The 56,272-nt window shown below is 65.8% G+C and carries 53 protein-coding genes and 5 tRNA genes (2 of these 58 cut by a window edge); 15 read left to right on the top strand and 43 right to left on the bottom strand.

The features are described 5' to 3' along the window. The 5 genes from ispG to tyrA form a co-directional block, all read right to left on the bottom strand. On the bottom strand, positions 1-741 hold the 5' portion of the coding sequence (gene ispG, locus Q4F91_RS00980; protein ID WP_303333895.1) for a flavodoxin-dependent (E)-4-hydroxy-3-methylbut-2-enyl-diphosphate synthase. The gene continues 510 nt to the left of window position 1, outside the view; 741 of the gene's 1,251 nt are visible here — the first part of the coding sequence; its start codon is at positions 739-741; its stop codon lies beyond the left edge, outside the window. A 67-nt stretch (positions 742-808) separates the two neighbouring features. Then, on the bottom strand, positions 809-1,996 hold the full coding sequence (locus Q4F91_RS00975; protein WP_303333894.1) for a helix-turn-helix domain-containing protein: 1,188 nt from the start codon (positions 1,994-1,996) through the stop codon (positions 809-811). 29 nt (positions 1,997-2,025) lie between these two features. Beyond that, complete coding sequence (gene rlmN / locus Q4F91_RS00970) at positions 2,026-3,246, bottom strand: 23S rRNA (adenine(2503)-C(2))-methyltransferase RlmN (RefSeq protein WP_303333893.1); 1,221 nt, start codon at positions 3,244-3,246, stop codon at positions 2,026-2,028. Further along, positions 3,246-3,671, bottom strand: coding sequence for a nucleoside-diphosphate kinase (ndk, locus tag Q4F91_RS00965; RefSeq protein ID WP_303333892.1), 426 nt, complete (start codon positions 3,669-3,671; stop codon positions 3,246-3,248). Before ndk ends, rlmN begins: the two co-directional genes overlap by 1 nt. A 197-nt stretch (positions 3,672-3,868) precedes the next feature. Beyond that, the gene (tyrA, locus tag Q4F91_RS00960) at positions 3,869-4,963 is read right to left on the bottom strand and encodes a bifunctional chorismate mutase/prephenate dehydrogenase (RefSeq protein WP_303333891.1); all 1,095 of its coding nucleotides are present in this window, start codon (positions 4,961-4,963) and stop codon (positions 3,869-3,871) included. A gap of 363 nt (positions 4,964-5,326) precedes the next feature. On the opposite strand from tyrA, the gene Q4F91_RS00955 reads away from it, so the two are divergent. Further along, positions 5,327-5,920, top strand: a complete 594-nt coding sequence (locus Q4F91_RS00955; protein WP_303333890.1) for a hypothetical protein — start codon at positions 5,327-5,329, stop codon at positions 5,918-5,920. 85 nt (positions 5,921-6,005) lie between these two features. Here Q4F91_RS00955 and rlmD read toward each other — a convergent pair whose 3' ends face one another. The 11 genes from rlmD to Q4F91_RS00900 form a co-directional block, all read right to left on the bottom strand. Further along, complete coding sequence (rlmD, locus tag Q4F91_RS00950; RefSeq protein WP_303333889.1) at positions 6,006-7,475, bottom strand: 23S rRNA (uracil(1939)-C(5))-methyltransferase RlmD; 1,470 nt, start codon at positions 7,473-7,475, stop codon at positions 6,006-6,008. 276 nt (positions 7,476-7,751) lie between these two features. Then, entirely contained in the window at positions 7,752-8,633 is an 882-nt protein-coding gene (locus Q4F91_RS00945; RefSeq protein WP_303333888.1) for a M23 family metallopeptidase, read from the bottom strand. A 37-nt stretch (positions 8,634-8,670) separates the two neighbouring features. Continuing rightward, positions 8,671-9,450: a 5'/3'-nucleotidase SurE gene (gene surE, locus Q4F91_RS00940; RefSeq protein ID WP_303333887.1), complete on the bottom strand. Its 780-nt coding sequence runs from the start codon at positions 9,448-9,450 to the stop codon at positions 8,671-8,673. A gap of 139 nt (positions 9,451-9,589) precedes the next feature. Next, positions 9,590-10,915 carry a phosphate regulon sensor histidine kinase PhoR gene (gene phoR, locus Q4F91_RS00935; protein WP_303333886.1) on the bottom strand — a complete coding sequence of 442 codons (1,326 nt, stop codon included), beginning with the start codon at positions 10,913-10,915 and terminating at the stop codon, positions 9,590-9,592. A gap of 2 nt (positions 10,916-10,917) precedes the next feature. After that, positions 10,918-11,652, bottom strand: a complete 735-nt coding sequence (locus Q4F91_RS00930) for a response regulator (RefSeq protein WP_303333885.1) — start codon at positions 11,650-11,652, stop codon at positions 10,918-10,920. A gap of 153 nt (positions 11,653-11,805) precedes the next feature. Then, complete coding sequence (phoU, locus tag Q4F91_RS00925) at positions 11,806-12,498, bottom strand: phosphate signaling complex protein PhoU (protein WP_303333884.1); 693 nt, start codon at positions 12,496-12,498, stop codon at positions 11,806-11,808. A gap of 29 nt (positions 12,499-12,527) precedes the next feature. Then, the gene (gene pstB, locus Q4F91_RS00920) at positions 12,528-13,334 is read right to left on the bottom strand and encodes a phosphate ABC transporter ATP-binding protein PstB (RefSeq protein WP_303333883.1); all 807 of its coding nucleotides are present in this window, start codon (positions 13,332-13,334) and stop codon (positions 12,528-12,530) included. 24 nt (positions 13,335-13,358) lie between these two features. After that, a complete protein-coding gene (gene pstA, locus Q4F91_RS00915; protein ID WP_303333882.1) occupies positions 13,359-14,210 on the bottom strand; it encodes a phosphate ABC transporter permease PstA in 852 nt (283 codons plus the stop codon). Continuing rightward, positions 14,207-15,100: a phosphate ABC transporter permease subunit PstC gene (gene pstC, locus Q4F91_RS00910; protein WP_303333881.1), complete on the bottom strand. Its 894-nt coding sequence runs from the start codon at positions 15,098-15,100 to the stop codon at positions 14,207-14,209. The genes pstA and pstC overlap by 4 nt, the downstream gene beginning before the upstream one ends. A gap of 56 nt (positions 15,101-15,156) precedes the next feature. Next, on the bottom strand, positions 15,157-15,972 hold the full coding sequence (locus Q4F91_RS00905) for a PstS family phosphate ABC transporter substrate-binding protein (protein ID WP_303333880.1): 816 nt from the start codon (positions 15,970-15,972) through the stop codon (positions 15,157-15,159). Positions 15,973-16,156: 184 nt separating this feature from the next. Continuing rightward, the gene (locus Q4F91_RS00900; RefSeq protein WP_303333879.1) at positions 16,157-17,353 is read right to left on the bottom strand and encodes an RtcB family protein; all 1,197 of its coding nucleotides are present in this window, start codon (positions 17,351-17,353) and stop codon (positions 16,157-16,159) included. 659 nt (positions 17,354-18,012) lie between these two features. Between Q4F91_RS00900 and Q4F91_RS00895 the strand changes: the two genes are divergently transcribed. Then, a complete protein-coding gene (locus Q4F91_RS00895; RefSeq protein ID WP_303333878.1) occupies positions 18,013-18,525 on the top strand; it encodes a hypothetical protein in 513 nt (170 codons plus the stop codon). Positions 18,526-18,682: 157 nt separating this feature from the next. On the opposite strand, the gene Q4F91_RS00890 is transcribed toward Q4F91_RS00895, so the two are convergent. From Q4F91_RS00890 to Q4F91_RS00810, 17 genes are all read right to left on the bottom strand, one after another. Beyond that, a tRNA-Pro gene (locus tag Q4F91_RS00890) sits at positions 18,683-18,759 on the bottom strand. A gap of 138 nt (positions 18,760-18,897) precedes the next feature. Beyond that, complete coding sequence (locus tag Q4F91_RS00885; protein ID WP_303333877.1) at positions 18,898-19,257, bottom strand: integration host factor subunit alpha; 360 nt, start codon at positions 19,255-19,257, stop codon at positions 18,898-18,900. A gap of 95 nt (positions 19,258-19,352) precedes the next feature. Then, positions 19,353-21,770, bottom strand: a complete 2,418-nt coding sequence (pheT, locus tag Q4F91_RS00880; RefSeq protein WP_303333876.1) for a phenylalanine--tRNA ligase subunit beta — start codon at positions 21,768-21,770, stop codon at positions 19,353-19,355. 20 nt (positions 21,771-21,790) lie between these two features. Next, complete coding sequence (gene pheS, locus Q4F91_RS00875) at positions 21,791-22,807, bottom strand: phenylalanine--tRNA ligase subunit alpha (protein ID WP_303333875.1); 1,017 nt, start codon at positions 22,805-22,807, stop codon at positions 21,791-21,793. A 324-nt stretch (positions 22,808-23,131) separates the two neighbouring features. Then, on the bottom strand, positions 23,132-23,482 hold the full coding sequence (rplT, locus tag Q4F91_RS00870; RefSeq protein ID WP_303333874.1) for a 50S ribosomal protein L20: 351 nt from the start codon (positions 23,480-23,482) through the stop codon (positions 23,132-23,134). A gap of 22 nt (positions 23,483-23,504) precedes the next feature. Then, complete coding sequence (gene rpmI / locus Q4F91_RS00865) at positions 23,505-23,702, bottom strand: 50S ribosomal protein L35 (protein ID WP_139687972.1); 198 nt, start codon at positions 23,700-23,702, stop codon at positions 23,505-23,507. A gap of 164 nt (positions 23,703-23,866) precedes the next feature. Further along, positions 23,867-24,388, bottom strand: a complete 522-nt coding sequence (infC, locus tag Q4F91_RS00860; protein ID WP_303333924.1) for a translation initiation factor IF-3 — start codon at positions 24,386-24,388, stop codon at positions 23,867-23,869. A gap of 88 nt (positions 24,389-24,476) precedes the next feature. Beyond that, positions 24,477-26,390 (bottom strand): threonine--tRNA ligase, encoded by a 1,914-nt coding sequence (gene thrS / locus Q4F91_RS00855; RefSeq protein ID WP_303333873.1) that lies wholly within the window; start codon positions 26,388-26,390, stop codon positions 24,477-24,479. Positions 26,391-26,566: 176 nt separating this feature from the next. Then, a tRNA-Val gene (locus tag Q4F91_RS00850) sits at positions 26,567-26,643 on the bottom strand. Positions 26,644-26,743: 100 nt separating this feature from the next. Beyond that, positions 26,744-26,820, bottom strand: a tRNA-Val gene (locus Q4F91_RS00845). A gap of 111 nt (positions 26,821-26,931) precedes the next feature. Then, positions 26,932-29,052 carry a bifunctional (p)ppGpp synthetase/guanosine-3',5'-bis(diphosphate) 3'-pyrophosphohydrolase gene (locus Q4F91_RS00840; protein WP_303333872.1) on the bottom strand — a complete coding sequence of 707 codons (2,121 nt, stop codon included), beginning with the start codon at positions 29,050-29,052 and terminating at the stop codon, positions 26,932-26,934. Between the two features lie 280 nt (positions 29,053-29,332). Then, complete coding sequence (locus Q4F91_RS00835; protein ID WP_303333871.1) at positions 29,333-31,462, bottom strand: hypothetical protein; 2,130 nt, start codon at positions 31,460-31,462, stop codon at positions 29,333-29,335. A 374-nt stretch (positions 31,463-31,836) separates the two neighbouring features. Beyond that, positions 31,837-33,210 carry a PFL family protein gene (locus tag Q4F91_RS00830; protein ID WP_303333870.1) on the bottom strand — a complete coding sequence of 458 codons (1,374 nt, stop codon included), beginning with the start codon at positions 33,208-33,210 and terminating at the stop codon, positions 31,837-31,839. 30 nt (positions 33,211-33,240) lie between these two features. Then, positions 33,241-33,807 carry a glycine cleavage system protein R gene (locus Q4F91_RS00825; protein ID WP_303333869.1) on the bottom strand — a complete coding sequence of 189 codons (567 nt, stop codon included), beginning with the start codon at positions 33,805-33,807 and terminating at the stop codon, positions 33,241-33,243. Positions 33,808-34,057: 250 nt separating this feature from the next. Beyond that, complete coding sequence (locus Q4F91_RS00820) at positions 34,058-34,900, bottom strand: TatD family hydrolase (RefSeq protein ID WP_303333868.1); 843 nt, start codon at positions 34,898-34,900, stop codon at positions 34,058-34,060. Positions 34,901-34,914: 14 nt separating this feature from the next. Then, on the bottom strand, positions 34,915-35,604 hold the full coding sequence (locus Q4F91_RS00815) for an ABC transporter ATP-binding protein (protein ID WP_303333867.1): 690 nt from the start codon (positions 35,602-35,604) through the stop codon (positions 34,915-34,917). Continuing rightward, on the bottom strand, positions 35,597-36,856 hold the full coding sequence (locus Q4F91_RS00810; protein ID WP_303333866.1) for a lipoprotein-releasing ABC transporter permease subunit: 1,260 nt from the start codon (positions 36,854-36,856) through the stop codon (positions 35,597-35,599). Before Q4F91_RS00810 ends, Q4F91_RS00815 begins: the two co-directional genes overlap by 8 nt. A 109-nt stretch (positions 36,857-36,965) precedes the next feature. Here Q4F91_RS00810 and Q4F91_RS00805 point away from each other — a divergent pair, with 109 nt between their 5' ends. From Q4F91_RS00805 to Q4F91_RS00755, 11 genes are all read left to right on the top strand, one after another. Continuing rightward, positions 36,966-38,027: a hypothetical protein gene (locus Q4F91_RS00805; protein WP_303333865.1), complete on the top strand. Its 1,062-nt coding sequence runs from the start codon at positions 36,966-36,968 to the stop codon at positions 38,025-38,027. A 3-nt stretch (positions 38,028-38,030) separates the two neighbouring features. Further along, positions 38,031-39,722, top strand: coding sequence for a single-stranded-DNA-specific exonuclease RecJ (gene recJ / locus Q4F91_RS00800; RefSeq protein WP_303333864.1), 1,692 nt, complete (start codon positions 38,031-38,033; stop codon positions 39,720-39,722). A 205-nt stretch (positions 39,723-39,927) separates the two neighbouring features. Next, positions 39,928-41,053, top strand: a protein-coding gene (gene prfB / locus Q4F91_RS00795; protein ID WP_303333863.1) for a peptide chain release factor 2 whose coding sequence is annotated in 2 segments (ribosomal slippage) — positions 39,928-40,008 and positions 40,010-41,053 — 1,125 coding nt in all. Because the reading frame shifts where the segments join, the coding sequence is not laid out codon by codon here. 67 nt (positions 41,054-41,120) lie between these two features. Further along, a complete protein-coding gene (gene lysS / locus Q4F91_RS00790) occupies positions 41,121-42,659 on the top strand; it encodes a lysine--tRNA ligase (RefSeq protein ID WP_303333862.1) in 1,539 nt (512 codons plus the stop codon). A gap of 6 nt (positions 42,660-42,665) precedes the next feature. Then, a complete protein-coding gene (locus Q4F91_RS00785; protein WP_303333861.1) occupies positions 42,666-43,508 on the top strand; it encodes an NUDIX domain-containing protein in 843 nt (280 codons plus the stop codon). 217 nt (positions 43,509-43,725) lie between these two features. Then, complete coding sequence (locus tag Q4F91_RS00780) at positions 43,726-44,502, top strand: DUF4198 domain-containing protein (RefSeq protein WP_303333860.1); 777 nt, start codon at positions 43,726-43,728, stop codon at positions 44,500-44,502. 3 nt (positions 44,503-44,505) lie between these two features. Continuing rightward, positions 44,506-45,132 carry a cobalt transporter CbiM gene (gene cbiM / locus Q4F91_RS00775; RefSeq protein WP_303333859.1) on the top strand — a complete coding sequence of 209 codons (627 nt, stop codon included), beginning with the start codon at positions 44,506-44,508 and terminating at the stop codon, positions 45,130-45,132. Then, positions 45,125-45,433 carry a hypothetical protein gene (locus Q4F91_RS00770; RefSeq protein ID WP_303333858.1) on the top strand — a complete coding sequence of 103 codons (309 nt, stop codon included), beginning with the start codon at positions 45,125-45,127 and terminating at the stop codon, positions 45,431-45,433. Before cbiM ends, Q4F91_RS00770 begins: the two co-directional genes overlap by 8 nt. A 120-nt stretch (positions 45,434-45,553) precedes the next feature. Then, a complete protein-coding gene (locus tag Q4F91_RS00765) occupies positions 45,554-45,727 on the top strand; it encodes a hypothetical protein (protein ID WP_303333857.1) in 174 nt (57 codons plus the stop codon). Positions 45,728-45,765: 38 nt separating this feature from the next. Beyond that, positions 45,766-46,560, top strand: coding sequence for an energy-coupling factor transporter transmembrane protein EcfT (locus Q4F91_RS00760; RefSeq protein WP_303333856.1), 795 nt, complete (start codon positions 45,766-45,768; stop codon positions 46,558-46,560). Then, the gene (locus Q4F91_RS00755) at positions 46,551-47,216 is read left to right on the top strand and encodes an energy-coupling factor ABC transporter ATP-binding protein (RefSeq protein WP_303333855.1); all 666 of its coding nucleotides are present in this window, start codon (positions 46,551-46,553) and stop codon (positions 47,214-47,216) included. The genes Q4F91_RS00760 and Q4F91_RS00755 overlap by 10 nt, the downstream gene beginning before the upstream one ends. A gap of 79 nt (positions 47,217-47,295) precedes the next feature. Here the strand turns inward: Q4F91_RS00755 and iscX are convergent, their stop codons facing one another. The 10 genes from iscX to uvrB form a co-directional block, all read right to left on the bottom strand. Then, positions 47,296-47,496, bottom strand: a complete 201-nt coding sequence (gene iscX / locus Q4F91_RS00750; RefSeq protein ID WP_303333854.1) for a Fe-S cluster assembly protein IscX — start codon at positions 47,494-47,496, stop codon at positions 47,296-47,298. A gap of 6 nt (positions 47,497-47,502) precedes the next feature. Next, positions 47,503-47,841 (bottom strand): ISC system 2Fe-2S type ferredoxin, encoded by a 339-nt coding sequence (gene fdx, locus Q4F91_RS00745; protein WP_303333853.1) that lies wholly within the window; start codon positions 47,839-47,841, stop codon positions 47,503-47,505. Between the two features lie 88 nt (positions 47,842-47,929). Continuing rightward, positions 47,930-49,834, bottom strand: coding sequence for a Fe-S protein assembly chaperone HscA (hscA, locus tag Q4F91_RS00740; RefSeq protein ID WP_303333852.1), 1,905 nt, complete (start codon positions 49,832-49,834; stop codon positions 47,930-47,932). Between the two features lie 56 nt (positions 49,835-49,890). Next, positions 49,891-50,382, bottom strand: a complete 492-nt coding sequence (hscB, locus tag Q4F91_RS00735) for a Fe-S protein assembly co-chaperone HscB (RefSeq protein WP_303333851.1) — start codon at positions 50,380-50,382, stop codon at positions 49,891-49,893. 22 nt (positions 50,383-50,404) lie between these two features. Next, positions 50,405-50,728: an iron-sulfur cluster assembly protein IscA gene (gene iscA, locus Q4F91_RS00730; protein ID WP_303333850.1), complete on the bottom strand. Its 324-nt coding sequence runs from the start codon at positions 50,726-50,728 to the stop codon at positions 50,405-50,407. A 2-nt stretch (positions 50,729-50,730) separates the two neighbouring features. Continuing rightward, positions 50,731-51,120 (bottom strand): Fe-S cluster assembly scaffold IscU, encoded by a 390-nt coding sequence (gene iscU, locus Q4F91_RS00725; RefSeq protein ID WP_303333849.1) that lies wholly within the window; start codon positions 51,118-51,120, stop codon positions 50,731-50,733. Positions 51,121-51,229: 109 nt separating this feature from the next. Continuing rightward, positions 51,230-52,441 carry an IscS subfamily cysteine desulfurase gene (locus Q4F91_RS00720; RefSeq protein WP_303333848.1) on the bottom strand — a complete coding sequence of 404 codons (1,212 nt, stop codon included), beginning with the start codon at positions 52,439-52,441 and terminating at the stop codon, positions 51,230-51,232. Positions 52,442-52,506: 65 nt separating this feature from the next. Next, positions 52,507-53,001 carry an Rrf2 family transcriptional regulator gene (locus Q4F91_RS00715; RefSeq protein ID WP_303333847.1) on the bottom strand — a complete coding sequence of 165 codons (495 nt, stop codon included), beginning with the start codon at positions 52,999-53,001 and terminating at the stop codon, positions 52,507-52,509. A gap of 200 nt (positions 53,002-53,201) precedes the next feature. After that, positions 53,202-53,726, bottom strand: coding sequence for a low molecular weight protein-tyrosine-phosphatase (locus Q4F91_RS00710; RefSeq protein WP_303333846.1), 525 nt, complete (start codon positions 53,724-53,726; stop codon positions 53,202-53,204). Between the two features lie 180 nt (positions 53,727-53,906). Continuing rightward, on the bottom strand, positions 53,907-55,964 hold the full coding sequence (gene uvrB / locus Q4F91_RS00705; RefSeq protein ID WP_303333845.1) for an excinuclease ABC subunit UvrB: 2,058 nt from the start codon (positions 55,962-55,964) through the stop codon (positions 53,907-53,909). A 143-nt stretch (positions 55,965-56,107) separates the two neighbouring features. Here uvrB and Q4F91_RS00700 point away from each other — a divergent pair. After that, a tRNA-Asn gene (locus tag Q4F91_RS00700) sits at positions 56,108-56,183 on the top strand. Between the two features lie 37 nt (positions 56,184-56,220). Further along, a tRNA-Asn gene (locus Q4F91_RS00695) sits at positions 56,221-56,272 on the top strand; it runs 124 nt beyond the window's last position.

Here is a 56,272-nt window from a genome sequence, read left to right as displayed (position 1 = left end):
GCTGCCGATGCCCGCCTCGGTGAGGCCGAGGTGAAGCGCCGCGGTCGTGCGGCGCGAGAGGTCACGGTAGAGCGCGATCAGTTCCTGCACCTCGCTCACCTTGCAGGAGAGCACGATGCGGTTCTCGGGGAGCCCGAGCGCACGCGCGGCCTCGGCCGAGCGCACGGCGCTCTCGACCAACGCGCGGCGCAGCACCGCCTGGGGCGTCACGGGGGCGTCGCTTCTGCGGTTCTCGTCCATGAGCTCCGCGAGGAGCGCCTGGTCGAGCGACCCGCCGTTCACGCCGATGCGCACGGCGGCGCCGTACTTCTTCGCCGACTCGATCATCAGCGCGAAGTTCTCCTCCGCGCGGGATCCCTTGCCGACGTTGCCCGGGTTGATGCGGTACTTCGAGAGCGCCGCGGCGCACTCCGGGATCTCGGTGAGGAGCTTGTGGCCGTTGTAGTGGAAGTCGCCCACGAGCGGCACGTCGATGCCGGCGCGGTCAAGGCGGGCGCGGATCTCAGGGACCGCGCGGGCGGCGTCGGGGGTGTTCACCGTGAGGCGGACGAGCTCGGAGCCGGCGGAAGCGAGCTCCGCGGCCTGCGCGTAGGTCGCCTCGACGTCCGCGGTGGCGGTGTTCGTCATCGACTGAACGACGACGGGGCGGCCGCCGCCGATCGTGACGACACGGCCGGCCCAGCGGACCTCGACGGGAGTGGTGTGATGACGGGTGAGACCCGTCGTGGAGATGACTGCCATAGAGAAACTTCGGCGGCCCCCTTCGGAAGAGAAGGGAAGCCGCCCTCAGGGAGTTCAGAGGAGTTCTTTACTCAATGGCGAAGCGCGAGATGCCGTTCTTCACCGTGTTGGCGAGGCTGTAGGGCTCGCCGTCGATGAAGAGCTGCATCTTGTCGGCGTTGCCGATCGTGAAGCGCGAGCCGTGCGGGATCTCGAACGCAGTGGGCGTGCCGCCCGGCTGCATCTCGCGGGCGACCACGTTGCGGCCGTTGGGCGAGATCACCTGCACCCAGCACGGGCCGCTCACGCGGAACTCGACGCGGTGGATGTTGACGCCGTCGGCGTTGGGCGTGGGATTGGTGGCGGCAGGGGCATCCGCGGGCTGCTGAGCCGCCGTCTGGGCGGCGGAAGCGGCCGGCGCGGCGGCCGGAGCCTGCGCGGGCGCCTGGGGCTGAGCAGCCGCGGGAGCGGGCGCAGGCGCAGGAGCCGGAGCAGGCTGAGCCGCGGGCGCGGCGGGAGCGGGAGCCGGAGCGGGCTGGGCGGCCGGGGCCGGCTGCTCGACGGGCGGCTGCGCGGCCTCGGGCGAGGTCTGCACCGACACCGGGTCGGTGCCGATCGCGGGCGTCGTCTGGCCGTTCGCGGGAGCGGCCTCCGTCTCGGAGGCGCCCGACTCGATCTTCTGGGCTTCGCTGCCCGAGTGCATCTGAGCGAACTGATCCGTGTAGACGGCCCAGATGCCGGCGGCGACGACGGCGACGAGCACCGCGAGGAGCGCGACCTTCAGGCCGCGGTGGCGCGGGGCGCCGCCGATCACTTCCTCGGTCGAGGGCGAGTGCTGCGGGATCTGGCCCACCTCGGCGGCGGACGTGCCGCGGCCGTAGCGGTTCATGAAGTCTTCCTGAAGCGCCTTCGGATCGAGGCCGAGCGTGGAGGCGCAGCCGCGGATGAAGGCGCGGATGTAGACGGGCTCGGGCAGGGCCTCGATGTCCTCCTCCTCAAGCGCGCGGACCTGCGCGACCGAGAGACGGCTGCGCACGGCCATGTCGCCGATCGAGATGCCGAGGTGCTCGCGGGCCTCGCGGAGCTGGGCGCCGAAGCCGCGGGGCGGCTCGGGCACGGGTTCCGGAGCGGGGGCCTCGGGGGCCTCGGCGGCCTCCTCGGCCTGGGCTTCGGCGTTCTCGGCCCCGGACACAGCCGGATTGAAGGTCGGCTCAACGGCGCCCGTGGGCTCCGCAGTCACCTCTTCGGCCTTCTGAGAAGAATTTTCGTCTGCCATATGGAACTCGTCTGCTTCAGGAAAGGGGTTCAGTTCGCGACCGCCGCTCCCCGGGAGGGACGCGAGCGCTGGAGGATGATCGCAGCCTCTGCCTTCTGCTCGGCAAGACGCTCGGCGCGGCGGGTGCGGTCACGCACCTCGCCCGCGAGCTGGCCGCATGCGGCGTCGATGTCGTCGCCGCGCGTCTTGCGGATCGTCGTCACGTAGCCGGCCGCGTTCAGGCGGCGGCAGAAGGCGAGGACCTTCTCACGGTCGGGCTTCGCCAAGTCCGACTGCGGGAAGGGATTGAAGGGAATCAGGTTGAACTTGCACGGCACGTTCTCGCGGCGGACGAGGTCGGCGAGCCGGTCGGCGTCGCGCAGGCTGTCGTTCACGCCGCCCAACATCACATACTCGAACGTGATGAAGTCGCGCGGGGCGTACTTCAGGTAGCGGCGGCAGGCGGCCATCAGGTCCGCGAGCGGGTGCTTGCGGTTGACGGGCATGATCTTGTCACGCAGTTCGTCGTCCGCGGCGTGCAGACTCACCGCAAGCGCCACGGGGGCCGCCTCGGCGAGCTTGTCCATCTGGCGCACGAGGCCGGAGGTGGACACGGTGACGCGGCGGCGCGAGAGTCCGTAGCCGTCGTCGTCGAGGAAAATCTTGAGCGCGCGGATCACGTTGTCGAGGTTCTGCAGGGGCTCGCCCATGCCCATCATCACAACGTTGCTGATCACGCGGTCGTTCGGGTCGGTGATGCCGCGGTCGCGGCGAAGCTCGCGCTCGGCCTGCCAGAGCTGACCGACGATCTCGCTCGTTCGGAGATTGCGGTTGAAGCCCTGCTTGCCCGTCGAGCAGAAGAGGCATCCCATGGCGCAGCCCGCCTGCGAGGAGATGCAGAGCGTTCCGCGGTCATCCTCGGGGATGAAGACGGCCTCGACGGCGTTGCCGTTGCCGACGTCAAAGAGCCATTTGCGCGTCCCGTCGGCGGATTTCTTCTCCGTGAGCGGGGCAGGCGCACGCACCTCCGCGCGCTCCATGAGCTTGGCGCGGAAGGTTTTCGCAAGGTCGGTCATGGCCTCGAAGTCGCTTTCGAGGTGGCGGTGGATCCAGCGGGTGAGCTGGCGGGCGCGGAAGGGCTTCTCGCCGATTTCCGCGCACCATGCCTTCAGACCGGCCGCGTCAAAGTCGAGCAGGTTGACCCGCTCGGCGCCGTTCCCGACGGCGCCGGCGGCGTCATGCGACTGCCCGGAAGCGGTCGCGTCAGTCATCAGCGGCTGTGAATGGCGAGAGCCGGGAAGAAGTAGGCGATCTCGACGGCGGCCGTCTCGGGGGCGTCAGAGCCGTGGACGGCGTTGGCGTCGATGCTCTCGGCGAAGTCGGCGCGGATCGTGCCGGGGGCGGCCTTCTTCGGGTCCGTGGCGCCCATGAGCTCACGGTTCTTGAGGATGGCGCCCTCGCCCTCGAGGACCTGGATCATCACGGGGCCGGAGGTCATGAACTTGACGAGGTCGGCAAAGAAGGGACGCTCGCGGTGAACGGCGTAGAAGCCCTCGGCCTCGGCCTGGGAGAGCTGACGCATCTGGGCGGCGACGATCTTGAGGCCGTTCGTTTCGAAACGGGAGTAGATCTTGCCGATCACGTTCTTCGCAACAGCGTCCGGCTTGATGATGGAGAGAGTGCGCTCAATAGCCATTTGTTTCTCTTCGAAAGAATAAAAAGGGGTTTGGAGGTTGGAGGGAGCGGCGTGCCGCGGCTGACTCCGCAGAAACGGGAGACCGGAGGGCCCGGAGCCTTGGGGCGCCTGAGAAAAGACGCCCTTCATCCCAAGCTAGTGATTCTATCACGGGGGGTTATGGCCCCTTTTTTCACGGATGCGTATTTTGCGAGGAACTATTTCCGCGCCTCGCGCTCCTCCTGGATCGCGCGCAGCATCGCGCCGCTGTCGCGCAGACACGCCTGCGCGAAGTCCCCGAAGAACTCCCTCACGTCGAGGAAGCGCCGGATGAACTCGTTGCGGTCGCGTCCCGAGATGACGATGAGCTCGTTCCAGAGGCTCTCGACGTACTCCCGGATGAGCTCGGTGTTGCGCGGGCTCGCGAGAATGATGTCCGCGTAGAGGTGCGGGTCCTGCGCGAAGAGGCGCCCGACCATGTCAAGCTCGAGCCGGTAGATCGGCGACGAGAGCTCGACGATCTTCGCGAGGTCCGGATGGATCTTCGCGAGGAACGCCCCGTAGGCGTAGGTCGTGAAGTGCCGCAGCGCCTGGATGATGCTCATCGCGCGGTCGTGCTGCTCGGCAGTGCACTCGCAGAGGCGCGCGCCCCAGAGCGCGATCTGCTTCACGAGGGGCTCGCAGGCCGCGTCGTCGCGCCCCGGGCAGATGACGAAGACCTGGCCCGCGTAGCTCCCGACGTCCGGGCCGAACATCGGGTGGAGGCCCACCACGGGCCCCGCGTGGGCCTTGAGCATCGCGTGCAGCGGCTCCGTCTTCACCGAGGTCACGTCGGCGAGCACGGCGTCGGCGGGCATGAGGCCCTTCAGGCGCGCAATGGTCGCCTCCGTCACGTCGATCGGCACCGAGACGATCACGGTTCCCGCGCCCTCGAGGATTTCCGCCGCGCGCGGCCAGTCACTGCGGTCAAGGACGCGCACGGGCCAGCCCGAGCGCTCGAAGTGGCTCCTCAGTCCCCGGCCCATGCCGCCGTTGCCGCCGATGATCACCACCGGGCGCGGCTCGGAGACCGTGGCGGGGAACTTTTCAGTCGGACCGGTCTTCACCGCCTCCCTCGCGATCCGCGAGAGGATCGCCGGATAGAGGCCCTCGGGCAGGCCCACGGCCTCGGGGCGCGCCTGACGCGCCTCGGCGGGCGCCGCGCGCCCGAGCCTGCGGGCGATTTCAAGCCGTCGCGCGACGAGCCGCGCGAGCTCGCGGTCAATTTCCGCGAGTTCCTCCGCTGTTGTCATGTCCTCGTGCTCAAAAGCCACGATGTTCTCCTTCGAACCGGGTGTTCCTCTGCCTTCCCCGCCCGTCCGTCCGTCTCTTTTCTTCTGACGCCGCAGCCGTGGTCTCCGGGCGCGGCGCCGTCGGCGGACCGGGAAAGGGCCTTAATTGTCGCAAAAACGATCTTCCCGCGCCGCCCGGAACGGTCTTCCGATGCCGGCCGGGATCGGCATGGTCTCGGAATTGCTTAGAAAAGTCGATCCTGCCCCTCATGACCTAAGACAACTCACCAATTTTCCGAATCGCGGGCGGCAGGTAAACTTCTGCACCGTTCCGGGGCATTCGTTCAGAAGAAACGTTCCCGGGACCGAAATGACAACGGAGAATGAGAGAGTAGGAGAGCACGCATGACCGGAACGCCCGTTATAGACAAAGTATTCGCCGACAACCTCGGCACCGCCTTCGGCGGCTGCGTCCGTGACCAGTGCGTGAGCCTTTTCTCGCGCGAGATTCCCCGCGCCGCGGGCGTGGACTGGAATCCCCTGCCCTTCATCGGCCGCGAGGCGAAGACCCGCTTCCGCGCCCGCTGGGCCGCGCTTCTGCAGGGCATCGGCCTCTGGGTCGCGCTCACCGAGATCCCTGAGCTCGCCGCCGAGGACAAGCTCTCGCGCAAGATCTCCTCGCAGCTCCAGGCCTACACGGACGCCGTGCTCAAGGCCCCGCTCATCGATCACCTCACCGCCGACGAGGTCCGTGACTACAACCTGCTGCGCCAGCGCTTCATGCGCATGGCCACGATCACGAGCACCCCGCCCTCGAACGACCAGTTCGCCCGCGCCTTCCTCTCGGCCGTCTCGGGCCGCACACCCTCGGAGATCCCCGGGGACCGCATCCTGAAGCTCTCCGCGCAGATCACGCTCGCGGCGAACCTCTTCAGGAAGCTCGCCCGCATCTGCCGCGACGATCCGCAGTCCTACGAGCGGGCCTCGAAGAAGAACTGAGCCTTCCGCCCCCTCATTCAGCACAAAGGCCCCGCCGGCAAGCGCCGCGGGGCCTTTGTTTGTCCTGAGAATTATCCGTGGCGGATCAGGCGCCGTCGGAGAGCGTCATCTTGACATTGTCCGCACCCTCGGCGGCGATCCTGCGCTCGAGCTCCTCGGCCTCGACGCTCTTTTCCGCGGGCTTCTCGCCCGGCTCGAGGAGCGCGATCGACTCGACGTGGCCCGTGTGCGGGAACATGTTCATGATGCCCGCGGCGCGGATGTGCCAGCCGCCCTCGTGGTGGAGCACCGCGCAGTCGCGCGCGAGCGTCGCGGGGTTGCAGGAGACGTAGACGATCCTCGCCGGGCGCTTGTCGGTCTTCGCAAGCACGCGGGCGAGCGCAAGCGCGCCCTCGCGCGGCGGGTCGATGAGGATGCGGTCGATGCCGCCCATCGTCTTCTGCAGTTCCTCCCAGTCGGCCTCGCACCAGGTGAAGAGGTTGCGGGCGCGGAAGACGGTCTTCGCGGCGAGCCCGTTCTCGGCGGCGCCCTGGCGGGCGCGTGCGACGAGCCCCTCGGACCCCTCGATGCCGATCACGCGGCCGGCTCTGCGGGCGATCGGGAGCGTGAAGTTCCCGAGGCCGCAGAAGAAGTCCGCGACCTTCGCGTCGGGCGAGAGGTCGAGCAGGCGGATCGCGCGCGAGACCATGGTTTCATTCAGCTCATGGTTCACCTGCGTGAAGTCCGTCGGCTTGAAGGCGATGCGCACACCGAACTCGGGCAGTTCCAGACCGAGCTTGTCCTCGTTCTCGGGAAGCGCCGCATGCGCGCTCTCCGGGCCCTTGGGCTGGAGCCAGATGTCCACTTCCTTCTCCACGCCGAAGGCGAGGAGCCGCTCGCGGTCCGCGTCCGTGAGCGGATCGAGATGGCGGAAGACGAGCGCCGTGCGGCCGTCGCCGCCCACCGAGACCTCGATCTGGGGCATGCGCTGGCGCATGTCGAGCTTTGCGACGAGCTCGCGCAGCGGATCGATGAGGGCGCTCACCTTGGGCGTGAGGATCGGGCAGACGTGCATGTCGGCCACGTAGGAGGAGCTCTTCTCGTGGAACCCGACGAGGATGCCGCCCTTCTTCGCCACGTCGCGGACCGTGAGGCGCGCGCGGTGGCGGTAGCCCCAGTAGGGACCGTGGATCGGCGGGAGCACGAGCTCGGGCCGGACCTTGCCGATGCGCCAGAGGGTGTCGAGCAGCACGCGCTCCTTGTAGGCCACCTGCGCCGAGGGCTCGAGGTGCTGCATCGTGCAGCCGCCGCAGCTGCCCGGCCCGAGGCCGAAGTTCGGGCACCGGGGCGTGACGCGCATCACGCTCTCGCGGTGCACCTCGGTGACGCGCCCGATGTCGAAGGAGGACTTCGAGCGCAGCCGCTCGTAGGTGACGCGCTCGTTCGGGAGCGCCCCCTGCACGAAGACGACCTTGCCGTCCACATGGGCGATGCCGCGGCCTTCCTGGTCGAGGCGCTCGACGTCAACGGTGAAGAATTCTGGCGTGCGCTCACGCGCACCTTTTCTGCGGCCCATGCCGGTCTCCTTGCTCGGGCCCGCACCAGAGGCGTGCCCGTGATTGTTGTCTCTCTGCTCCCCGCGGCCGTGCGTCCTGAGAGGCCGAAGGCGCCTCAAAGCCGGAGGAACCTTCCGAGTCCTCCCCTTCGGGCGCCTTCCCGGGGCATGCCGCCGGCTTCACCGTCCGTCATCTCCGGAAGGGGGCCGGAGAGAGGGCTGACGAACCCGGGGCGAAAAAAATTAGTTTCCGCGGGAAACCGCGCACTTTAGCGCAGTTCGCCGCGGCGATGGGGATCACTTCCGCACGGGCGGGAGGTACTTCGACGGATCGATGGCCTTGCCGCGCTCGCGCAGTTCAAAGCGCAGCTTCACGCGGTCGGCGTCGGTCTGACCCATCTCGGCGATCTTCTGGCCCGAGCGGACCTTGTCGCCGCGCTTCACGACGATCTTCGAGTTGTGGCCGTAGGCCGTCACGAGGGTCGGCGTGTGCTTGACGATGACGAGGTTGCCGTAGCCGCGCACGCCGGTGCCGACGAAGATCACCTCGCCGTCCGCGGCGGCGATGACGATGCTGCCCGCTTCGCCGCCGATGTCGATGCCCTTGCCGTTCTTCGCGTAGTCCGAGATGACCGGGCCGCGGGCGGGCCAGAGCAGACGCGTGCCGGGGATGATCTCGGGCACGGGCTCGGGGGCCTTCACGGGCTGGGCTTCAGCCTCAGCCGGGGCGGCGGTCTCCGCGGGCGCGGGCTCGGCCGTCTCCGCAGGCTGCGACTGCGTGGGCATGAGCGTTCCCACCGTGATCGGGGCCGAGGTGTCGACGCGGTGCACGCGCACGCCCGGGGCGACAGTCGCGGCGGAGGGCGTCCCGGTGGAGACCGGGAGGTGCAGCACCTGGCCGATCGAGAGCGTCGTCGGATCGACGATGGCATTGAGCTGCATCAGATCCGCCGGGCGGATGCCGTTTCGCTGCGAGATGTTGTAGATCGTGTCGCCGGGAGCGACGGTGTGCGTGCGGCCCGAGTCGATGATGCCGCCCACGGCCGGGCGCTGCTGCACCTCCCCGGAGTTGCGGTCGACGATGGGAACCTGCCCGGGCGGGAGCGACGAGCAGCCCGACAGAATGGCGGCGACGGCCGCCGCGGCGCAGGCAAGGCGCACGGACGAAACTCTGTTCATATCACAATCCACTTTTTTCAAAAAAACTGATCCTGGCTCACTCGGAGAGCACGTCGGGAACGCCGTCCGAGTTGAGCCACTCGCCGGCGAGCGCCACCTGGCGGTGGTTCGTGAGGTCGGTCTGGAGCGGCGTCACCGAGACGAACCCGTGCGAGGTCGCCCAGAAGTCCGTGCCCTCGGAGGCGTCGGAGGGCTTGCCGGCGGCGCCGAGCCAGTAGATCGGGAAGCCCCTCGGGCTCATCTCGCGGATCACGGGCTCCGCGCTCGAGCGGCGGCCGAGGCGCGTGGCGACGATGCCCTTGAGCGCGGCGCGCGGCATGTTCGGAATGTTGACGTTCAGAAGCATCGGCTCCTTCGCGGCGATCGCGGGCTCGGCGAAGCGGTCGACGACGGCGGCCGCCACCTCGGCCGCGGCCTCAAGCTCGCTCCAGCCCTTGTCGATCTGCGAGAAGGCGATCGACGGAATGCCGAAGAGGTGACCCTCGATCGCGGCGGCGACGGTGCCCGAGTACATCGTGTCGTCGCCCATGTTGGCGCCGCAGTTGATGCCGGACACGACGAGGTCCGGACGGTCCTCGAGGAGCCCCGTGAGCGCCACGTGCACGCAGTCCGAGGGCGTGCCCGAGACCACGTAGAGGCTCTCGCCCGGCATGTGCTCGACGGTGAGCGGGCGGTTGAGCGTGAGCGAGTTCGAGGCGCCGGAGTGGTTGTGGTCAGGGGCGACGATGGTGACGCGGCCGAAGCGGCGCATGACGCGCGCGAGCGCATGGATGCCGGGGGCGCGATAGCCGTCGTCGTTCGAGATGAGGATGTGCATGGGATTCCGAATGAGAGTCACGGGCGGGGAGACGCCCTTCGCCTCCCCCTCCTGAAAGTTCGGAATTTTAACGCAGGGGCCGCGCCCTCCCTCCGGCCCCTGCCCTTTCCCTCGCTTTTTCTTACAGTTTCCGTGAGCCTCAGATCTGCTCGCTGAAGACGCGCTCCTCGGGGAAGACCATCGAGAAGGTGCTGCCCTTGCCGGGCGTCGACTCGATGAGGAGCTGGCCGCCGTTGCGGCGCAGGACGTGCTTGACGATCGCGAGCCCGAGGCCCGTGCCGCCCGTGCCGCGCGAACGCCCCTTGTCGACGCGGTAGAAGCGCTCGGTCAAGCGCGGGATGTGCTTCGCCTCGATGCCGATGCCGGTGTCCGTGACCGAGAGCGCCGCGCCCGTGCCCTTGCGCTTCCAGACCACCCGGATGCTGCCGCCCTCGGGGGTGTAGCGCACGGCGTTCGAGACGAGGTTCATCGCGGCCGAGCGGATCTCGTCGGCCTGCCCGACGAGCGAGATGTCCTCGCAGTCGAGCGAGATGTGGTGGTGGTCGAGCGAGAGCGCCCTGCCCTCGCGCACGACGTCCTCGAGAAGCCTCGGCATCGCGATCACCTCGGCGTCGGCCTCGGCCTGGTCGTCGCGGTTCTCGAGGCTCGAGAGGAGGAGCAGGTCATCGAGGAGCGACTTCATGCGCTTGGCCTGCTCGAGCATCAGCGTGCGGTGGTGGTCGACCACCTCCTGGGCGAGCCCCCCGGTCTGACTCTCGAGCTCGAGGAAGCCGCTGATCACCGTGAGCGGCGTTCTCAGCTCATGGCTCACGTTCGCGACGAAGTCGCGGCGGATGTCCTCGACGCGGCGGCGCTCGGTCACGTCATGCGTGACGATCATCATGTGCCGCGCGTCGGGCGCGATCACCGCGACCTCGAGCTGCAGGCCCGCGGGGGTCATCATGTTGTAGCGGTGCGTGAAGCTGCGCTCGAAGAGCCAGTGGCGGAGCCTCTCGTCGCTCACGGCCTCGAAGAAGGAGCGACCGACCTCCTTGGGACGGATGTCGAAGTGCTCGATTGCGCGCTGGTTCACCCACTCGATCCTCCAGCCTTCGCCGAGGATCGTCACGCCCTCCGGAAGAAGGGCGAGCGTCTGGCGGTAGCGCTGGTCGCGCTCGCGGATGCGCCTCGCCTTCTTGTCGTCCTCTCTCAAGAGCGCGCGCCAGAGCACGAGGTTGAAGACGAACACCATCGCCGCGCCGATTGACCAGACCCAGAAGGCCTCCTCGCGGGCCTCGACGATCCAGGCCGCCGCCGAGACGCCGCACAGCAGCACGAACGCCACGGCGAGCCAGGTGTTCGCGGTTCTGAGCCGCGCGAGGCGCTCCTCCGAGTCGGAGGGCACCGGGGCGGCGCTGATGCCGTCGGCGAGCGTCGGAAATACGTTCGACGCGTCCCGCGCGGACTTCTCGTTCTCCGCGCTCATCGTCACTCTCCCGAGCCGGTCTGCTGATTAACGTCGCGGCAACGGTAGCCGACGCCGCGCACGGTCTCGATCAGATCCTCGGCGGCGGTGCCGGCGAGGGCCTTGCGGAGCCTCAGCATGTGCACGTCCACCGTGCGCTCGTCGACGAAGGCGCTCGGCCAAACCTGGTCGAGCAGGTTGGCGCGCGAGAAGACGCGGCCGGGACGGGCAGCGAAGAGCGTGAGGAGCTTGAATTCCTTGGCGGAGAGCTTGAGCGGCACGCCGTCGGCGGTGGCCTCGAACCGGGCCTCGTTCAACCTCAGCGGTCCGCAGACGATGACGTTCTCGGTCTCCTCGGCCTGCGGCGCGGCGGCCGTGCCCGAGTCGTGGCGGCGCAGCACCGCGCGCACGCGGGCGGCGAGCTCGCGCGGCAGGAACGGTTTCACGATGTAGTCGTCGGCGCCGGCGTCGAGACCCGTCACGCGGTCGCTCTCGTCACCGCGCGCGGTGAGCAGAATCACGGGGAGCTTCGCCGTCGCGGGCGAGCTTCTGAGCTCTTTGAGCCAGTCGAGGCCCGAGCGGTCGGGGAGCATGCGGTCGAGGAGCACGAGGTCAGGACGTTCGGCCGCGTAGGCGGCGCGGGCCTCGGCGATGCTGCCCGCGCGGGAGGTGCGGAAACCCTCGGCCTCGCAGACGAAGGCGACGAGCTCGCGGATGGCGGCCTCGTCTTCAACAATCAGGAGCAGTGGAGCGGACATGGAAATCTTTGTGGTGTCTGTGGTTTTTATTTGTGTTCTTATGACAAAGGCCCGGCCGCGCGGAGGGAAACCCTGCCGCCCGTTCCGGGCCTCTGACTGTCTTCATCTGGCGCAGGATTTCCCTCTGCGGGAATCCTGCGCTCAGGGTGAGCATCACTTCGCGGCGTCGTGACGGATGTCCAGGCCCTCGGAAATGAAGACCACGGCTTCGCCGATGTTCTGCAGATGGGCGGCCACGCGGTCAAACGCGCGGTTGATGCGGATGAACTCGAGGCCGTTGTCGATCTCGATCTTGCCCGACTTCATCTTCTCGATCGTCTCGACGAGCATCCCGCGCACTTCGGACTGTACCACCTCGCGGCGGCGCACAAGGGTGCGGGCGCGGTCGGCGTCCACGGTCTCGAGCGCGGCGACCGAGTCATCGGCCATCACCTCGAGGAGCCCGTGCACCTTCATGAGCGAGCCGGCGCAGGTCTTCGCCTCGTCGGAGAGCGGAAGAGCGAGCTTGCGGATGCCCTTGGCGGCGTTGCGGATCTCGTCGCCGAGGCGCTCGAAGTCCGCCGTCATGCGGTAGCAGCCGAGCAGCATGCGCAGGTCGATCGCCTGCGGCTGGCGGCGCGAGATGAGGAGCTCCATGAAGGCGTCGAGCTCCTTCTCCCAGGTGTTGATCAGGGCGTCGCGCGCCATGACCTGCTCGGCCGTCTCGGCCGAGAGCTGCACGAGCGCGTCGCCGGCGTCGTCGAGCTGACGGTGCACGGCGCGGGCCATGTCGAGGATGTTGTTGTGAAGATTCTTCAGATCCTTGTCGAAGGTCTTCACGACGTGCTGTTTTTCGTTGAGCGTCATTTGGTTGAACTTCCCGAATTTGGTTCGAATTAGCCGAAGCGACCGGTGATGTAGTCCTCCGTCGCCTTCTTCTCGGGACGGGTGAAGATCTTCTGCGTGTCGCCGAACTCAATCAATTCGCCGAGGTACATGAAGGCGGTGTAGTCGGAGACGCGGGCCGCCTGCTGCATGCTGTGCGTGACGATCACGACCGTGTAGTCCTTCTTGAGCTCGTCGATCAGGTCCTCGATGCGCGAGGTCGAGATCGGGTCAAGGGCCGAGCAGGGCTCGTCGAGGAGCAGGACCTCGGGCTTCACGGCGATGCCGCGGGCGATGCAGAGGCGCTGCTGCTGGCCGCCGGAGAGCGAAGTGCCCGGCTCGTTCAACTTCTTCGCGACGTCGTCCCAGAGGGCGGCCTTCTTCAGGGCCCACTCGACGCGCTCCTCAAGGTCCTTCCTCGAGATCTTCTCGCGCAGGCGCACGCCGTAGGCGATGTTGTCGAAGATCGACATCGGGAACGGGGTCGGGCGCTGGAACACCATGCCGACGCGGCTGCGCAGCTCGGTCACGTCGATGTTCGGATCGAGAATGTCGGTCGTGCCCATGCGGATCGAACCGACGGCGCGCTGCTCGGGGTAGAGGTCCTGCATGCGGTTGAGCGAACGCAGGAGCGTCGACTTGCCGCAGCCCGACGGGCCGATGAAGGCGGTCACGCAGCCCTCGGGGATCTGCATCGTGACGTTCTTGATCGCGTGGAACGAACCGTAGTAGATGTTCAGGTCGCGGATGTCGATCTTGGCGGGCGGCATTTCCTTCGGACCGGCCGCATCAAGATGTTCAGGGTGAATCATGGTCATTTCGGATTACTCTTTGAATTCAGATCATTTGCGGCAGCGTTCGCGGATGTAGATGGCCGCGGAGCTCATGACGAGGACGAGGATCAGAAGCACGAGCGCGGTGCCGTACTGGATCGGGCGCGTCGCTTCGATATCCGTGCCGGAGGTCGCGAGCACGTAGATGTGGTAGGGGAGCGCCATGACGGGCTCGAGCGGCGAGACGCCTTCCTTCGGCGTGAAGAACACGCTGCCCGTGTACATGATCGCGGCGGTCTCGCCGGCGGCGCGGGCGAGCGCGAGGATCGAGCCCGTGAGGATGCCGGGGAGCGCGTTCGGCAGAACCACCTTCATCGTGGTCTCGCGGCGCGAGGCACCGAGCGCCAGGCTCGCCTCGCGCCAGTCCTGCGGGATCTGGCTGAGGGCGGCCTCGGTCGTGTTGATGATGATCGGGAGCGAGAGCACCGCCAGGGTGAGCACGCCCGAGAGCAGGCTCACGCCGAAGCCGCAGAAGACCACGAAGAACGTGAGGCCGAAGAGGCCGAAGACGATCGACGGGACGCCCGCGAGGTTGGCGATCGAGAGACGCGTGAGCGTCACCCAGGCCGACGGACGGCTGTACTCGTGAAGGTAGACGGCGCTCGCCACGCCGAGCGGCAGCGCGATGACAAGGGCGCCGAGGGCGAGGCAGAACGTGCCGAGGATGCAGGGCAGGATGCCGCCCTTGGTCATCAGTTCACGCGGGGGCTCCGTGAGGAACTCCCAGGAGAGCACCGGCCAGGCGTTGACGACGATGAGGCCGATGATGGCGAGAAGCGCGCCGATGTCGATCGCGACGGCGAGTCGCATCAGGCCGAAGCCCGAGACCTCGAACCAGCTGCGCAGAGCGGACGATTTCATTTCTTGTTCCCCAGGCCGAAGCGACGGGCGGCGTACCAGGCGCAGAGATTGAAGACAAAGGTGATCAGGAAGAGCACGAGACCCGTGGCGTAGAGCGCGTAGTAGTGCGCGTCACCGACGGCGGCCTCGGCCATTTCAGCGGCGATCGAGCTCGTCATCGGACGGACCGGGTCGAAGATCGACTCGGGGATGATCGCGGCGCCGCCGGCGACCATCAGCACGACCATGGTTTCGCCGATCACACGCGAGATGCCGAGCATCACGGCCGTGGCGATGCCGCCCATGGCCCAGCGAAGCTCAACCTTGCAGAGCGTCTCCCAGCGGGTGGCGCCGAGCGCGAGGCTCGCCTCGCGGATGCCGCCCGGGACGTTCCTGAGCGCGTCCTCGGAGATCGAGGCGATCGTCGGGATGCACATGAAGGCGAGCATGATCGACGCGTTCATGAGGTTCAGGCCCGTGGCGATGCCGAAGGTGTCCTGCAGCCAGGGCGCGAGGATCAGCATGCCGATGAAGCCGATGACGACCGACGGAAGCGCGGCCATCAGCTCGATCAGGGGCTTGACGACCTTCTTGAGGGTCTTGGACATGCCTGCGTGGATCGCGCAGGCCGTGAGAACGCCGAAGGGCACGGCGATGACTGTGGTCACGAGGGCGCAGGTGAGAGAGCCCACGATCAGTGCGCCGATGCCGAAGACCGGGGGATCATCGGTCGGGTACCACTCGGTGTTGAAGAGAAAGTCTTTGAGGGAGACCTGACTGAAGATCGGCAGCGCCTGCGTGAGCAGGAATATGACAATGGCAGCCAGCGCGATAACGCTCACGCCGGCCGCCAGTCCGAGGCACTGCCGGAAGTGCAGGTCAGCCCGAAGTTTTGCGGGCATTGCGGCCATTCCGACTGCTCCTTGTAGTTGTATCGAAGAGGGCTTTCAGACTTCGAAGGCGAGTCTTACTTGACCGGGACGAAGCCGGACTTCTGAACGTCCTTCTGGCCTTCGTCGGAGAGCATGAAGTCGATCAGCTTCTTCGCGTCACCGGCGGGCTCGCCGGCGGTGAAGAGGTAGAGGTCGCGCGAGATCGGCCAGGTCTTGTCCTTGGCGGACTCCATGCCCGGCTTCACGTTGTTGATCGTGAGGGCATGCGTCTGGGCGTCCATGTAGCCCACGCCGATGTAGCCGATGGCGTTCGGGTTCTGCGAGATGGCCTGGACGACACCGCCCGAGGAGGCCTGAATCAGGGCGCGCGGCGAGACGCGGGTCTTGCCCATCACGAGCTCCTGGAAGGTCTCGAACGTGCCCGAGGAGGAGTCACGGCCGACCACGACGATCGGGGCCTTGGCGCCGCCGAGCTGGTCCCACGACTTGATCTTGCCGGCGAAGACGTCCTTCAACTGCTCCATCGTGAGGCCCTTGACGGCGTTCTTCGTGTTGACGACCGGGATGATGGCGTCATGAGCGACGGTGATGCGGACCGTCTTGATGTTGTGGGCCTCGAAGTCCTTGGCTTCCTTGGACTTCAGATCGCGCGAGGACATGGCGATGTCGGTCATGTTGTCGCGCAGGGCCTTGATGCCGTTGCCCGAGCCCGTGCCGGAGATCGTCACGGTGACGTCGGGATTGGCCTTCATGAAGCCCTCCGAGACGAGCTGCATCGCGGGCAGAACCGTGGTGGAGCCGTTCACCGTGACGGTGGCGGCGGAAACGGTACCGGCGGCGCAGGCGAGACCGGCGACGGCGCCGAGGACGGCAATCATGTTCTTCTTCATTTCAACTCTTCCATCTGCCGTGAAACCGGCAGCAAAACACTGGTGAGAAATCTGTGTGCGGGAACGCTTGTTCCTCAGCACGGAACGCAGTATGGAGAGGTGAATTGACCCGGCCGTGACGTTTGAGTGAAGGTTTCGTGACGGCCGGGGGTTGATGTCACATAAGCGTCATAATCCTTGAAAATCAGCCCTTTACGCAGAGGATCTGCCGGTAGCGGTGCACGGTGCGCGTGAGATCCGCCTGGCAGGCCATCACTTCATCGATGGGCTTGTAGGCCGCGGGGATCTCGTCGAGCACGCCCGCGTCCTTGCGGCAGAGAACGCCCTCGGTCTGCCGCACAAGGTCCTCGACCGAGTAGCGGCGCGTCGCCTCCCGGCGGCCCATGGCACGGCCCGCACCGTGCGCCGACGACATGAAGGAATCCTCGCTGCCGAGGCCCTCGACCAGGTACGAGGCCGCGCCCATGCTCCCCGGCACGATGCCGGGCTCGCCCGCCGCGGCGCTGATCGCGCCCTTCCGCGTCACCCAGACTTCCTCGCCGAAGTGGGTCTCGCGGGCGACATAGTTGTGATGGCAGTCGACGAAATCGCCTTCGGGCGCGGCCTGCGGCAGCACCTCCGAGAGCGCGGCGAGCGCGCTCGTGAGCATCGCTCTGCGGTTCCACTTCGCATAGTCCTGCGCCCAGTGCGCGGCGAAGAGATAGTGCTCGAAGAACTCCGTGCCCTCAGTGAAGTACGAGAGCTCCATGTTCGGGAGCACCTCGCCTCTGGCCTCAGTCTCCTTTCTCGCCGCGCGGATGAACCAGTCGGCCATGACGTTTCCGGCGCCCCTTGAGCCCGAGTGGATCATCAGCCAGAGCGCCCCCGTCTCGTCCGCGGTGAGCTCGATGAAGTGATTGCCGCCGCCGAGCGTGCCGATCTGACGGCGCCAGCTCATGCCCGTCATGCGGTTGAGGATCCCGGGCGTCCGGCTGTTGATTTCCTGCATTCCGAGGGCGAGGTGATATACAGCCTCATGGCACACGTCCTTCTTCTCGCGCTGCGTGAAACCGACCGGAATGCGGCGCAGCAGGGCGTCGAAGATCTCCCGCGCCGCCGCAGCGCTCACGTCATTTCTCGTGAGCGTCGTCTTCTGCAGCAGCATGCCGCAGCCGATGTCGACGCCCACGGCGGCCGGAATCACCGCCCCCTTCGTCGCGATGACGCTCCCGATCGTGGCGCCCTTCCCTTCATGCACGTCCGGCATCGCCGCGACATGGTGAAAGACGAAGGGCAGCCGCGCGACGTTCTCGAGCTGCCGCAGGGCCCCGGGCTCGATGTTCTCGGTCCAGATGCGGACGGGAACGCCGCCCGCGGGCGTGAGTTCAATTGCAACAGGCATTTCTTGTTCCTTCTCTTTTCTCTTGCGGCGGCCGGGCACCTGGCGCTCCCGCAGCCTTTCCGAGGCCGCGGACTGATGCGTGTCATCTCCATGTGTCGCGGGTCGCCGCGGGGAACGCGCTTTCAGGGCGTTCCGGAACCGGAGCTCCGGGACGGAAGGACGGAAGCCGCCCGACCGGTATTCATCCGTGTGTTCTTGAAGAGGGCCGCAAACGCCCTCCGAGGTCAGCGGTCAGCGCCGTGGCCGCCCTATGCCTGGCTCGAGTCGAAGAGTCCGGCCGCGCTCCGCCATGCCGCCCAGTCGGGCAGTGCATGGGGTCACCGCGCTCGGGAGAGCGGCGTGACGGAAGGCTCCGGCAGAGGCATGCGCCGGAGCCGCGGAAACTGCGGACTTCAGGCTTCTCATGATCTTCGGCTCAGCATGTGCTTTGTTGGAAGGTCTCTTGTGATTTGAAAGGTTCTCCGGCGCCCCGGCCGCTTCGTCGGAGATGACAGCCGGCCGGTCCGGGAACTGCGCGGGTGCTGCTTGAGCGCCGTGCTCAGCACAGATTAGCAGTGCCGGCGCATTTGGAAAAGTCAGGCATTCAATGCACAATTGGAATGATCCGTGCCAGAGGCTGACGCACTGAAGAAATATCACGACCCTCAGGGAGTCCACATATGTTGAAGCATGGCTCTATCGCCGCCCTCATTTCCGCCCTGCTCCTCTCCGGCTGCGCCGTGACGCTCGAGGACTTCATGATGCTCACGCCCGAGGAACGCGCCCGGCAGGTCTGCTCCAACGCGGAGGCGGTGCGCAGCCTCAACGCGCAGATCACCGCGCTCGCCCGCACGAAGGCGCAGACGGAGGCCGACCTCGCCCGCGGCTATAAGCTGCACCGCGAGTGCCGCGAAATTCCCGTCCAGGTCGGCAGCAGAACGCACTGCCGCGACGTACCGGGCGGCCGTGACTGCCGCACCACGCCCGAGATCGCCTACCAGACGCAGTGCCGCGACATCCCGGTCGCGCTCAACCTTGAACTCGAGCGCCAGAAGCTCGCTGAGATCAACTCGATGCTGCCGACCCTCACTCAGAAGCTCTCCACCATGTCCGACGCGTGCTACCGGGCCACGCTCCTCATGCCCGCGGCGATGAGCTACGAGTACTACAGAAGCGGAACCATGCCGCAGTGACCAGGACTTCACTCGCCGAGGCCCGCCGGGAAAGACCCCCGCGCGGGCCTTTTGCTGACCATCCTGAGAATCTTGCCTGGTCATCAAATTGATTTTCCTGAAATTTCGGAAAATCCAGATAACAAAAAAGGCCATCTTGCGATGACCTCATTTGTTCTGGTCGGGGCGGCGGGATTCGAACTCGCGACCCCTTGCACCCCATGCAAGTGCGCTACCAGGCTGCGCTACGCCCCGAACAGGAGGCGCATATTACCTCAAGCACCGGAAAAAAGCAAGGTCTGCTCCGCTCAGAAGCGAAACAGACCCCGGTCCGGGCTTGCCGTTCACGGGCACACCCGGTTTTTCCTCTGCGCACAAGGCTGAGGCTCGGAATCAGCGCGAACGCTTCTTTTCCGTTCCGTCGGGAAGAAGGTTCTCCGTCACGCGGGCATTGAGCGTTCCGGACGGATGGAACGTGACGACGCGGCGCTCGGAGATCGTCACCGTCTCGCCGGTCTTCAGGTTGCGGCCCGGGCGGGCGACCTTGTCACGGACCGAGAAGTTGCCGAGTCCGGGAATCTTCACCGTGTTGCCCTTCTCGAGGTGCTCGATGATGAGCTCGAAGAAGGTCTCGACGATGAGCTTCGCGTGCGGACGATCAAGCTCCGGAATCTGCTCAATGAGGGCCTCGGCGATCCAGGCCTTGTTAAGCGTGCGGCCGTCGATCAGTTCGCTGTCTTCATCAGTGATCATTTTTTTAACTGCTGGACGTAGTTAATGGGAACCCTGAGGGAAACGGGGGACGGCCGGTGCCGGAACGTCCCCCTTCAATGGGTCTGCCTGAGGAATCAGGCGCGCAGACGCGCACCGACGCTCTCAAGCGCCTCGAGAATCGCGCGGACGGCGCCTTCGGTCTGAAGCTCCGTGAGCGCTTCCTCGGTGCGGCTGTTGAGCTCGATGGCGAAGGCGAGCGACTTCTCGTCGGCGCCGGCGCCTTCCTTCGGACGGTAAAGGTCGAAGAGGCGGAAGCTCGTGAGCGGCGCAAGGCGCAGATCCTTCTTCTTCGCCTCACTGACGGCGTTGAAGAGCGTCTCGACCTCGGTCGCGGCGGGCACCACGACCGCGAGGTCGCGGGTGACCGGCTGGAACTTGCTCACCGGGGTGTAGGTCGGCAGCGGCACGTTGAGCACCGGCTCGACCTCGATCTCGAAGACGACCGGGGCGTGCGTGAGCTCAAACTGCTGCATCACGCGCGGATGGAGCTCGCCGATGAAGCCGATGCGCTTGTCGCCCAAGTAGATGCCCGCCGAGCGGCCCGGATGGAGCGCCGGGAAGGTCTCCGCGACGAAGCGGACCTTGAGCGGCGCGACGAGGCGCTCGACGTCACCCTTGACGTCGAAGAAGTCCGTGCGGCGGCCCGCGACGCCCCACTGCGAGTCGAGGGCGTCGCCGTAGGCGAGACCCGCGATGTGCTGCGGCTGATGCACGCCCTTGACGGTCCAGGGACCGGAGGCGACGCTCTCGTCCGGGAAGAACACGCGGCCAAGCTCGAAGACACGGACGCGCTCGGCGCGGCGGTTGAGGTTGTAGCGCAGGATGTCGACGAGACCGCCGATGAGCTGCGTGCGCATCACGGAAAGCTGCGAGGCGATCGGGTTGAGCAGGCGGATGGGCTTGTCGTTGTCGGCGTAGGCCTTCTCCCACTCCTCCGGAACGAAGGAGAAGTTGATGAGTTCCTGGTAGCCGAGCTTGGCGAGCTCACGGCGCAGCGTGTGGCCCGTGCGGCGCTCCTCGTGCGAGATCTTCATCGCGGTGCGGGTGAGCGGCGGACGGTCCGGGAGCTTCTCGTAGCCCCAGATGCGGGCGACTTCCTCGATCAGATCCTCCTCGATCTCGATGTCGAAGCGGAAGGAGGGCGGGATCACGGTGAAGACGCCGTTCTCGAAGGTGTGCTCGAAGCCGAGGCGGGTGAAGCTCGCCTCCATGGCCTCGACGGGGATGTCGACGCCCACCACCTTGCAGCAGCGGTCGACGCGCATCGTGACGGGCTTGCGCTCGGGGATGTTCGCCTGGACGTCCTCGACCGGGCCCACCTTCGTCTCGGGGGTGCCGCAGATGTCAAGGACGAGCTGCGTGATGTACTCGATGTGCTCGACCGTGCTCGCGAAGTCCACGCCGCGCTCATAGCGGTAGGCCGCGTCGGTGGAGAAGTTGAGCTTGCGGCAGCGGCCCTGGATCGCCTTCGGGAACCAGAAGGCGGACTCGATGAAGAGATCCGTCGTCTCCTCGGTGATCGAGCTCGACTCGCCGCCCATGATGCCGGCGAGGCACTCGGGGGTGTCGTTCGCGCAGATGACGCCGAACCACGGGGTGAGGTCGACGGTCTGGCCGTTGAGGAGCTCGACCTTCTCGCCCTCGCGCGCCCAGCGGACGCTGAGGCTGTCGCCGTGGATCTTGTTGAGATCGTAGAAGTGCGACGGACGGCCGAGCTCGAGCATCACGTAGTTCGAGATGTCGACGAGCGCGGAGATCGGGCGCTGGCCGGCGCGCTCGAGGCGGGCCTTCATCCAGTCCGGGGTCTTCGCGGCGCCGTTCAAGCCCTTGATCACGCGGTGCGAGAAGCGGCCGCAGAGGTCGGCGGCCTCGATCGTCACAGGGAGCTTCACGTCGCTGTTGGCGGGAACCGGAGCCATCGACGGGAGGATGAGCGGAGCGCCGGTGATGGCGTGCACGTCGCGGGCGACGCCCACGACGGAGAGCGCGTCGCCGCGGTTCGGCGTGAGCTTCAGTTCGATCTTCGCGTCGTCGAGACGGGCGTACTCGCGGATGTCGGCGCCCACGGGGGCGTCGTCGGCGAGGATCCAGATGCCGTCATGGTTGTCGTTGATGCCGAGCTCGCGCGTCGAGCAGAGCATGCCCATCGACACGACGCCGCGGAGCTTGCTCTTCTTGATGCGGAAGTCGCCCGGGAGCACGGCGCCGATCATGGCGCACGCGACCTTGATGCCGGCGCGGCAGTTGGGGGCGCCGCAGACGATCTGCAGGTTCTCGCCCGTGCCGACGTTCACCTCGCAGACATGCAGGTGATCGGAGTTCTCGTGGTCACGGCAGGTGAGCACCTCGCCCACGACGACGCCCGTGAAGGCGGGCGCGCAGGCGGTGACTTCCTCGACCTCGAGGCCGGCCATCGTGAGCGCATCGGCGAGCTCATCGGTGGAGAGCGCCGGGTTGACGTACTGGCGCAGCCATTCTTCAGTGAAAATCATTTTGTCTTGTCCGCCGAAAATCAGTTGAACTGGCGCAGGAAGCGCAGGTCGCCCTCGAAGAAGAGGCGAAGGTCGTCGATGCCGTAGCGCAGCATCGTCAGGCGCTCAAGGCCGGAGCCGAACGCGAAGCCGATGTGCTTCTCGGGATCGAGGCCGAAGTTGCGCACCACGTTCGGGTGCACTTCACCGGCACCCGAGATCTCGAGCCAGCGGCCCTTGCGCGGACCGCTCGTGAACATCATGTCCACCTCGACGGAGGGCTCGGTGAACGGGAAGTAGGACGGGCGGAAGCGGACGACGAGGTCGTTCGTCTCGAAGAAGCAGCGCAGGAAGTCGCTGTAGACGCCCTTGAGGTCCGTGAAGCTGATGTCGGTGTCGATCCAGAGACCCTCGACCTGATGGAACATCGGCGAGTGCGTGGCATCGCTGTCGACGCGGTACGTGCGGCCCGGGGCGATCACCTTGATCGGGGGCTGGTGGGTGCGCGAGTAGCGGACCTGCAGCGGCGACGTGTGCGGGCGCAGCGGCAGCGGACGGCCTTCCTCGTCATTGCGGTCCACGTAGAACGTGTCCTGCATCGAGCGGGCCGGATGGTTGGGCGGGTTGTTGAGCGCGGTGAAGCTGAACCAGTCGCTCTCGATCTCGGGACCGTCGGCCACGTCGAAGCCGATCGTGCGGAAGATTTCCTCAACGCGCATCCAGGTGCGCACGACCGGGTGGATGCCGCCTTCGGAGCGGCCGCGGCCCGGCAGCGTCACGTCGATCTTCTCGGCGGCGAGCTTCTCGTTGAGCGCCTGCTCGGCGAGGGCCTCGCGGCGGGCGTTGAGCGCAGCCTCGATCTGGGCCTTGGCGCGGTTGATTTCCTGGCCGCGGGCACGACGCTCCTCGGGGGCGAGCTTGCCGAGTTCCTTCATGAGCCCGGTGAGCGCGCCGGTCTTGCCGAGATATCGCGCCTTGGCGTCCTCGAGCGCGGCAGCCTGGCCCGCAAGGGCGAAATCACGCTGCGCGGACTCGATGAGTTCGGAAAGTTCCTGCATTTCGTATTCCAAAACAGTTTCACTTGGTCGGGTGGCGCCGCAGCGGTCCTCTCTGGGATCCGCTCCGCACCGCCCTCGCCCCGGCGAGCCGGACTCCGCGCCGCATTTCCGACGCAGGGCTCTTCGGTGCCGGGTTCCTCAATGATGCGAACGCGAGGCAGTCACAACACGCCTCGCGCACAGAAAACAAAGGCCAAATTTTACAACCAATTCTTTGAGAATGCTGAAAAAAAAGGACCCGGCTCTTTCGAACCGGGTCCTTTCAGAAGCCTTTGTTCAGGCTGCCGCGGTGTCTCACCGGGGCTTTTCCCTCACAGGGATCTATCAGGCGTTCTTGACCGAGGCGACGAGGGCGGCGAAGCCTTCCTTGTCGAACACAGCCATGTCGGCGAGGACCTTGCGGTCGAGGCCGATGCCGGCCTTCTTCAGGCCGTTCATGAACACCGAGTAGGTCATGCCGTTGGCACGGGTGCCAGCGTTGATGCGGGCGATCCACAGACGGCGGAACACGCGCTTCTTGTTGCGACGGTCACGATAGGCGTACTGACCGGCGCGCATGACGGCCTGCTTGGCAACACGGAAAACGTTGTTGCGACGCAGACGATAGCCCTTCGAAAGGGTGAAAATCTTCTTATGACGGGCACGGGCCGTCACACCACGCTTCACACGAGGCATCTTTTAATCTCCTTCTCTCAGATTAGGCGTAGGGCAGCATGCGCTTGACGGACTTGATATCCGACTCGTGCACCGTGACCATGCCGCGCAGCTGACGCTTGTTCTTCGTCGTGCGGTGGGAAAGGATGTGGCGCTTCGTGGCGTGGGCGCGCTTGATCGAGCCGCTGGCACGCGGCTTGAACCGCTTCGCAGCGGCGCGCTTGGTCTTCATCTTCGGCATTTGCCGTTCCTCTTTATTGGATAAGCCCCGGGCGTCCCGGGCGATTCGCTCAGGCACTTCATTGAGCCTGGGGCCTACTTGTTATGCTTTCGGCCCGGTCGATGGATCCGGGCCTCAGCGAAAGACTGCGATTCTACACACTTCCTCGGGAAGCGTGTGGAAAATCAGCGCTTCTTTTTCGGGGCGAGCACCATGATCATCTGACGGCCCTCGAGCTTCGGGGCGTGCTCGACCTGAGCGATCTCGGCGAGCTCGTCACGGACTCGGTCCATCAGCTGGCTGCCGAACTGCTGGTGCGCCATCTCACGGCCGCGGAAGCGGAGGGTGACCTTCGCCTTGTCGCCGTCGGAGAGGAATCGCACGAGGCTGCGAAGCTTCGTCTGGAAGTCGTTCTCGTCCGTGGCCGGGCGGAACTTCACTTCCTTGATCTGAATGACCTTCTGCTTCGCCTTGGCTTCCTGGGCCTTCTTCTGTTCCTGATAGCGGAACTTGCCGTAGTCCATCAGACGGCAGACAGGCGGGACCGCGTTGGGGGCGACCTCAACGAGATCAACGTCCTCCGCCTCGGCCATGCGAAGGGCCTCAACGGTGCGGACAATACCGATCTGGGCGCCGTCGACGCCGGTCAGTCGGACCTCAGGAACTCGGATCTCACCATTGATCCGATGCTTGCGATCTTGAGCTATGGCTCTTCTCCAAAAACTGTGAGATGAATGGGCAGGCTCCCCGAATCAAGTGGGGGAGCCTGATAACCCTTTTATTTTAGCGGATGCTTCAGGCGCGGCTGCGCTTTTCGTTCTCTTCGAGAGCGAGTTTGATGAAGTCCTCGATCTTCATCACGCCGAGGTCCTTGCCGCCGCGCATGCGCACGGAAACCGTCCCGGCCTGCGCTTCCTTCTCGCCGACGACGAGGATGTACGGAATCTTCTGCAGGCTGAGCTCGCGAATTTTATAGTTGATCTTTTCACCGCGCAAATCCGTCGTGACACGGATGCGGGCCTCGTGAAGCTTGGCGGCAACAGACTTCGCGTAGTCGATCTGGTTGTCCGTGATCGGGGCGACGGCGCACTGCACCGGAGCGAGCCAGAGCGGGAAGGCACCGGCGAACTCCTCGATCAGCATGCCGATCCAGCGCTCGAGCGAGCCGAGGATGGCGCGGTGGAGCATGACCGGGATCTTGCGGGTGTTGTCCTCGCCGACGTACTCGGCGCCGAGGCGGCCCGGCATCTGGAAGTCGACCTGGATCGTGCCGCACTGCCAGGAACGGCCGAGGCAGTCCTTCAGGTGGTACTCGATCTTCGGGCCGTAGAAGGCACCCTCGCCCTCGAGGATGTCGTACTTGATGCCGATCGCGTCAAGGCTCGCCATCAGGGCATGCTCGGCCTTGTCCCAGATCGCGTCCTCGCCGATGCGCTTCTCGGGGCGCGTGGCGACCTTGTAGGCGATCTCGGTGAAGCCGAAGTCGGCGTAGACCTCCTGGACGAGGCGGGTGAAGTCCTCGCACTCGGCGAGGATCTGGTCCTCGGTGCAGAAGATGTGGCCGTCGTCCTGGGTGAAGCCGCGCACGCGCATCAGGCCGTGCAGGGCGCCGGAGGGCTCGTTGCGGTGGCACTGGCCGAACTCGCCGATTCGCAGCGGCAGGTCACGGTAGCTGCGGAGCTTCGAGTTGAACACCTGGATGTGGCCCGGGCAGTTCATCGGCTTCAGGGCGTAGTAGCGGTTCTCCGATTCGGTCGTGAACATGTTCTCGCGGTACTTGGCCCAGTGACCGGAGCGCTCCCAGAGCGAGCGGTCGAGCAGCTGCGGGGCCTTGACCTCGTTGTAGCCGTTGTCCTGGTAGACGCGGCGCATGTACTGCTCGACGACCTGCCAGAGAGCCCAGCCCCTGGCGTGCCAGAAGACCATGCCAGGGGCCTCGTCCTGCAGATGGAAGAGGTCGAGCTCGCGGCCGAGGCGGCGATGGTCGCGCTTCTCGGCCTCGGCGAGCATCGTGAGGTAGGCCTTCTGATCGTCCTTCGTCGCCCAGGCGGTGCCGTAGATGCGCTGGAGCATCTCGTTCTTGGAGTCACCGCGCCAGTAGGCGCCGGCGACCTTCATCAGGTGATGCACCTTGAGCGCGCCCGTCGAGGGGACGTGGGGGCCGCGGCAGAGGTCGACGAAGTCGCCCTGACGGTAGAGCGAGATCACCTCGCCCTCGGGGATCGACTCGATGATCTCGGCCTTGTAGTGCTCGCCGAGACCCTTGAAGAAGGCGATCGCGTCGTTGCGGGGCATCTCCTCGCGCACGATCGGGATGTTCTTCTTGACGAGCTCGTCCATGCGGGCCTCGATTCTCTCGAGATCCTCGGGCGTGAAGGGGCGCGAGTAGGAGAAGTCGTAGTAGAAGCCGTTCTCGATCGACGGGCCGATCGTGACCTGCGCCTCGGGGAAGAGCTCCTTGACGGCCTGGGCCATCAGGTGAGCCGTCGAGTGGCGGATGATCGAGAGGCCCTCGGCGTCGCGGCCGGTGATGATCGAAACCTCAGCGTCCTTCGAGACGACGGTCGAGAGGTCGACGAGCTTGCCGTCGACACGGCCGGCAAGCGCGGCCTTCGCGAGGCCCGCGCCGATCGATGCGGCGATTTCAGCGACGGTAACCGCGCCCGGATACTCGCGCTTCGATCCGTCAGGAAGGGTGACTGCTAGCATTTTTCAATCCTCACAAAATTTGCGGGCATAAAAAAAGTGCGGACTTGAGCCGCACTTTTTCTGTTTCCTGAGTCTGCCGACAACTATGCGCCCACGCCCTGTCTTCAATGACGGAGCGCTGTTGTTCGCACATTCATCGCGATGAACGACATCATCAGCATTCCCGAAAAAAATTCTGGTAGGCACAATTGGATTCGAACCAACGACCCCCACCATGTCAAGGTGATGCTCTAACCAACTGAGCTATGTGCCTGTCAAGGTTTTGATTCTAGGATCCGTCCCGTGCTTCCGCAAGTTCGAGTTCCTTTTCCGCCGGTCCCTGAACCGCCGTCCGCGCATTTCCGAGGAATCTTTGGTAGGCACAATTGGATTCGAACCAACGACCCCCACCATGTCAAGGTGATGCTCTAACCAACTGAGCTATGTGCCTGTCAGATTCGCGGAACCGCGTGAGGTGTGAATTATATCTAGCCTTTCTCAAAAAGCAAGAGCGGCGCGAAAAATTTTTCCCGCCGCCGCTCTGCTCTTCACATGAGGGCCGTCAGAGACGCCTTGCCGAGAGCACGCCGGGCAGTTCGCGCAGCCCCCTGAGGAGCTGCCGCATCGCGTCGCCGCCGCGCACCTCGACCGAGAAGCGCATGTGCTGGTCGCCCTTCATCATCATCGAGTTGATGCCGGTGACGTGCACCTTCTCGCGCTGGAAGACCTCGGAGACGTCCTTCATCAGGCCCGGGCGGTCCGCGGCCACGATGAGCACGTCGGCCGGGTAGATCGCGTCGTCGATCGTGCTGCCCCAGCTCACCTCGATCAGGCGGTCATGGTCCTGCTCGACCATGTTCTTCATGTTCGGGCAGTCCGCGCGGTGGATCGTCACGCCCCTGCCGCGGGTGACATAGCCCACGATCTCGTCGGGCGGCACCGGATGACAGCAGCGCGCGAGCTGCGTCAGGAGCGAATCCATGCCCACCACGAGCACCTTACCCTTCTTCTTCTCCGAGGAGCCGCCCTTCACGACGATCTCGGGCTCCTTCTCGGGCTCGGGCTTCGGCGGCTGGACGGCCTGCGCGAGCGCGGTGAGCGTGATCTCCTCCTTCGCGAAGGCGATGCAGAGGTCGTCGACCTTGTCGAAACCGAGGCGCTTGGCGAGATCATCGAGCTTCACCGCGGTCTTGCCGAGGCGGGCAAGCTCTTTGTCGAGGCGCTCGCGGCCCTCGTTCAGAAGCTCCTGCTGCTGCTGCGCGTTGAACCACTGGCGCACCTTGTTGCGGGTGCGCGCGCTCGCGGCGTACCCGAGCTCCGGGTTGAGCCAGTCGCGCGAGGGCTGTCCGGTCTTGCCCGCGATGATCTCGACGGTCTGGCCGGTCTTCAACTTCGTATTGAGCGGCACCATCGCGCCGTCGACGCGCGCGCCGCGGCAGCGATGACCGAGCTGCGTGTGCACGAGGTAGGCGAAGTCGACGGGCGTCGCCCCCTGGGGGAGCTCCACCACGCGTCCCTGCGGCGTGAGGCAGTAGACATGGTCGTCCTCGACGGCGTGCGCGTCCTGATGCGGGTCTCCGCCCACCTCCGTGCGCCAGGCAAGAAGCTGGCGCAGCCACGCGACGCGCTGCTCCTCGGCCTCCGAGGCGCCGTTGGAGTTCCCCGCCTCCTTGTAGCGCCAGTGCGCCGCGACGCCGAGTTCGGCGAACTCATGCATCGCGCGGGTGCGGATCTGAATCTCGATCGGGCGGCCCTGCGAGTCCGTGAAGACCGTGTGCAGCGACTGGTACCCGTTCGGCTTCGGGTTGGCGATGTAGTCGTCGTATTCCTTCGAGATGATCGTGAAGTGCTCCTGCACGATAGAGAGCACCTCGTAGCACTGCTCGACCGTGCCGACGATGATGCGCAGCGCGCGCACGTCGAAGAGCTGGTCGAAGCGCAGGTGCTTTCTCTGCATCTTCTTCCAGATCGAGTAGATGTGCTTCGGACGGCCCGAGATGTCCGCCTCGATGCCGTGCTCGGCGAGGAGCGACTTCACCTTGTTCACCGTGTTGTACATGAACTCGAGGCGCTCCTCGCGCGACTCGTCGAGTTCGTTGGCGATGTGGCGGTACTCGTCAGGACGCGTGATGCGCAGCGACAGGTCCTCGAGCTCCCACTTGATCTGCCAGATGCCGAGGCGGTTGGCGAGCGGAGCGAACACCGCGAGCGTCTCCTCGCCGAACTCCTTCGCGCCCTCGCTCTCGGTGCTCGTGAACCAGCGCAGCGTCTGCAGACGGCTCGCGAGCTTCAGGAGCACCACGCGCAGGTCAATGCACATGGCGAGGAACATGCGGCGCAGCGCCTCGGGCTGCATCGCCGCGCGCGCCTCCGGACTCTCGGAGCGGGCGCGCTTCGAGACTTCGTTCATCTTGCCGTGTTCCTTCACGAGGCCGGCCACCGTGGGGCCGAAGCTCTTCGTGATCCACTCGTCGGAATTCTGGACGACCTTGGGAACACTGAACAGGTACGCCGCGGCAATGAGTTCCGGATCGTTGCGGATGCCGCGGAGGATGCCGGCGACGCCGTCGGCATGGGTGAGCGTCGGCTCGCCCGTTGAAAGGGTTCTTCCGCTGTAGAGCGGCTCGACGAGGCTCCTCGCGAGCCCCGGATCGGCGGCGGGATTGTTCTCCGTCGTTTCCATTGTTGCCTCTTCCTTTCTTGCGCTTCTCTTGTTCTCTGCCGCCGCGGAGCCGTTCCGTCTCCGGGGAAGCACCCCGGAAAGGTCCGCGGCAGGGATCTCTTTGAAGTCAATTCTAGAAAAGGCCGCGCCTTCCTGCCCGCCGGGCGCGCAGGGCGAGTCGCATTTGCTTACTTTCTTCTTCCGCGGGAACGGAAACGCCGAAGCGGCGGCCGTTTTCCGGTGTCGCTTCGGCGTATCACAGTCCCGGGTTCAGATCACAGGATCAAATCCGAGCTGCCGGTCATAACCCCCAGAACGTCCAGGCGAACTTGCCGCCGAGCGAGTAGGACTCGTAACGCGATCCGGCCCTGGACGCCCCGGCGGAGACTTCGAACCGCGTCGCGGGGAACTGCAGTCCGAGCGTGACGTCCGCGTTCCAGCGGAACCTCGCAAGATGATCGGCCGTGAGCGTTCCCGAGGCGCCTGCGACGCCGGGCACCGACACGGAGACATCGGGACTCTTCGAGGTCAGCCCCGTGGCGTAGGCCGCCACGCGGACGTCCGCGCGCCGCGGAGCGTACTCGGCCACGAGCGGATTGAACCCGGACCAGCTGAAGTCCTTTCCGAACGATAGAATGGCCCCTGCGGTCGCGAGTCCGGATACCGATCCTTTCTCCGTGGTCTGGAGTTCGTTGCGCGAGTATGTGGTCCCCAATGTTGTGTCCACATCCTCCCAGCGCACCGCCCTGAGCCCCAGGACGGTGCGGAGACTCCAGAAGTCCCGCTCGAAGAGATGATGGGTCCACATGAGACCGGCCGAGTAGATGCGGCGCTTGATTCCGCCCACACTCTCGTACGTGGGGCTAAGACCGGTGACCGCGACGTTCTCTTCGCTTTCTGCATACGAGATGTCGAAGAGCAACTCGTCCGCGTCATATTCCTTCAGAGCAAAGACTGAGGCCAGAACGGTGTCGGTCTCGCCGTTGGTTCTGAGATAGGACATGAGCCACTGACTGTCCGCAGTGGAGAAGAGTCCGTAAAATCCGAATTTCAGGCCCCAGTCCTTCACCCCGGCCACCAAGGAGCCGGATATCGTCGTGAAATCGACGCGCTCCCGCTTCGAGCGCTTGTCCGTCGGTACATTGACATTCGTCTCCGCCTCGCCCGTCTTGATCTCAAGTGTCACGGGAATGTCCTGCATCCACTTGAACAGACGCTCCTCAGACTCGTCATCGCTTAGAATCTGATGTCCTTCCCGTCTTGCAGAGTCGATGTGCCTGTACAGATCCGTTGAGGTCTCGGAGATCAGCGAAGCCATACGCTCCCGTGCCCCGTTGCTGTTAGACAACAGCCCTAGCCAAACGACAGTTCGTGACGCACCTTCAATGCTATCCCACTGATTTTCATCGAAAATCTTTTTGATGCCTCCCGGCATTGTCAGGCTATTGCGCTTCACATAGAGCAGCGTGATCATGTCCCGGAGTTCGCCGTGGTAAGCAATGCCGTCGAATGTCAAGGCAAGATCACCTTCCGAAGATTTTGAAAGCGTGCCCTGGAAGACTCCGCTGGTTCCGAATTTCGTGAGAATTTCGCCCTCGATTTCCGCTTCGGCAATGTCGAGGGAAGTCAGCAGAGCGGCGGTGTCAACCGAAACCGTTCCGTTGTCTTCATCTATATTCAGAACCTCGGGATCAGTGAACCAGAGCTCGGCCCCCGGTTCGAAGGCAATTCGGGTTCCGGCAGCTGCAGTCAGGACTGCCGAGGCATTTTGGATTTCAAGCACGCCCGTTTCGGCCACCCTGAGACTGTGCTCTGACGAAGACGCGTCGCATCCCACGCAGATCGTCGTGCCGCTAGTCAGATTCAGCTCTCCGAGCAATGACAGGACCGGTCGGGGATCGAGATCGTAGTTCGATTCCGCAAGGCTCGCTCCTTCTCCTATGAATACATTGCTCTGACCGTTGATGCTGAGGCGGAGTCCGGCGTCATCAGAACTTTCAATGGCTTCCACAAAGACACGGCTCACCGACAGCTCCCGGTCGTCCGCCTCTCCTACTTTAATAGTGGTCGTACCGCCCATTAAATTCAGGGTTCCTATCTGAGCCCATGAATATTTTTCGCTGCTTATGATTTGTAAGCCGGCCCCATCATGAGACAGAACCACAGGGAGAATCGCACCACTGTTGTGGACGATTAAAGACGAGCCCTCCTGGAGGTTCAGGACACCGATGACTCCGGAGCCGCCGTAAATTGTCAGCGTAGCCCGGCTGTCGAGATCTACGAACCCCTGGCGGATGTTCGTGACGGTGGCATCACTCTGGGCACATGCGGGACTGATCGGGAAAAGGAAGGCGATGGCCATTGCGAGCATCATGACCAGATAACAGAGGATCGCCGGAGGCGGCTGCTCGCAGGGATGTGTCGTCGTCATGGTCGACGTTTCAGCCGGCCTGCGCCAGCTTGCGCCGCAGTGCCACCAGGGACTTGCGACGGCTTCAGGGTAATTTCTCATGGACTGAGTCCTTGACTTAGGGTTGAAAAAAAAGAAAATCGGCAGAGGTGGTGGATTTTTTGTTACCATTGTTGTAAGGCCGACATTACAGATGGGATCTTAGCGATGACTGAGAAGCATTTCTATTCGGGTTTACCACTAGAGGCGCATACTGTCTGTTCTCCGGATTGAGAAGTCACCGACAAAGAACTTTCACTCAATTTACGTCAAAAAAAATCCTCCGGTGAAATATCCACCGGAGGATCCTGGAAAATTTCTGATTTTGCCCGTCAAAACGACGGTGATTTTTTTCTTTAATTACGTAAAGAATGAATCGGCGCGGGGATGCGTCCGCCGAGCTTCACGAAGCCCGAGGCGTCGCCGCCCGGGACACGGATGATGCTCGCTTCGCCGAGGAGGCCGCCGAAGTGCGCCACGTCGCCCACGGTCTTGCCCGGAACCGGGATCACGCGGACGGCGGTGGTCTTTCCGTTGATCATGCCGATCGCGGACTCGTCGGCGATCATGCCGGCGATGGTGGAGGCCGGGGTGTCGCCCGGGATGGCGATCATGTCGAGACCGACCGAGCAGACCGAGGTCATCGCCTCGAGCTTCTCGAGCGTCAGGGCGCCGGAGCGGGCCGCCGCCTCGATGGCGCTGTCCTCGGAGACCGGGATGAAGGCGCCGGAGAGGCCGCCCACGTGCGAGGAGGCGAAGACGCCGCCCTTCTTCACCTGGTCGTTGAGCATCGCGAGGATCGCGGTCGTGCCGGGGGCGCCGATCGACGAGAGACCGAGCGACTGGAAGATCTCGCCCACGCTGTCGCCCACGGCCGGGGTCGGGGCGAGCGAGAGGTCGGCGACGCCGAAGGGGAGGTTCAGACGGCGGGCGACCTCGTTGCCGATGATCTCGCCCACGCGGGTCACCTTGTAGGCGGTGTGCTTGATCACCTCGGCGGCGTCCGTGATCGTCAGGTACTCGCCCTTGGCACGGAAGGCGCGGTCGAGGGCCTTCTTCACGACGCCCGGGCCGGAGACGCCCACGTCGATCACGACGTCGGGCTCGCCCACGCCGAGGTAGGCGCCGGCCATGAAGGGAACGTCCTGCGGGATGTTGCAGAAGACGACGAGCTTCGCGCAGCCGATGGCGTCGCGGTCACGGGTGGCCTCGGCGACGTCAAGGATGCGCTCGCCCATCAGGCGCACGGCGTCCATGTTGATGCCGGCCTTCGTGGAGCCCACGTTGATCGAGCTGCAGATGCGGTCGGTCGTGGCGAGCGCCTCGGGGAGCGCGTCGATCAGGTTCTTCTCGCCCGGGGTCATGCCCTTCTCGACGAGCGCGCCGAAGCCGCCGATGAAGTCAACGCCCACTTCCTTGGCGGCCTCGTCGAGGACGCGGCAGGCGGCGACCATCTCGTCGCGCGAGAACGCGGCGCCCACGGTGCCGATCGGCGAGACCGAGATGCGCTTGTTGACGACGGGAATGCCGTAGCGGTCCCCGACGAGATCGCAGGTCTCGACGAGCTTCGAGGCGTAGCGCGAGATCTTCGCGCGGACCTTGTAGGCGAAGCTGTCGAAGTCCGAGCTCACGCAGTCGAAGAGATTGATGCCCATCGTGACGGTGCGGACGTCGAGATGCTCCGAGCGGAGCATGTTGATGGTGGAGAGTACCTCGCGGTCAGTCAGCATTTTTTTTCAGTTCCTTTCCGTAGTGATCGGTCACTCCACCTTCACGCGGTGGATCGCCTCGAAGATGTCGCGGTGCTGCAGGTTGCAGCGCAGGCCCATGTGCTGGGCGCGGTCGATGAGGGTGCGGTGGAGCGCACGACGGTCGACGTCCATCGGAATCATGGTCTCGAAGACCTGGAGCGACTGGCCGTCCTCGATCGGGAAGGCGCGCAGGCTCTCGATGTTGATGCGCTGCTCGGCGAGGATCTTCGAGAACGTCGTGATGATGTCGTTGCGGTCCGGGCCGTAGACGCTGATCACGTACGGCTCGCCGTCCATCGGCGCGGGCGGCTCGACGAAGTCCGCGATCATGACGGCCTGGTTGAGCTTGCGGCGGTGGATCTCCTCCTTCAGTGCCTCCTCGAGCACCTCACGGGAGAGGTCGGCGGGCTTCTGCACAACGCACATCAGGGCGAACTGACCGTGCAGGGTCACCTGACTCACCTGCTCCAGGTTCGAATTAAAGCGCGTGATCACAGCCGAGACGGTCGACACGATGCCGGGCCGGTCAAGACCGAAGACGCCGATAAGCACGCGATCGGTGGTTACTTCACTCACGAGAGGTCTCCAAAATTTGGAAGAGATTGCTGCGGAACCGGCGGTCCCCCTGGCCGGGGCGGGTCCGCAGCGGCCGCGGCCCTGAGGGTGCCAGCCCTTCCCGAAAGGAAGATGGCTGCGCCGCCAGCGGCCGGTATGGAATGTGAAGGGTGAGTGTATCCGCTGGGAGCCCTTCAATGCGTCCGCGGAGACGGGCGAATTGATTAGACCGGACGGGTTTTCTCAAAGAAAAGCCCATCCTGGGCAGGATTCACACGCCTCTCCGGGAAAAGGCGCCGGGATGTGCGAGAAGACCCTCAAGCCTCGGGAAGGTCCGGAGAGCGGCGGCGCGCGAGATGCGCACGACCTCCTCCTCGCTCACGCCGCGCAGGTCCGACGCAACCCGCACGTACTCCCGGATGTCCGCCGGTTCGGTCGCGAGCGGCGCAAGCCCGGCCGCGAAGGCGTCGCGCCTTCCCGAGCCCGGCATGTCCGGCGTGTCGGTCTCGAGCACCCAGTCGCCGTCCTTCACCTCCGCGAGGTGGCGCCGGATGCGCCGGCTGCCCGCATAGGTCGCCGCGCCCCCGAAACCGAGCTTCATGCCGCGCGCGAGAAAGGCCTCGCGCTCGGCATCCGAGCCATTGAAGGCGTGGATCACGCCGCCCGGGGGCGGAATGCGCCGGAAAGCGCCGAGCGTCTGCGAGCCCGTTTTCCTCACGTGCACCGAGAGCGGCAGATCAAAGTCCCGCGCGATCCTGAGCTCCTCGATGAAGACCTCCATCGCGAGCCTCTGGTCGATCCCGGGCTCGAAGGCATCGAGCCCCACCTCGCCCACGCCGATGAAGAAGGGATCGTCCATTGCCTCCCTCACCCTTGCGCGCAGCTCCGCGAGCGCGGCCGGCGTCGCCTCGGCGAGCGCGAGCGGATGGATGCCGAGGAGGTACCCGAGGCCCGTCTCATGCGCGACGCGGGCCGTGAGCTCCCAGTTCGAGGGCGCGCCCGCGCAGAGGAGGATCTGCTCCACGCCGGCGCCGCGCGCGACTTCGAGCATCTCCCGGCGCCTGCCGTCGAGCTCCGGCATCTGCAGGTGCGAGTGCGTGTCGATGATGCCCATCGATCGGGCCTCCGTCAGGCCGGCTCGATCACGCCGTCGGCGAGCCGCACCGTGCGGTCGCAGCGGCGCGCGAGCTCGCGGTCGTGCGTGACGATCACAATGGCGCTCCCCTTCTCGCGCGCGAGCGCAAGCAGCGACCCGAAGACCTGCTCCGAGGTCTCGTGGTCGAGGTTGCCCGTGGGCTCGTCGGCGAGCACGCAGGCCGGTTCCGTGATGAGCGCGCGGGCGATCGCCGTCCTCTGCCGCTCGCCCCCCGAGAGCTGCGAGGGAATGTGGTCGAGGCGGTGGCCGAGCCCCACGAGCTCGAGCGCCGCGCGGGCGCGCTCCCTCGCCTCCTCGCGGTTCATGCGCCGGATGAAGAGCGGCATCGCCGCATTGTCGAGCGCCGTGAACTCGGGGAGCAGGTGGTGAAACTGATAGACGAAGCCGAGCGAGCGGTTCCTCAGCTCCCCGCGCGCGCCCTCCGAGAGTCCGCGCAGGCTCACGCCGGCGATCTCCACCTCGCCCGCCTCGAGCTCGTCGAGGCCGCCGAGGATGTGCAGCAGCGTCGACTTGCCCGACCCGGACGCGCCGAGGATCGCGAGCGTCTCGCCGCGCCTCACGTCAAGCGTCACGTCGCGCAGCACCGGCACCTCACGCTCGCCGTCCCGGTAGGTCCGGGCGACGTGCTTCGCACGCAGCGCGTATTCGTTCTGGTCATTCATAGCGAAGCGCCTCCGCAGGGTGAATGCGCGCGGCGCGCCAGCTCGGGTAGAGCGTCGCGGCGAGCGAGAGAAGGAAGGAGAAGACCGAGATCGGGAAGATGTCCGAGAGCCTCGGGTCCGAGGGCATGTTGCTGATGAAGTAGATTTCGCGCGGCAGGAACTCCACGCCCATGAGCGACTCGATGAAGCTGACGATCTCGCCCACGTTGTAGGAGATGAGCAGCCCCGCGGCCACGCCCGAGGCGACGCCCACGGCTCCCACGATCGTGCCCTGGATCATGAAGATCGCGAGAATCGAGCCCCTCGAGGCGCCGAGCGTGCGCAGGATCGCGATGTCGCTCTGCTTCTCCTTGACGGTCATGACGAGCGTGGAGACGAGGCCGAAGGCGCCGACGAGCACGATGAGAAAGAGGATGATGCCCATCATGCGCTTCTCGACCTGCACGGCCGCGAACCAGGTGCGGTTCTGCCGCGACCAGTCGGCGGCGTAGACGCCCGGGTCGAGCGTCTGCGCGATGCTCGTCGCGATGTACGGGGCGTCGTACATGTCGGCGGTCCTCAACCTCAGGCCCTGCGGGCCGCCCGTGCGGAAGATGGCCGCGGCATCCTCGATGTTGAGGAGCGCCATCGTCGAGTCGTATTCGTAGTGGCCGGAGGCGAGGTAGCCGATGACGGTGAGCTGCCGCATGCGCGGAACGAGTCCGGCGGGCGTCATGCTGCCCTGGGGGACGAGGAGCGCGATGCGGTCGCCCGTGCGCACGCCGAGGCTGCGCGCGAGATCCCGCCCGAGGATCACGCCGAAGCTCTTCGGCGTGAGGTCGGAGAGCACCGCCCCGCCGGTGATGTTCTGCGCGATCTCGCTCACGCCGGGTTCCTTCGCCGGATCGATGCCCTTCACGAGAGCGCCGCGCACGACCGAGCCAGAGCTGAATAGCCCCTGGCCCTGCACGTAGGGCGCCGCGGCGAGCACGTCGTCGCGCGCCTCGAGCTTCGCGGCGAGCGCGTCGGCGTCGGCGAGCGGCCCCGGGATGGCGGTCACCTCGATATGCGGGATCACGGAGAGCATGCGGTCGCGCACTTCCTTCTGAAAGCCGTTCATCACCGAGAGCACGATGATGAGCGCCGCGACGCCGAGCGCGATGGAGGCGACGGAAATGCCCGAGATGAAGGACATGAAGCCGTCCCGGCGGCGTCCCCTGCGGCCCCGCCGCGTATAGGTGAGGCCGATCATGAATTCAAACGGTGTCTGCACGAGTGCTCCGGTGATGGTTCTCCCCGTCCGGACCAGCGACGGCTTGCGTCCCTGGGAGTCCGGCTGAACGGATCATTCTAAAGGCGTGAAATGTACAATCCTGTGCATTATGACAACTGCCTACACTCTGATTCCCGGAGCGCGCCTTCCTGCCCGCGCAGCCCCGGATGTCCTTGCGTGCCTGTCGCCCGCGGTCCGCGAGCGTCTCGGCGCGCTCGGGCTGGGCTGCGAGGCGCCCGGACTGCAGCGCCTCTCCGCTCCGCTCCACGAATACTCACCCCACCGCGCCTGGCTCTGGAAGGTGCTCACGGGACGCTCCGGCGCCCCCGTGATCGCCCCCTACGCCTGGATCGCCGCGGGCGGCCCGCGCCTTGACCAGTGCTTCTGGTCGCTCGACCCCTGGAGGGTTGACGACGAGGGGCGCCTCGCGCGCATCACCGTCCCCGACGAAAAGCTGCCCGCCTTCGCGAGCGCGATGGACGCGGGGCTCCACGCGCACGGCCTGCGCCTCATGATCTCCGGCGACCGGTTCTTTGCCACGCGCCGCGAGGCCTTTGACCTCGAGGCCCGTCCCTTCGAGGACCTGGTCGGCATGGCACAGGAGCACATCCCGCATCTCCCGCACCTAGCCCGCGGCGCCGACGCCCCCGCGGCGATCGCGCTCGCCGAAGAGCTCACCGAGGCCGTGAAGCCGCACGTTGCCGGGCTCGAGGGCTTCTGGCTCTCGGGCGGCGGCCGCGTCGAGCCCGTCTTCCCGCCCTCGCCCTTCCGCGCCGTCGTCACGGACGACGCCGTCGTGCGCGCCTGGGCCGACAACGCAGGCATCCCGCGCTCCGCGATCGCCCCGATGACCGTCCGCGGCGAGCCCCGCGCCGAGTGGCCCGCCGCCCCCGAGGGCGACCGCATCGCCGTCTTCGCCGATCTCTACGAGGCGTGGCTGCGCGAGGACTGGGACGCCTGGCTCGCGGCTCTGCCCGAGCTCCTCGACCGCATTGACCGCTGGAAGTCCACCTTCCGGGGCGTGCACATCGACACGCACGTCATGGTGTTCTTCGGGCACGCCGGCGCGGCGACGCTGCTGCCGGCGAAGAAGTCCCCGCTCGCCTTCTGGAAGAAGGCCCCCGGACAGCCGCTTGAATCCTGGCTCATCGAGTCCGCCGAGGAGGAGTGAGCCATGACGAAGATTCTTTCCCGCGCCTACGACCCGCACACCGCCGAGCGCCTCACCCGCGAGGGATACCTCCCGCCCATCGCCCGCGCGCTCGCCGCCCGCGGCATCTGCGAGCGCTCCGACCTCGATCAGAACTGGCAGGGCATGCTTCCGCCCGGGATGCTCGAGGGCACCCGCGAGGCGGCCGAGCGTCTCGCGCTCGCCCGCGCCCGTCATGAGCACGTCACCATCGTCGCCGACTACGACTGCGACGGCGCGACCGCCTGCGCGGTCGGCATCCGCGGCTTCCGCATGCTCGGCATCGACGCCTCCTACTTCGTCCCCGACCGCGTGCTCCACGGCTACGGCCTCACGCCGACGGTGGTCGACATCGTCGCGGCGAGAAACCCCCGGCCGAACCTCATCGTGACCGTCGACAACGGCGTCTCCTCGGCTGCGGCCGTCGAGCGCGCCCGCGAGCTCGGCATCGAGGTGATCGTCACCGACCACCACCTCCCCGGTCCGGAGCTCCCGCGCGCGCTCGCGATCGTCAATCCGAACCTCGCCACCTCGAAGTTCCCCTCGAAGAACCTCGCGGGCGTCGGCGTCATCTACTACGTGCTGCTCGCGCTCCGTGCGCTGCTGCGCGAACAGGGCGCCTGGCCCGACGGCGCGCAGCCGCGGCTCGACACGCTCTGCGACTTCGTGGCGCTCGGCACCGTCGCCGACGTCGTGAAGCTCGACAAGAACAACCGCATCCTCGTCTCGCAGGGCCTGCAGCGCATCCGCAACAACCGCACCCACGCGGGCATCGAGGCGCTCTTCCAGATCTCGGGGAAAAACATCGCCACGGCCTGCGTGCGCGACTTCGGCTTCGCCGTCGCGCCGCGCATCAACGCCGCGGGCCGTCTCTCCACGATGGAGAACGGCATCGAGTGCCTGCTCTCGGACGACCCGGCCGCGGCGCTCGCGCTCGCCGACAGCCTCAACTCGATCAACGCCGAGCGCCGCGAGCTCGAGGGCGAGATGCAGACCGCGGCCGAGGAGATCCTCGACTCCGTCAACGTCGACGAGCGCGCGACCTTCTCGCTCTACAACCCCGGCTTCAACGAAGGCGTGGTCGGGCTCGTCGCCGCGCGCTTGAAGGAACGCATCCACCGCCCCGTGATCGTCTTCGCTCCGACGGAGAACGGGGAACTGAAGGGCTCTGGCCGCTCGATCCCCGGCATTCATCTGCGCGACATGCTCGACCTCGTCTCGAAGGCGCTCCCCGGCGTCGTCATCCGCTTCGGCGGTCACGCGATGGCCGCGGGCCTCTCGATCCGTCCCGACGGCTACCAGGAGTTCGCACAGGCCTTCGAGGAGATCGTGCGCACGCACGTCGAGGCATCCGTCTTCGAGCGCGTCGTCCTCACCGACGGCGGACTCGCCCCGGACGAGATCACCGAGCGCCTCTGCGGCGAGATCGAGGGGCAGATCTGGGGACAGGGGTTCGAAGCGCCGCTCTTCGCCAACGAGTTCTCCGTCTTGAACCAGACGCTCCTCAAGGACGCGCACCTGAAGCTCTCGCTCGGCCTGGGCGGCCAGCGGTTCGACGCGATCTTCTTCCGTCACCGCGATCCCCTTCCGACGCGCGTGCGCATCGCCTACCGCCCCTCGATCAACGAGTTCCGCGGACGCCGTTCGGTGCAGCTCGTCGCCGAGGCAGCCGAATAGTCTCCGGGGGCCCGAGCCCCCGATGTAAAAGAGCCTCCGGGCACACGGATTTCCCTGAGAATTCAGCGGATTTCCGGCGCCCCCGGAGGCTCTCTCCGCCTATAATGGCGAGTTTCTGAAATTTTTCACGCTCTCATGCGTTCCCGGCCCGTGTCGGCAGCAGTCCGGCCCGCCCGGGGACCCATCCAAAGGACGCAATAAACAAATGGAAGCTGAACGCATCAATCAGATTGAGGGCCTCATTGAGGATCTGGGCCACAGGCTCGCCGAACTTCGGAGGTATCTTTGACGTCGACCGCAAGGCACGACGACTCGAAGAAGTCAATCGCGAGATTGAGAACCCCGACCTCTGGAACGACCCGAAGCACGCCCAGGAAGTGAGCAAGGAGAAGAAGATGCTCGACGACATCGTCGGCAGCTTCAACCGCCTCACCTCCGGCCTCAAGGACGCCGGCGAGCTCTTCGAGCTCTCCATGGCCGACGAGGACTGGGACGCCGTCGAGATGGTCGGCCAGGAAGTGGACGAATACGCCCGCGAGGTCGGTCAGCTTGAGTTCAAGCGCATGTTCAACCAGCCGATGGACTCGGCCAACTGCTACCTCGAAATCCAGTCGGGCGCGGGCGGCACCGAGGCCCAGGACTGGGCGAGCATGATCGAGCGCATGTACATGCGCTACAACGAGCGCAAGGGCTTCCGCGTCACGCTCGAGGAAGAGACCCCGGGCGAAGTCGCCGGCATCAAGTCCGCCACGCTCTTCATCGAGGGCGAGTGGGCCTACGGCACGCTGCGCACCGAGACGGGCATTCACCGCCTCGTGCGCAAGAGCCCCTTTGACTCGAACGCCCGCCGCCACACCTCGTTCTGCTCGGTCTACGTCTACCCCGAGGTGGACGACTCGATCGACATCGAGATCAACCCGGCGGACCTCTCCATCGACGTGTTCCGCGCCTCGGGTGCCGGCGGTCAGCACATTCAGAAGACCGAGTCGGCCGTGCGTATCCACCACATCCCGACGGGCATCATCACGATCTGCCAGGACGACCGCTCGCAGCACCGCAACCGCGAGAAGGCCATGCAGCAGCTGAAGGCCAAGCTCTACGAGCTCGAGATGCGCAAGCGCATGGAGGCGCAGACGAAGCTCGAGGAGCAGAAGTCCGACATCGGCTGGGGCCACCAGATCCGCAGCTACGTGCTCGATCAGTCCCGCGTGAAGGATCTGCGCACCAACGTCGAGACGGGCAACACCGGCGCCGTGCTCGACGGCGACCTTGACCAGTTCATTGAGGCGAGCCTGAAGGCCGGCGTGGGCGGCATGCCCGCGGCCGATTAATTCCGCCTCCCCTCCCCCGGGGACCGAATCTTCCCGGGGGCAACCGCTTTTTCACCAGAGAAAAAAAATGGCTGAGACCAACGCTCAGGAAACCCCGGTGCAGCAGCAGGAAGCCGCCGCCGAGGAGAACCACATCATCGCGGAGCGCCGCGCGAAGCTCGCCGCGCTGCGCGCCGCCGGCGTCGCCTATCCGAACGACTTCAAGCGCACCGACCTCTTCGGTGACCTCCGCGCGAAGTACGGCGAGATGACCGCCGAGGAACTCGAGGCCGCCGCGCCCGAGGTCGCCTGCTCCGGCCGCGTGATGCTCAAGCGCATCATGGGCAAGGCGAGCTTCTGCACGCTGCGTGACTTCACGGGCGACATGCAGTACTTCGTGCAGATGAACGAAGTGGGCCCCGACGCCTACGCCGCCTTCAAGACGTATGACCTCGGCGACATCGTCGCCGGCCGCGGCACGCTCTTCCGCACCCGCGCGGGCGACCTCGCGATCCGCGTGAAGGAAATCCGCCTGATGACGAAGAGCATCAGGCCGCTCCCTGACAAGCACAAGGGCCTGCAGGACACGGAGCTCTGCTACCGCCAGCGCTACGTCGACCTCATCATGAACGAGGACTCGCGCCGCCGCTTCCTCATCCGCTCGAAGGCGATCGCCGCGATCCGCTCCTTCATGCTCGAGCACCGCTTCCTCGAGGTCGAGACCCCGATGCTCCACCCGATCCCGGGCGGTGCCAACGCGAAGCCCTTCGTGACGCATCACAACGCGCTCGACATGGACATGTACCTGCGCATCGCGCCGGAGCTCTACCTCAAGCGCCTCGTCGTCGGCGGCTTCGAGCGCGTGTTCGAGGTCAACCGCAACTTCCGCAACGAGGGCGTGTCGATCCGTCACAACCCCGAGTTCACGATGATGGAGTTCTACGCGACGTACTGGACGTACCGCGACCAGATGGACTACACCGAGGAGCTGCTGCGCTCGGTCGCCGTCGCCGCCACGGGCTCCGCCGTTCTGAACTACCAGGGCCACGAGATCGATCTCAGCAAGCCCTTCCACCGTCTCACCCCGCTTGAGGCGATCCGCAAGTTCGCGCCGCAGTACACCGACGAGCAGTTGAATGACGCCGCGTTCCTGCGCGCCGAGCTTGAGCGCCTGGGCGGCGAGATCCCCGTCGACGCCGGCGTGGGCGCGCTCCAGATGTCCCTCTTCGAGGAGACCGCGGAGACGAAGCTCATTGAGCCGACCTTCATCATCAACTACCCGGTCGAGATCTCTCCGCTTGCCCGCGCCTCCGACAGCGATCCGCAGATCACCGAGCGCTTCGAGCTCTACATCGCCGGCCGCGAGACCGCGAACGGCTTCTCCGAGCTCAATGACCCCGATGACCAGGCCGCCCGCTTCAAGGCCCAGGCCGACAAGAAGAGCCACGGCGACGACGAGGCCATGTACTACGACGCCGACTACATCCGCGCGCTCGAGTACGGCCTGCCCCCGACCGCCGGCTGCGGCATCGGCATCGACCGCTTCATCATGCTCCTCACGGACGCCCCGACGATCCGCGACGTGCTGCTCTTCCCGCACATGCGTCCCGAGAACTTCAAGGGCTGATCGACCATGACTGAAGAAGTGAGGACGCAGCGCGCCCTCGCTTCCGGGACCTTTGAAGCCCGCCTGAGCGCCGTCTGCGATGCGTTCACGGCGGGCTTTTCCGTTCCGGACGCGGGGCTCGTTCCCGTCATGTGGGAAGGGCATGTCGTCGGCCGCACGCTGCCCGACTGGGCGGCGCGCGTGGGCGCGCTTCCCGGCGCCATGTACAGCGGCACGGAACTCGCGCTTCCCCTCGAGCTCGAGCCCTTCGGACGGCTCATGCGCGAGGCCGGCCTTTCGCAGGGCTGGCGCGACGAACTCCTTGACCTGAGGGCCATGACCCGCCCCGACGCGCCGCCCGAGGGCAAGCCTCTTCTGAGGCTCGAGCGCGCGCTCTTCCGCCCGATCGGCGCGGGCACCTCCGCCGTGCAGATCACCGCGCGGCTGCGCGCGCCCAGCGACGAGCGCGACCCGGTCTTCCTCATGGCGAAGCGCAGTCAGAAAAAGCTCGTCGGCCCCGGCCTCTGGGACGGTCTCGCCGCGGGCATGATCGGCGCGGGCGAGACGCCTCTCAATGCGGCCGGCCGCGAGGCGATGGAGGAGGCGGGGCTCGAGAACCTCGAGGCGCTTCATCCCGAGGACCTGGGCTTTTACTGGGCGTCGCGCCCCATACGCCACGGGTGGCTCCACGAGGCGAGCCACTCCTTCTGCGTGACGCTGCCCGAGGGGTTCACGCCGCGGCCGCTCGACGGCGAGGTGGAGTGCTTCGAGGTCTGCTCGGCCGAGAAAGCGCTTGAGCGCATTGTCGAGGGGAAGATGATGAAGGAGGCCGCGATGGCGATGCTCCTCACGCTCAGGAAGCACTTCTGAGACCGATCACGATCGGTGTTCGCCGCGGAAGGTGTCCGAAGAGACACGCCGCGGCGAAATCACATTTACTGGCACGCATTTCGTGGGATTAGGCAATCCGAACTATTGCGGTCGAAAGTATGACGAAAATAAAATTCGTGTGAAAGGACGGTGCCGCCACATCGTCCGCCTTTTCACCGGACCGGTAGCGGACGGTCCCTCTGCCAAGAGTTTCCAGATGATTTCACACGCCAGAGTGCTCGCTGCACTCGCCGTTTTTCTTCCCCTTGCCGTCCAGGCTCATTTCGGCATCGTGATCCCTGACCACGCGACCGCGCTCGAGCGCGCCGAATCGCAGGTGAACCTCCGCATCGCCTTTGCGCACCCGATGGAGCGCAGCGGCATGACGATGGCGAAGCCGGTGAACTTCTCGGTCTGGGCCGACGGCGCGAAGACCGACCTCACGGGCACTCTCGCCGCCGACAAGCTCTTCGGGAAGGACTCCTGGAAGACCTCGTACCGACTCGGACGCCCGGGCGTCTACCAGTTCGTCGCCGAGCCCGTCCCCTACTGGGAGCCCGCCGAGGACAAGTTCATCGTTCACTACACCAAGACCGTCGTGAGCGCCTTCGGCGAGGAGGACGGCTGGGCCGAGCCCGTCGGCGTGCGCACGGAGATCGTTCCGCTCACGCGCCCCTTCGCGGCTTATGCGGGCAACGTCTTCCGCGGTCAGGTTCTGCTTGACGGCAAGCCCGCCGCGAACTGCGAGGTCGAGGTCGAGTACTTCAACGAGGACGGCTCGCGCCGGGCGCCGAACGACTACTTCGTCACGCAGGTCGTCCGCACCGATGCCGAGGGCATCTTCAGCTACGCCGCGCCGTGGGCCGGCTGGTGGGGATTCGCCGCCCTCAACGACGCCCCGGAGAAGATGAAGTTCGAGGGCGCGGAGAAGGACGTCGAGCTCGGTGCCGTGATCTGGATGGAGTTCACGGATCCGGCTGAGGCAAGGAAGTAAGAAATGCACATCGCTGAAGGTGTTCTCGCCGCGCCGGTGCTCGCAGCCGGCGCCGTTGCAGCAGCCGCCGGCATTGCCGTGGGTCTGAGGCGCCTGCCCTCGGAGCGCCTGATGACGGCTTCGCTCGCCGGGGCCGCCTTCTTCGTCGCCTCGCTCATCCACGTGCCAGTCGGCTTCTCGAGCGCGCACCTGATATTGAACGGCCTGGTCGGCATCCTCGCCGGCTGGGCGGCCTTTCCGGTGATCTTCGCGGCGCTCCTGCTGCAGAGCCTGCTCTTCGGATTCGGCGGCCTCACGGTGCTCGGCGTCAACACCTTCACGATGGCCACGGGGGCACTCGCCGCCCTCCTCGTCTTCCGCACCTGCACCCCCGCCTCCGGCAGCGGACTCGCCGCCGCCGCCGCGGCCTTCGCCGCGGGCGCGGTCGCCGTGCTTGTCGCGGCACTCCTCACCGCTCTCGCGCTCGGCTTCTCCGAGGAGGGCTTCAGGGCCGCTGCGGCGGCGCTCCTCATCGCGCACATCCCCGTGATGCTCGCCGAGGGTGTCATCACCGCGATCGTCGTGCGGATGCTGCGCAAAAGAAACCCCGCCCTCATCGGCAACGCATTCGGAGAAAAACAAAATGCCTGACCTGCGCCCGTTTCTCCTCACCCTGCTCGTGATTCTCGCGGGCACCGCAGCCGCGCACCGCGTCAACCTCTTCGCCTGGCCCGAGGGCGGGGAGATCGTCATTGAGAGCGGCTTCTCGGGCGGCTCGAAGGCCCGGGGCGCAGTGATCACCGTGACCGCTCCCGAGGGGGGACCGGCGGTCGTCACCGGGAAGACCGATGAGTCAGGCACCTGGCGTTTCACGCCACCCGCCGAGCTTGTCAAAGCCGGCAAGGGCGCGCTCCTCACCGTGGACGCGGGCGAGGAGCACCGCAACACCTAGATGGTCGAGGCCGGTGAACTCGCCTCCGCCGCAGGCGTCTCCACGGGAGCGGCTGCTCACTCCGAGACTGTCCCCGCTCCCAAGGCAGCTGCCGGCGAAGCTCTTCCTTCAGCGCCGGCCGTGACCGCAGGCCTTACCGAGGCCGACGTGGAGGCCGCCGTTGCGCGGGCGCTTGACCGCCGCCTCGCTCCGATCGAGAAACGTCTCGCCGAGAGCCTCGACCCGGGTCCGAGGGTGCAAGACATCGTGGGCGGCATCGGCTGGCTGATCGGTCTCGGGGGCATCGCCGCCTGAGCACAGAGCCGCAGAAACACTCGGGAGGGAGAAAGGAAATGACTGAACGAGCCTCCGCCGAAGCACTGCCCGCCGCTCACATTTCGCGGTTTTCTCTCCTTGCCGCCCCGGGTGACCGGGCGCGGCTCATCCTTTTCGGGCTCCTCGCCCTGACGGCCGCGGTTCTGAAGACCCCGGCCGCCGCCGGGGCAGCCTTCGCGGGCGCTGCGCTCCTGCTCGCGCTCTGTCTCGGGAACATGAGGAAGCGTTCACTCCTCAGGAACGTCGCCGCAGTGAATGTCTTCACGACGGCCCTCTGGCTCATCGTTCCTTGGACGACGCCCGGTGAGTCAGTGCTCACACTCGGCGTGGTCCCGATTACCCGCGAGGGACTCCTCCTCGCACTCCTCACCACGCTGCGCTGCAACGCGGTGCTCTTCCTTTTCCTCGTGCTCGCGGCACCGATGGGCGTCTCCCGCACCGCAGCGACGATGGGCGCGCTTGGCATGCCCGCGAAGCTCGTCACCCTGATAACGCTCATGGCGCGCCAGATCCTCGCCCTCCGGCAGGAGCTTGCTCACATGCGCGAGGCGGCGATGCTCCGAGGGTTCGAACCGCGCATGAATCTCCACACTTACCGCACGCTCGCCGCCTTCGTCTCGCTCCTCTTCCTGCGCGCCTTCATGAAGAGCCGGCGTCTTGAGGAAGCGCTCACTCTCCGGGGCTTCTCCGGATCGTGGCCGAGGCGCGCCGTGCCCGGCCTCACCCTGGCGGAAGTTCTCCTGATCGGCGGTGTCGCCTTCGCCGCCGCCCTGCTCCTTCTCGCCGACCGCGGAGTGATCGCATGTCTGTGACGGATGAAGACTTCTTCCGCGTGACCGGGCTCACCTTCGCATGGCTCGCCGGTGCGCCGCTCTTTCGGGACGCGGACTTCCGCTGCGGCATGACCGAGCGCCTCGGCATCGCCGCGGACAACGGCACCGGGAAATCCACGTTCCTGAGGATCCTCACCGGACTTGAGACGCCTCAGACGGGCGAGATCCTCTGCATGGGCGACGCGGCGAAGACAAAGGAGGACTTCCGGCGCGTACGCACGCGCGCGGGCTTCGTGCTCCAGAACCCCGACGATCAGCTCTTCTTTCCCGAGGTGATCGACGACGTGATGTTCGGCCCGATGAACCTCGGTCTCACGGAAAACGAGGCGCGTGAGCGCGCGCAGGAAGTGCTCGCCCGACTCGGGATCGCGCACCTCGCGCACGCCGACTCCTTCAGCCTCTCGGGCGGGCAGAAACGGCTCGTCACCGTCGCGAGCGTCCTCTCGATGAACCCGACGGGACTGCTCCTCGACGAGCCGAGCACGGGGCTCGACCGCGCCGCGCGCACTCGCCTCTCCGAAGTGCTCCTCGCCTTCCCCGGCCCTGAGATCATCGTGAGCCACGACGAAAAGTTCCTCGCCGGTCTCTGCACCCGTGTAGTCACGATCGAGGACGGGAAGTTCCGCACGCTCTGAGGAGTACCCGCTCAAAAATCAGAAAGCCCTGCGTCCGCCAAGGATTCGCAGGGCTTCTTGCCTTCGGAGGGAAGGCAGATCAGTCGCGCTCGTCAAGCCAGGCCTGGAGGATCGCCTCGAGGATGCGCTCGTTGCTGGCCTCGGGGTCGTCATCGAACCCGGGGAGCGCGATCACCATCGCATGGAGCTTCACGAAGGAGAGCGTGAGCGGGTCCAGGTCCGGGTTGGCGTCATAGAGCGCCTCGCCGATCGCGCGGGCATCGGTCCACTTGAGCGCCATGACGGTTTACTCCCTTTCGCCGACGAGATTGCGGTTGTAGCGCGGGATCTCGACCGTGACGTCCTCGTCTCCGAGCTTCGCCTGGCAGGAGAGACGGCTCTCGGCGCAGGCGCCCCAGGCCGTGTCGAGGTGGTCGAGCTCGTTGTCCGAGGGCTCGGAGAGCGAGTCGTAGCCCTCGCGGATGATGACGTGGCAGGTGGCGCACGCACAGTTGAACTCGCAGGCGTGCGGGATCTTCACGCCGGCGGCGAGCATGGCCTTGGCGAGCACGACGCCCGGCTCGGCGTCAAACGTGATTCCCTGCGGGCAGAGTTCCTCGTGGGGAAGAATGGTGATCTTGGGCATTGCTTGTTCCTCTTCGTTTTAGTTCTGATCGGGGCGGCGGGATTCGAACTCGCGACCCGCCGCCGGGGTCTCAGTGCATGTTTGGTTGTCAGTCCTTCTTCGTCTCGTCGTCGCCTTCGAGGCCGAAGATGTCGTCGTCGATCGACTTGCCGGCGAGCGCGGCGCGGATCGAGCGGTCCATGCGGCGTTCGGCGAAGGATTCCGTGCCCTTGGCAAGCGCCTCGAGCGCGGCGTGGATCGCGTCGGCGTCCGTGCCGGCGGCGAGTTCGGCGAGCTTCGTTCCGAGCGCCTCGATCTCGGCCAATTCCTCGGCCGAGAGCAGGTCCTTGTCGGCGTCAAGCGCGCTCCTCGTGCTCTCGAGAAGCCTGCGGGCCTCGACCTGCTCCTCGCGGAGCTTGCGGGCGAGCATGTCGGCCTCGGCGCTCGTGTTGCCCTCCTGGAGCATGCGCACGATGTCGTCGTCCGAGAGCCCGTAGGAGGGCTTCACCTCCACGCGGGCCTCGACGCCCGAGGTCATCTCGCGCGCGGAGACGGAGAGCAGTCCGTCCGCGTCGATCTGGAAGGTGACGCGGATGCGGGCGGCGCCCGCTGCCATCGGCGGGATGCCGCGCAGTTCGAACCGCGCGAGCGAACGGCAGGCGTCCACCACCTCGCGCTCGCCCTGCACCACATGGATCGCCATGGCGGTCTGGCCGTCGCGGAAGGTCGTGAAGTCCTGCGCGCAGGCGATCGGAATCGCGGAGTTGCGCGGAATCACTTTCTCGACGAGGCCGCCCATGGTCTCGAGGCCGAGCGAGAGCGGCGTCACGTCAAGGAGCAGCCAGTCATCGCCCTCGCCCGCGTTGCCGGCGAGCTTGTTGGCCTGCATCGCGGCGCCGACGGCGACCACGCAGTCCGGGTCGATGCCGGTCAGGGGGTCAACCCCGAAGTAGTCGCGCACGGCGATGCGCACGGCGGGCATGCGGGTCGAGCCGCCCACGAGGACGACGCCCTTCACGTCCGATTTCGTGAGCTTCGCATCGGCGAGCACCCGGGCCGCGGCCTCGATCGTCTCGTCGACGAGATGCTTCGTCGCGGCGTCAAACTCGGCGCGCGAGTAGTCGAGCTCGATCTTCCTGCCGCCCGAGAGCGCGAGGGAGACGGGCGCCGTGTCGGACTCGGTGAGCGCCTCCTTCGTGCGCTTCGCGGCGTCGAGCAGCTGACGGCGGTCCTCGGGGGTGAGGCCGGCCGCGTCGCCCAGTGCCTTCGTGAAGCGCTCGAAGACGATGTGGTCGAAGTCGTCGCCGCCCAGAGCGGCGTTGCCGCCGGTGGCGAGCACCTCGAAGACGCCGCGCGTGAGCTTCAAGAGCGACACGTCGAAGGTGCCGCCGCCGAGGTCATAGACGAGGTAGATGCCCTCGGCGCCGTTGTCGAGGCCGTAGGCGAGCGCCGCCGCGGTGGGCTCGGAGAGGAGTCTCAGCACCGTGAGATCGGCGAGCCTCGCCGCGTCCTTCGTCGCCTGACGCTGCGCGTCGTCGAAGTAGGCCGGAACCGTGATCACTGCGCCGGTGAGCTCGCCGCCCAGGCGCTCCTCGGCGCGGGCCTTGAGCGTCTTCAGGACCTGCGCGCTCACCTCCACGGGCGACTTGCGGCCGGCGACGGTGTCGATGGCGACGCCGCCCGGCACTTCCTCGATGCGGTAGGGAAGCGCGGGGAGGTTCTTCAGATCCGAGCGGCCGCGGCCTATGAGGCGCTTGGCCGAGTAGATCGTGTTCTCGGGATCGAGCTCGGCGGCGGCGAGCGCCTCCCAGCCCGTTTCGACCGAGCCGTCCGCGAGGTAGCGGACGACCGACGGCAGGAGCCTCCTGCCCTCCGCGTCCGCGATCACCTCGGGCGTGCCCGAGAAGACGGAGGCGACGAGCGAGTTGGTCGTGCCGAGATCTATGCCGACGGCAAGACGGTGCTCATGAGGAGCGGCCGAGAGTCCGGGCTCGGCGATCTGAAAAAGGGCCATGACTAGTGATTCTTTTTGTGGAATTGTTCTTCTTGTCCCCGGTGCGGACCGCGCCTTCAGCGGGTCTGCTCGAGGAAGCGGGCGATGAACATCAGGCGCCGCGTGAGATCGCGCGCGGCGTCCCAGTCGGCGCGCTCATCGATCGCGCGGGCGAGCTCGGCCTCGGTCTCCCCGAACCGGGAGCGGGCCTTCGCACGGACGGCCTCGCGGCCGGCCTCGTCGGCGGCGTCCTCGAGATCCTCGCGCCAGCTCATCTGCTCCATGAGGAAGTCAGCGGGCATGCGCGTGTCCGTCTCGGCGCCGACCGGGTGACCGGCGGTCTCGAGGAGCAGCGTGGCGCGCTTCACCGGATCCGAGAGCGTCGCGAAGCTCTCGTTGATGCGGGCGCTCCACTGCTCGGCGACGCGTCGCTCGGCCGCGGGGCGGCCGGCGAAGCGGTCCGGGTGGACCTTCAGGATCGCGCGCTCGTGGGCGGCCTTGAGCTTTTCAAGGTCAATCGAGAACTTCGGCGCGAGGCCGAAGAGCTCGAAGGGAGAAAGCATTGCCATCTCTGAAAACTTATCCTGCAGGTCAGACGTTGAAGGACTCGCCGCAGCCGCAGCGGCTCTTCTCGTTGGGGTTCTTGAAGCGGAACCCTTCCTGCAGGCCCTCGCGGGTGTAGTCGAGCTCGGTGCCGTCGATGTAGGGAAGGCTCTTCTCATCGACGATCACCTTGACGCCGAAGCTCTCCCAGACCTTGTCGTCATCGTTGACGGCGTCGGCGAACTCGAGCTTGTAGGCCATGCCGGAGCAGCCGGAGGTCTTGACGCCGAGGCGCAGACCGATGCCCTTGCCGCGGCGGTCGATGTACTTCTGGACGTGACGGGCGGCCGCTTCAGTGAGGGTGACGGGCATTCTCAGTTCTCCTTGGTCTGCTTGGCACGGTAGTCGGCGATGGCGGCCTTGACGGCGTCCTCGGCGAGAATCGAGCAGTGGATCTTCACGGGCGGGAGCGCGAGCTCGTCGGCGATCTCGGCGTTGGTGATCTTGCCGGCCTCGTCGAGCGTCTTGCCCTTCACCCACTCGGAGACGAGGGAGGAGGAGGCGATGGCCGAGCCGCAGCCGTAGGTCTTGAACTTCGCGTCCTCGATGACGCCTTCGTCGTTCACCTTGATCTGCAGGCGCATCACGTCGCCGCAGGCAGGGGCGCCCACCATGCCGGTGCCGACATCCTGGGCGTTCTTGTCGAGCGTGCCGACGTTGCGGGGATGCTCGTAGTGGTCGATCAGCTTTTCACTGTAGGCCATGATTGTTCTTCACTCCGTTGTCCGCTTTCCCGGGAGGAGACTCTCTTCGGGAGTCTCTGAGACCTCTCCCGGGCGGACTGATTCAAAAAATGGTTTGGTTCGCGGTGGATCAGTGGGCGGCCCACTTGATCGACTTCAGGTCAACGCCTTCCTTGTGCATCTCCCAGAGCGGGGAGAGCTCGCGGAGCTTGGCGACGGCCTCGGTGAGGATCTCGATCGCACGGTCGATCTCCTCCTCGGTCGTGAAGCGGCCGAGCGTGAAGCGGATCGAGCTGTGGGCGAGCTCATCGTCACGGCCGAGCGCGCGGAGCACGTAGGAGGGCTCGAGCGAGGCGGACGTGCAGGCGGAGCCCGAGGAGACGGCGAGGTCCTTGACGGCCATCATCAGGCTCTCGCCCTCGATGAAGGCGAAGGAGACGTTCAGGTTGAAGCAGACGCGGTTCTCCCAGTCGCCGTTCAGGTACACATCGGGGATGTTCTTCTGGATGCCTTCCCAGAGGCGGTCACGGAGACGCCTGAGGCGCGGCACCTCGGTGGGCATCTCGACGCGCGCGAGACGGTAGGCCTCGCCCATGCCGACGATCTGGTGCGTCGGGAGCGTGCCCGAGCGCATGCCGCGCTCGTGGCCGCCGCCGTGCATCTGGCACTCAATGCGCACGCGCGGCTTGCGACGGACGTAGAGCGCGCCGATGCCCTTGGGGCCGTAGACCTTGTGCGCCGAGAGGCTCATGAGGCCCACCTTGAGGCGGTCGACGTTGAGGTCGATCTTGCCCGCGGCCTGGGTGGCGTCGCAGTGGAAGGTGATGCCGCGCTCGCGGCAGAGCTCGCCGATCTTCTCGATCGGCTGGATCACGCCGATCTCGTTGTTGACGGCCATCACGGAGATCAGCGTCGTGTCCGGGCGGATGGCGTTCACGAGATCGTCCCAGCTGATCAGACCGTTCTCCTGGACGTCCAGGTACGTGACCTCGAAGCCCTCGCTCTCAAGATGGCGCATGGAGTCAAGAACGGCCTTGTGCTCGGTCTTGACGGTGATGAGGTGCTTGCCCTTGTCCTTGTTGAAGTGGGCGGCGCCCTTGATGGCGAGGTTGTCCGCCTCGGTGGCGCCCGAGGTGAAGACGATCTCGCGCGGATCGGCGCCGATCAGGGCGGCGATCTCGGCACGGGCTTCCTCGACGGCCTTCTCCGCGTCCCAGCCGTAGGCGTGGCTGTGCGAGGCGGGGTTGCCGAAGCGCTCATTGAGGTAAGGAACCATCTTCTCGACCACGCGCGGGTCGCAAGGGGTCGTGGCGGAGTAGTCGAGGTAAATCGGAAGCTTCATTTTCTTGAAAATTCCTGGAGTTGAATGACTTGGGTTCTGGTCTTTCCGGGTCTTGGACGCCGGGGTCAGGCCACTTTGCCGCGGTCTGACGCCGCGCTGTTCTTTACGGGGATGACCGCCGGAATCACCGTCTCAGTTCCGTGATGATGGTGAGCGGCCTCGGCCACGAGCGATGCGAGCGAGACGCCCGCGAGGAAGCGCTCGATGACGTTGTTGAGGTCTTCCCACAGGTGGTGCGTGAGGCAGGAGGCGCCGCCCTGGCAGGTGCCCTCGCCGCCGCACTGGGTGGTATCCATGTTCTCGTCGACCGCGATGATGATGCGGTCGATGGTGATTGATTCAGCAGGCTCGGCGAGACGGTAGCCGCCGCCCGGTCCGCGGGTGCTCTCAACGAGCCCGGCGCGGCGCAGTCTGCAGAAGATCTGCTCGAGATAAGTGAGCGAGATCTTCTGGCGTTCAGCGATCTGGGCGATGGGGATGGGCGAGCCGCATTCCTCCGCGCGCATGGCGAGATCCACCATGGCGGTGACGGCGAAGCGCCCCTTCGTTGTGAGCTTCAAGTCGTTCTCCTGAAAATGCGCGGCCGGGGAATCTGTCGTTCCGGGGTGCCGGTCCGTGCATTCCTGACTAAATCAGTCAATTTTGGAGACGGATTGTACTCTGCAATTTCTGACCAATCAAGTCAGGTATTGCAGATCTTCTCAGAAGCTCTGCGGCAGAAGGCCCCGGAGGATTCCGAGGCCCTGGTGTGACGGGTGTTTCAGTGCTTGGCAGCGGCGGCGGCGCGCTCTGCCTTGAGCTGCTTGGCTTTCTTCTCGTAGTACTCGAGCAGGCCCTCGCAGGCGTCCGAGCAGTACTCGAAGGCCTGCACGAAGCCCTCGTTGACGCCGAAGTACGGGTCCGGGACGATGGCCTCGTCGAACTCGTTGGCGTAGCGCATCATGAGCTGGATCTTGTGCTGGCACTCGGCCGGGGCGCGCTGCTGGAGCTCCGTGAGCACCTCCCAGTCCATCGCGAGGATCAGGTCGTACTTGACGAAGTCATCGGGCTGGATGCGGCGGGCCTGGTGGCCCACGAGCTGCACGTCGCGCCTGCGGCACGTGAGCACGGCACGCGGATCGCAGGGATCACCCTCGTGCGTGTCGGACATGCCCGCGCTTGAAGATTCAAAGACATCCTCAAAACCGGCCTCCTTCGCCTTCTTGGCAAAGATGGCCTGCGCCATGGGGCTGCGGCACACGTTGCCGGAGCATACGAAGAGGATCTTTATCGTCTTGTCATCCATTGTTCTTGGTCCCGATGGCCGCTCCTCAGGAGCGGCTGCAGGTGCCTCCGGGGAAGAGTGAAATTGGACAGGCAGACCCGCAGGATTTAATCCTACTGCAGTCGCCGTGGTTTTCCTAGTAGGGCAGTTCCGTATACGGAACGCTCGGTGCCCCTGAAATATCCCGTTTTTCCGTCAGCATCAGCCGTCAACCGACGCACCGAAGGCTGCCGTGCGCAGGCGCTTCAGTTCCTCGCGGACCTTCGCCGCCTTCTCGAAATCGAGGTCGCGCGCGTAGCGCATCATCTCGGCCTCGAGCTCCTCAAGGCGCTTCGCCGTCGACTTCTCGTCGCTGAGATCGACACCCTCGGGAGCGGAGAACGTCGCGTCGGGGCCTCTGTAAACGCCGTCGATGATCTCGCGGATTTCCTTCTTGACCCCCCGGGGCGTGATGCCGTGCTCCTTGTTGTAGGCCTGCTGCTTCTCGCGGCGGCGCTCGGTCTCGGTGAGCGCCTGCTTCATCGAGTCGGTCATGCGGTCGCCGTAGAGGATCGCGCGGCCGGCGAGGTTTCGCGCCGCCCGGCCGATCGTCTGGATGAGCGACCTCGTCGAACGGAGAAAGCCCTCCTTGTCCGCGTCGAGTATCGCGACGAGCGAGACCTCGGGGATGTCGAGGCCCTCGCGGAGCAGGTTGATGCCGACCAGGACGTCAAACGTTCCCGAGCGGAGGTCACGGATGATCTCCACGCGCTCGACGGTGTCGATGTCGCTGTGGAGGTAGCGCACCTTCACGCCCTGCTCGGAGAGGAAGTCCGTGAGGTCCTCCGCCATTTTTTTCGTAAGTGTTGTCACGAGGACACGCTCGCCCTTCGCGACCGTCTCGGTGATCTCGCCCAAGAGGTCATCGACCTGGGTGAGCGCGGGACGCACCTCGACCTGCGGATCGACGAGACCGGTCGGACGGACCACCTGCTCGACGATCTCGCCCTCGCTCTTCTCGATCTCATAGTCGGCGGGCGTGGCGGAGACGAAGACCGAGCGGCGCATCTTGCGCTCGAACTCGTCGAACCTCAGCGGCCGGTTGTCGAGCGCCGAGGGCAGACGGAAGCCGTAGCGCACGAGCGTTTCCTTGCGGGCCCGGTCGCCGCGGTACATGCCTCCGAGCTGCCCCATCATCACGTGGCTCTCGTCGAAGAACATGATGGCGTCCGCCGGGAGATAGTCGATGAGGCACGGGGGCGCGACGCCGGGCGCGAGGCCCGTGAGGTGCCTCGAGTAGTTCTCGATGCCCTTGCAGAAACCGACCTGGTCGAGCATCTCAATGTCAAAGAGCGTGCGCTGCTCGAGGCGCTGCGCCTCAACGAGGAGGTTCTGGGCGAGAAGCTCCGCCTTGCGTTCCCTGAGCTCCGCCTTGATCGTCTCGATCGCCCGGACGATGTCGTCGCGCGGGGTCACGTAGTGGCTCGCCGGGTAGACGGCGAAGCGCGGAACCTTCTGCAGGACCTTGCCCGTGATCGGATCGAAAAGCAGGATCGCGTCGACCTCGTCATCGAAGAGCTCGATGCGGACCGCCGTCTCGGCGTGCTCCGCCGGGAAGACGTCGACCGTGTCGCCGCGGACGCGGAACGTGCCGCGCATGAACTCCATGTCGGTGCGCTTGTACTGCATGCGCACGAGCTGCCCGATCAGGCTCCTCTGGCTCTTGCGGTCGCCGGTGCGCAGGATGAGGCGCATGTCGGTGTAGCTCTCGGGCGCGCCGATGCCGTAGATCGAGCTCACGGTGGCGACGATGATCGTGTCGCGGCGCTCGAGAATGGACTTCGTCGCGGCGAGACGCATCTGCTCGATGTGCTCGTTCACGGCGGCGTCCTTCTCGATGAAGAGGTCGCGCGCCGGCACATAGGCCTCGGGCTGGTAGAAGTCGTAGTAGGAGACGAAGTACTCGACGGCGTTCTCCGGGAAGAAGTCCCTCATCTCGGAGTAGGTCTGCGCGGCGAGCGTCTTGTTCGGCGCGAAGATGATCGCGGGCACGCCCTCTCGGGCGATGACGTTCGCCATCGTGTAGGTCTTGCCCGAGCCCGTCACGCCGAGCAGCGTCTGGTACATCACGCCGTTCTCAAGGCCCGACGCGAGCGCCTCGATCGCCTGGGGCTGGTCGCCCGAGGGCGGAAAAGGCTCGTGCAGGATGAAGGGAGAGTTGGGAAACGTGACGGTGCGCACCGCTGGGGCCTCGTGCTTTTTTGTGGGACGGTCTTTCATTCTACGAATCCGCGCTTCGCCTGCGGCACAGGCGTTTTGAAGAGATTCCTTGATTTTTATGAGTTTTTCTGGATTGTTACAATTGGATACATTCAGAAATTTGGCAACATCCGTCTTTTACCCATATACTTCGCATCCTTGATTCCCCGATAGCTCAGTCGGTAGAGCGACGGACTGTTAATCCGCAGGTCGCTGGTTCGAGCCCAGCTCGGGGAGCCAAGCAAAATTCGATTTAGCGTCGCAAGACGCACTGGATTCCCCGATAGCTCAGTCGGTAGAGCGACGGACTGTTAATCCGCAGGTCGCTG

Source organism: Sutterella sp. (assembly GCF_030539355.1).
GTDB lineage: Bacteria > Pseudomonadota > Gammaproteobacteria > Burkholderiales > Burkholderiaceae_F > Sutterella.
This window is presented reverse-complemented; position numbering and strand designations above follow the sequence as displayed.

Coding starts and splice junctions, on each gene's coding strand:
- pstB (WP_303333883.1), bottom strand. CDS start 13,334: ATGACCATGATTCACCCTGAACATCTTGATGCGGCCGGTCCGAAGGAA.
- phoU (WP_303333884.1), bottom strand. CDS start 12,498: ATGACGCTCAACGAAAAACAGCACGTCGTGAAGACCTTCGACAAGGAT.
- iscA (WP_303333850.1), bottom strand. CDS start 50,728: ATGCCCGTCACCCTCACTGAAGCGGCCGCCCGTCACGTCCAGAAGTAC.
- Q4F91_RS00805 (WP_303333865.1), top strand. CDS start 36,966: ATGACAACTGCCTACACTCTGATTCCCGGAGCGCGCCTTCCTGCCCGC.
- uvrB (WP_303333845.1), bottom strand. CDS start 55,964: ATGAAAGACCGTCCCACAAAAAAGCACGAGGCCCCAGCGGTGCGCACC.
- cbiM (WP_303333859.1), top strand. CDS start 44,506: ATGCACATCGCTGAAGGTGTTCTCGCCGCGCCGGTGCTCGCAGCCGGC.
- Q4F91_RS00785 (WP_303333861.1), top strand. CDS start 42,666: ATGACTGAAGAAGTGAGGACGCAGCGCGCCCTCGCTTCCGGGACCTTT.
- Q4F91_RS00840 (WP_303333872.1), bottom strand. CDS start 29,052: ATGGAAACGACGGAGAACAATCCCGCCGCCGATCCGGGGCTCGCGAGG.
- Q4F91_RS00900 (WP_303333879.1), bottom strand. CDS start 17,353: ATGCCTGTTGCAATTGAACTCACGCCCGCGGGCGGCGTTCCCGTCCGC.
- pstC (WP_303333881.1), bottom strand. CDS start 15,100: ATGGCCGCAATGCCCGCAAAACTTCGGGCTGACCTGCACTTCCGGCAG.
- Q4F91_RS00720 (WP_303333848.1), bottom strand. CDS start 52,441: ATGAAGCTTCCGATTTACCTCGACTACTCCGCCACGACCCCTTGCGAC.
- pheS (WP_303333875.1), bottom strand. CDS start 22,807: ATGCAGGAACTTTCCGAACTCATCGAGTCCGCGCAGCGTGATTTCGCC.
- Q4F91_RS00760 (WP_303333856.1), top strand. CDS start 45,766: ATGACTGAACGAGCCTCCGCCGAAGCACTGCCCGCCGCTCACATTTCG.
- Q4F91_RS00835 (WP_303333871.1), bottom strand. CDS start 31,462: ATGACGACGACACATCCCTGCGAGCAGCCGCCTCCGGCGATCCTCTGT.
- hscB (WP_303333851.1), bottom strand. CDS start 50,382: ATGGCAATGCTTTCTCCCTTCGAGCTCTTCGGCCTCGCGCCGAAGTTC.
- fdx (WP_303333853.1), bottom strand. CDS start 47,841: ATGCCCAAGATCACCATTCTTCCCCACGAGGAACTCTGCCCGCAGGGA.
- Q4F91_RS00815 (WP_303333867.1), bottom strand. CDS start 35,604: ATGAATGACCAGAACGAATACGCGCTGCGTGCGAAGCACGTCGCCCGG.
- Q4F91_RS00710 (WP_303333846.1), bottom strand. CDS start 53,726: ATGGATGACAAGACGATAAAGATCCTCTTCGTATGCTCCGGCAACGTG.
- iscU (WP_303333849.1), bottom strand. CDS start 51,120: ATGGCCTACAGTGAAAAGCTGATCGACCACTACGAGCATCCCCGCAAC.
- Q4F91_RS00820 (WP_303333868.1), bottom strand. CDS start 34,900: ATGGGCATCATCGACACGCACTCGCACCTGCAGATGCCGGAGCTCGAC.
- rplT (WP_303333874.1), bottom strand. CDS start 23,482: ATGCCTCGTGTGAAGCGTGGTGTGACGGCCCGTGCCCGTCATAAGAAG.
- rpmI (WP_139687972.1), bottom strand. CDS start 23,702: ATGCCGAAGATGAAGACCAAGCGCGCCGCTGCGAAGCGGTTCAAGCCG.
- Q4F91_RS00930 (WP_303333885.1), bottom strand. CDS start 11,652: ATGTCCGCTCCACTGCTCCTGATTGTTGAAGACGAGGCCGCCATCCGC.
- lysS (WP_303333862.1), top strand. CDS start 41,121: ATGGCTGAGACCAACGCTCAGGAAACCCCGGTGCAGCAGCAGGAAGCC.
- hscA (WP_303333852.1), bottom strand. CDS start 49,834: ATGGCCCTTTTTCAGATCGCCGAGCCCGGACTCTCGGCCGCTCCTCAT.
- thrS (WP_303333873.1), bottom strand. CDS start 26,390: ATGCTAGCAGTCACCCTTCCTGACGGATCGAAGCGCGAGTATCCGGGC.
- Q4F91_RS00780 (WP_303333860.1), top strand. CDS start 43,726: ATGATTTCACACGCCAGAGTGCTCGCTGCACTCGCCGTTTTTCTTCCC.
- Q4F91_RS00955 (WP_303333890.1), top strand. CDS start 5,327: ATGACCGGAACGCCCGTTATAGACAAAGTATTCGCCGACAACCTCGGC.
- rlmN (WP_303333893.1), bottom strand. CDS start 3,246: ATGACTGACGCGACCGCTTCCGGGCAGTCGCATGACGCCGCCGGCGCC.
- Q4F91_RS00975 (WP_303333894.1), bottom strand. CDS start 1,996: ATGGCAGACGAAAATTCTTCTCAGAAGGCCGAAGAGGTGACTGCGGAG.
- Q4F91_RS00830 (WP_303333870.1), bottom strand. CDS start 33,210: ATGCTGACTGACCGCGAGGTACTCTCCACCATCAACATGCTCCGCTCG.
- rlmD (WP_303333889.1), bottom strand. CDS start 7,475: ATGGGCCGCAGAAAAGGTGCGCGTGAGCGCACGCCAGAATTCTTCACC.
- Q4F91_RS00770 (WP_303333858.1), top strand. CDS start 45,125: ATGCCTGACCTGCGCCCGTTTCTCCTCACCCTGCTCGTGATTCTCGCG.
- ndk (WP_303333892.1), bottom strand. CDS start 3,671: ATGGCTATTGAGCGCACTCTCTCCATCATCAAGCCGGACGCTGTTGCG.
- Q4F91_RS00895 (WP_303333878.1), top strand. CDS start 18,013: ATGTTGAAGCATGGCTCTATCGCCGCCCTCATTTCCGCCCTGCTCCTC.
- iscX (WP_303333854.1), bottom strand. CDS start 47,496: ATGGCGCTCAAGTGGACCGATGCCCGCGCGATCGGCGAGGCGCTCTAT.
- pheT (WP_303333876.1), bottom strand. CDS start 21,770: ATGATTTTCACTGAAGAATGGCTGCGCCAGTACGTCAACCCGGCGCTC.
- recJ (WP_303333864.1), top strand. CDS start 38,031: ATGACGAAGATTCTTTCCCGCGCCTACGACCCGCACACCGCCGAGCGC.
- phoR (WP_303333886.1), bottom strand. CDS start 10,915: ATGAGCGCGGAGAACGAGAAGTCCGCGCGGGACGCGTCGAACGTATTT.
- Q4F91_RS00885 (WP_303333877.1), bottom strand. CDS start 19,257: ATGATCACTGATGAAGACAGCGAACTGATCGACGGCCGCACGCTTAAC.
- pstA (WP_303333882.1), bottom strand. CDS start 14,210: ATGAAATCGTCCGCTCTGCGCAGCTGGTTCGAGGTCTCGGGCTTCGGC.
- Q4F91_RS00755 (WP_303333855.1), top strand. CDS start 46,551: ATGTCTGTGACGGATGAAGACTTCTTCCGCGTGACCGGGCTCACCTTC.
- Q4F91_RS00905 (WP_303333880.1), bottom strand. CDS start 15,972: ATGAAGAAGAACATGATTGCCGTCCTCGGCGCCGTCGCCGGTCTCGCC.
- surE (WP_303333887.1), bottom strand. CDS start 9,450: ATGCACATCCTCATCTCGAACGACGACGGCTATCGCGCCCCCGGCATC.
- Q4F91_RS00945 (WP_303333888.1), bottom strand. CDS start 8,633: ATGAACAGAGTTTCGTCCGTGCGCCTTGCCTGCGCCGCGGCGGCCGTC.